52 protein-coding genes (1 of these 52 running past the window's edge) are annotated in these 56,839 nt (G+C 70.8%); 29 read left to right on the forward strand and 23 right to left on the reverse strand.

The genetic code is table 11. The annotated features are described in order from the left end of the window. Positions 1-156: 156 nt before the first annotated feature. The 3 genes from KZJ41_RS02305 to KZJ41_RS02315 form a co-directional block, all read right to left on the reverse strand. Positions 157-435, reverse strand: a complete 279-nt coding sequence (locus KZJ41_RS02305) for a GlsB/YeaQ/YmgE family stress response membrane protein (protein ID WP_006943117.1) — start codon at positions 433-435, stop codon at positions 157-159. Between the two features lie 151 nt (positions 436-586). Beyond that, positions 587-862 carry a DUF4193 family protein gene (locus KZJ41_RS02310; RefSeq protein ID WP_006943118.1) on the reverse strand — a complete coding sequence of 92 codons (276 nt, stop codon included), beginning with the start codon at positions 860-862 and terminating at the stop codon, positions 587-589. A gap of 222 nt (positions 863-1,084) precedes the next feature. After that, positions 1,085-2,233, reverse strand: a complete 1,149-nt coding sequence (locus KZJ41_RS02315; RefSeq protein WP_044476306.1) for a beta-mannosidase — start codon at positions 2,231-2,233, stop codon at positions 1,085-1,087. A 294-nt stretch (positions 2,234-2,527) separates the two neighbouring features. Between KZJ41_RS02315 and KZJ41_RS02320 the strand changes: the two genes are divergently transcribed. Next, on the forward strand, positions 2,528-2,857 hold the full coding sequence (locus KZJ41_RS02320) for a hypothetical protein (protein ID WP_006943121.1): 330 nt from the start codon (positions 2,528-2,530) through the stop codon (positions 2,855-2,857). A gap of 14 nt (positions 2,858-2,871) precedes the next feature. Here the strand turns inward: KZJ41_RS02320 and KZJ41_RS02325 are convergent, their stop codons facing one another. Further along, positions 2,872-3,666: an SDR family oxidoreductase gene (locus KZJ41_RS02325; RefSeq protein ID WP_044476307.1), complete on the reverse strand. Its 795-nt coding sequence runs from the start codon at positions 3,664-3,666 to the stop codon at positions 2,872-2,874. Between the two features lie 73 nt (positions 3,667-3,739). Between KZJ41_RS02325 and KZJ41_RS02330 the strand changes: the two genes are divergently transcribed. The 3 genes from KZJ41_RS02330 to KZJ41_RS02340 all read left to right on the forward strand — a co-directional run bounded on the left by KZJ41_RS02330 (position 3,740) and on the right by KZJ41_RS02340 (position 8,249). Beyond that, positions 3,740-5,929: a DNA polymerase III subunit gamma and tau gene (locus KZJ41_RS02330; RefSeq protein ID WP_251550068.1), complete on the forward strand. Its 2,190-nt coding sequence runs from the start codon at positions 3,740-3,742 to the stop codon at positions 5,927-5,929. 98 nt (positions 5,930-6,027) lie between these two features. Further along, positions 6,028-7,443: an amidase gene (locus tag KZJ41_RS02335; RefSeq protein WP_185713977.1), complete on the forward strand. Its 1,416-nt coding sequence runs from the start codon at positions 6,028-6,030 to the stop codon at positions 7,441-7,443. A gap of 92 nt (positions 7,444-7,535) precedes the next feature. After that, positions 7,536-8,249, forward strand: coding sequence for a response regulator transcription factor (locus tag KZJ41_RS02340; RefSeq protein ID WP_006943128.1), 714 nt, complete (start codon positions 7,536-7,538; stop codon positions 8,247-8,249). 46 nt (positions 8,250-8,295) lie between these two features. Here KZJ41_RS02340 and KZJ41_RS02345 read toward each other — a convergent pair whose 3' ends face one another. Together KZJ41_RS02345 and KZJ41_RS02350 are read right to left on the reverse strand one after the other, a co-directional pair. Further along, entirely contained in the window at positions 8,296-9,051 is a 756-nt protein-coding gene (locus tag KZJ41_RS02345) for an IclR family transcriptional regulator (protein WP_050034460.1), read from the reverse strand. Next, positions 9,048-10,469, reverse strand: coding sequence for an APC family permease (locus KZJ41_RS02350; protein ID WP_044476308.1), 1,422 nt, complete (start codon positions 10,467-10,469; stop codon positions 9,048-9,050). The genes KZJ41_RS02345 and KZJ41_RS02350 overlap by 4 nt, the downstream gene beginning before the upstream one ends. 446 nt (positions 10,470-10,915) lie before the next feature. Between KZJ41_RS02350 and KZJ41_RS02355 the strand changes: the two genes are divergently transcribed. The 8 genes from KZJ41_RS02355 (at position 10,916) to KZJ41_RS02390 (ending at position 19,665) form a co-directional block, all read left to right on the forward strand. After that, complete coding sequence (locus tag KZJ41_RS02355; protein ID WP_006943134.1) at positions 10,916-12,421, forward strand: aldehyde dehydrogenase family protein; 1,506 nt, start codon at positions 10,916-10,918, stop codon at positions 12,419-12,421. A 208-nt stretch (positions 12,422-12,629) separates the two neighbouring features. After that, positions 12,630-14,111 carry an APC family permease gene (locus KZJ41_RS02360; protein ID WP_161997231.1) on the forward strand — a complete coding sequence of 494 codons (1,482 nt, stop codon included), beginning with the start codon at positions 12,630-12,632 and terminating at the stop codon, positions 14,109-14,111. Beyond that, on the forward strand, positions 14,108-16,054 hold the full coding sequence (locus tag KZJ41_RS02365; RefSeq protein ID WP_102799485.1) for a primary-amine oxidase: 1,947 nt from the start codon (positions 14,108-14,110) through the stop codon (positions 16,052-16,054). The genes KZJ41_RS02360 and KZJ41_RS02365 overlap by 4 nt, the downstream gene beginning before the upstream one ends. 5 nt (positions 16,055-16,059) lie before the next feature. Then, positions 16,060-16,551 (forward strand): hypothetical protein, encoded by a 492-nt coding sequence (locus KZJ41_RS02370; RefSeq protein WP_006943141.1) that lies wholly within the window; start codon positions 16,060-16,062, stop codon positions 16,549-16,551. Then, complete coding sequence (locus KZJ41_RS02375) at positions 16,548-17,420, forward strand: polysaccharide deacetylase family protein (protein WP_006943143.1); 873 nt, start codon at positions 16,548-16,550, stop codon at positions 17,418-17,420. The genes KZJ41_RS02370 and KZJ41_RS02375 overlap by 4 nt, the downstream gene beginning before the upstream one ends. A gap of 117 nt (positions 17,421-17,537) precedes the next feature. Continuing rightward, a complete protein-coding gene (locus tag KZJ41_RS02380) occupies positions 17,538-18,224 on the forward strand; it encodes a cutinase family protein (RefSeq protein ID WP_006943145.1) in 687 nt (228 codons plus the stop codon). After that, positions 18,221-19,438, forward strand: a complete 1,218-nt coding sequence (locus tag KZJ41_RS02385) for an RIP metalloprotease (RefSeq protein ID WP_102799484.1) — start codon at positions 18,221-18,223, stop codon at positions 19,436-19,438. The genes KZJ41_RS02380 and KZJ41_RS02385 overlap by 4 nt, the downstream gene beginning before the upstream one ends. An 89-nt stretch (positions 19,439-19,527) precedes the next feature. Beyond that, entirely contained in the window at positions 19,528-19,665 is a 138-nt protein-coding gene (locus tag KZJ41_RS02390) for a hypothetical protein (RefSeq protein ID WP_006943148.1), read from the forward strand. A gap of 10 nt (positions 19,666-19,675) precedes the next feature. Here KZJ41_RS02390 and KZJ41_RS02395 read toward each other — a convergent pair whose 3' ends face one another. The 8 genes from KZJ41_RS02395 to KZJ41_RS02430 form a co-directional block, all read right to left on the reverse strand. Continuing rightward, complete coding sequence (locus KZJ41_RS02395; RefSeq protein WP_102799483.1) at positions 19,676-20,146, reverse strand: RidA family protein; 471 nt, start codon at positions 20,144-20,146, stop codon at positions 19,676-19,678. After that, positions 20,136-21,734: a gamma-glutamyltransferase family protein gene (locus tag KZJ41_RS02400; RefSeq protein WP_251550070.1), complete on the reverse strand. Its 1,599-nt coding sequence runs from the start codon at positions 21,732-21,734 to the stop codon at positions 20,136-20,138. The genes KZJ41_RS02395 and KZJ41_RS02400 overlap by 11 nt, the downstream gene beginning before the upstream one ends. Further along, a complete protein-coding gene (locus KZJ41_RS02405; RefSeq protein ID WP_102800412.1) occupies positions 21,731-22,087 on the reverse strand; it encodes a non-heme iron oxygenase ferredoxin subunit in 357 nt (118 codons plus the stop codon). The genes KZJ41_RS02400 and KZJ41_RS02405 overlap by 4 nt, the downstream gene beginning before the upstream one ends. Positions 22,088-22,129: 42 nt before the next feature. Beyond that, positions 22,130-23,584, reverse strand: a complete 1,455-nt coding sequence (locus KZJ41_RS02410; RefSeq protein ID WP_251550072.1) for an aldehyde dehydrogenase family protein — start codon at positions 23,582-23,584, stop codon at positions 22,130-22,132. 1 nt (position 23,585) lies between these two features. Further along, a complete protein-coding gene (locus KZJ41_RS02415) occupies positions 23,586-24,809 on the reverse strand; it encodes an NAD(P)/FAD-dependent oxidoreductase (protein ID WP_251550074.1) in 1,224 nt (407 codons plus the stop codon). Next, a complete protein-coding gene (locus tag KZJ41_RS02420) occupies positions 24,806-25,189 on the reverse strand; it encodes a Rieske 2Fe-2S domain-containing protein (RefSeq protein ID WP_006943159.1) in 384 nt (127 codons plus the stop codon). The genes KZJ41_RS02415 and KZJ41_RS02420 overlap by 4 nt, the downstream gene beginning before the upstream one ends. Before the next feature lie 83 nt (positions 25,190-25,272). Beyond that, on the reverse strand, positions 25,273-25,992 hold the full coding sequence (locus KZJ41_RS02425) for a TenA family transcriptional regulator (RefSeq protein ID WP_006943160.1): 720 nt from the start codon (positions 25,990-25,992) through the stop codon (positions 25,273-25,275). 185 nt (positions 25,993-26,177) lie between these two features. After that, positions 26,178-26,627 (reverse strand): heme-binding protein, encoded by a 450-nt coding sequence (locus KZJ41_RS02430; protein WP_006943161.1) that lies wholly within the window; start codon positions 26,625-26,627, stop codon positions 26,178-26,180. A gap of 254 nt (positions 26,628-26,881) precedes the next feature. Here KZJ41_RS02430 and KZJ41_RS02435 point away from each other — a divergent pair, with 254 nt between their 5' ends. Next, positions 26,882-28,555 carry a CdaR family transcriptional regulator gene (locus tag KZJ41_RS02435; protein ID WP_102800410.1) on the forward strand — a complete coding sequence of 558 codons (1,674 nt, stop codon included), beginning with the start codon at positions 26,882-26,884 and terminating at the stop codon, positions 28,553-28,555. A gap of 7 nt (positions 28,556-28,562) precedes the next feature. On the opposite strand, the gene KZJ41_RS02440 is transcribed toward KZJ41_RS02435, so the two are convergent. Beyond that, entirely contained in the window at positions 28,563-29,939 is a 1,377-nt protein-coding gene (locus tag KZJ41_RS02440) for an MFS transporter (RefSeq protein WP_168578970.1), read from the reverse strand. Between the two features lie 352 nt (positions 29,940-30,291). Here KZJ41_RS02440 and KZJ41_RS02445 point away from each other — a divergent pair, with 352 nt between their 5' ends. The 7 genes from KZJ41_RS02445 (at position 30,292) to KZJ41_RS02475 (ending at position 40,084) form a co-directional block, all read left to right on the forward strand. Further along, positions 30,292-31,851 (forward strand): hypothetical protein, encoded by a 1,560-nt coding sequence (locus KZJ41_RS02445; RefSeq protein WP_251550076.1) that lies wholly within the window; start codon positions 30,292-30,294, stop codon positions 31,849-31,851. 217 nt (positions 31,852-32,068) lie between these two features. Then, positions 32,069-32,755 (forward strand): hypothetical protein, encoded by a 687-nt coding sequence (locus KZJ41_RS02450; protein ID WP_102799133.1) that lies wholly within the window; start codon positions 32,069-32,071, stop codon positions 32,753-32,755. A gap of 44 nt (positions 32,756-32,799) precedes the next feature. Beyond that, positions 32,800-34,734: a histidine kinase gene (locus tag KZJ41_RS02455; protein ID WP_102799132.1), complete on the forward strand. Its 1,935-nt coding sequence runs from the start codon at positions 32,800-32,802 to the stop codon at positions 34,732-34,734. Continuing rightward, a complete protein-coding gene (locus tag KZJ41_RS02460; RefSeq protein WP_102799131.1) occupies positions 34,719-35,381 on the forward strand; it encodes a response regulator transcription factor in 663 nt (220 codons plus the stop codon). The genes KZJ41_RS02455 and KZJ41_RS02460 overlap by 16 nt, the downstream gene beginning before the upstream one ends. 148 nt (positions 35,382-35,529) lie before the next feature. Further along, positions 35,530-36,744, forward strand: a complete 1,215-nt coding sequence (locus KZJ41_RS02465; protein ID WP_006947448.1) for an acetyl-CoA C-acetyltransferase — start codon at positions 35,530-35,532, stop codon at positions 36,742-36,744. A 28-nt stretch (positions 36,745-36,772) separates the two neighbouring features. Next, complete coding sequence (locus KZJ41_RS02470) at positions 36,773-38,923, forward strand: 3-hydroxyacyl-CoA dehydrogenase NAD-binding domain-containing protein (RefSeq protein ID WP_065923125.1); 2,151 nt, start codon at positions 36,773-36,775, stop codon at positions 38,921-38,923. A gap of 123 nt (positions 38,924-39,046) precedes the next feature. Next, positions 39,047-40,084: a type IV toxin-antitoxin system AbiEi family antitoxin domain-containing protein gene (locus KZJ41_RS02475; protein ID WP_065923560.1), complete on the forward strand. Its 1,038-nt coding sequence runs from the start codon at positions 39,047-39,049 to the stop codon at positions 40,082-40,084. 38 nt (positions 40,085-40,122) lie between these two features. On the opposite strand, the gene KZJ41_RS02480 is transcribed toward KZJ41_RS02475, so the two are convergent. Further along, positions 40,123-41,424, reverse strand: a complete 1,302-nt coding sequence (locus KZJ41_RS02480; protein WP_006947456.1) for a class I SAM-dependent methyltransferase — start codon at positions 41,422-41,424, stop codon at positions 40,123-40,125. Continuing rightward, positions 41,421-42,854, reverse strand: coding sequence for an FAD-binding oxidoreductase (locus KZJ41_RS02485; protein WP_251550078.1), 1,434 nt, complete (start codon positions 42,852-42,854; stop codon positions 41,421-41,423). Before KZJ41_RS02485 ends, KZJ41_RS02480 begins: the two co-directional genes overlap by 4 nt. Before the next feature lie 137 nt (positions 42,855-42,991). Here KZJ41_RS02485 and KZJ41_RS02490 point away from each other — a divergent pair, with 137 nt between their 5' ends. Then, positions 42,992-43,426 carry an SRPBCC family protein gene (locus KZJ41_RS02490; protein ID WP_251550080.1) on the forward strand — a complete coding sequence of 145 codons (435 nt, stop codon included), beginning with the start codon at positions 42,992-42,994 and terminating at the stop codon, positions 43,424-43,426. Here the strand turns inward: KZJ41_RS02490 and KZJ41_RS02495 are convergent. Next, positions 43,423-44,181, reverse strand: coding sequence for an Rv3717 family N-acetylmuramoyl-L-alanine amidase (locus KZJ41_RS02495; RefSeq protein ID WP_251550082.1), 759 nt, complete (start codon positions 44,179-44,181; stop codon positions 43,423-43,425). The genes KZJ41_RS02490 and KZJ41_RS02495 overlap by 4 nt on opposite strands. 76 nt (positions 44,182-44,257) lie before the next feature. Between KZJ41_RS02495 and KZJ41_RS02500 the strand changes: the two genes are divergently transcribed. From KZJ41_RS02500 to KZJ41_RS02515, 4 genes are all read left to right on the forward strand, one after another. Next, positions 44,258-44,581, forward strand: coding sequence for a YbaB/EbfC family nucleoid-associated protein (locus KZJ41_RS02500; RefSeq protein ID WP_050034469.1), 324 nt, complete (start codon positions 44,258-44,260; stop codon positions 44,579-44,581). 9 nt (positions 44,582-44,590) lie between these two features. Continuing rightward, entirely contained in the window at positions 44,591-45,199 is a 609-nt protein-coding gene (gene recR / locus KZJ41_RS02505; protein WP_251550084.1) for a recombination mediator RecR, read from the forward strand. Continuing rightward, the gene (locus KZJ41_RS02510; RefSeq protein ID WP_006947463.1) at positions 45,196-45,753 is read left to right on the forward strand and encodes a TetR/AcrR family transcriptional regulator; all 558 of its coding nucleotides are present in this window, start codon (positions 45,196-45,198) and stop codon (positions 45,751-45,753) included. Before recR ends, KZJ41_RS02510 begins: the two co-directional genes overlap by 4 nt. 100 nt (positions 45,754-45,853) lie before the next feature. Further along, positions 45,854-47,350 carry an MFS transporter gene (locus KZJ41_RS02515; protein WP_029547136.1) on the forward strand — a complete coding sequence of 499 codons (1,497 nt, stop codon included), beginning with the start codon at positions 45,854-45,856 and terminating at the stop codon, positions 47,348-47,350. A gap of 59 nt (positions 47,351-47,409) precedes the next feature. On the opposite strand, the gene KZJ41_RS02520 is transcribed toward KZJ41_RS02515, so the two are convergent. Continuing rightward, positions 47,410-48,420 (reverse strand): oxygenase MpaB family protein, encoded by a 1,011-nt coding sequence (locus KZJ41_RS02520; RefSeq protein ID WP_006947466.1) that lies wholly within the window; start codon positions 48,418-48,420, stop codon positions 47,410-47,412. Continuing rightward, positions 48,390-49,904 carry an aldehyde dehydrogenase family protein gene (locus KZJ41_RS02525; protein ID WP_006947468.1) on the reverse strand — a complete coding sequence of 505 codons (1,515 nt, stop codon included), beginning with the start codon at positions 49,902-49,904 and terminating at the stop codon, positions 48,390-48,392. The genes KZJ41_RS02520 and KZJ41_RS02525 overlap by 31 nt, the downstream gene beginning before the upstream one ends. A 130-nt stretch (positions 49,905-50,034) precedes the next feature. Here KZJ41_RS02525 and KZJ41_RS02530 point away from each other — a divergent pair, with 130 nt between their 5' ends. Next, the gene (locus KZJ41_RS02530; protein ID WP_006947471.1) at positions 50,035-51,186 is read left to right on the forward strand and encodes an acyl-CoA dehydrogenase family protein; all 1,152 of its coding nucleotides are present in this window, start codon (positions 50,035-50,037) and stop codon (positions 51,184-51,186) included. Positions 51,187-51,190: 4 nt separating this feature from the next. Next, entirely contained in the window at positions 51,191-51,874 is a 684-nt protein-coding gene (locus KZJ41_RS02535) for a GntR family transcriptional regulator (protein ID WP_006947472.1), read from the forward strand. 109 nt (positions 51,875-51,983) lie between these two features. Here KZJ41_RS02535 and KZJ41_RS02540 read toward each other — a convergent pair whose 3' ends face one another. The 3 genes from KZJ41_RS02540 to KZJ41_RS02550 are packed head-to-tail and all read right to left on the reverse strand — an operon-like array spanning position 51,984 to position 54,858. Beyond that, complete coding sequence (locus KZJ41_RS02540) at positions 51,984-52,460, reverse strand: DUF4334 domain-containing protein (RefSeq protein ID WP_043801705.1); 477 nt, start codon at positions 52,458-52,460, stop codon at positions 51,984-51,986. Between the two features lie 2 nt (positions 52,461-52,462). Further along, the gene (locus tag KZJ41_RS02545; RefSeq protein WP_043801702.1) at positions 52,463-53,578 is read right to left on the reverse strand and encodes an NAD(P)-dependent alcohol dehydrogenase; all 1,116 of its coding nucleotides are present in this window, start codon (positions 53,576-53,578) and stop codon (positions 52,463-52,465) included. Next, positions 53,578-54,858 carry a TetR/AcrR family transcriptional regulator gene (locus tag KZJ41_RS02550; RefSeq protein WP_029547143.1) on the reverse strand — a complete coding sequence of 427 codons (1,281 nt, stop codon included), beginning with the start codon at positions 54,856-54,858 and terminating at the stop codon, positions 53,578-53,580. Before KZJ41_RS02550 ends, KZJ41_RS02545 begins: the two co-directional genes overlap by 1 nt. Before the next feature lie 247 nt (positions 54,859-55,105). Between KZJ41_RS02550 and KZJ41_RS02555 the strand changes: the two genes are divergently transcribed. Continuing rightward, positions 55,106-56,089, forward strand: a complete 984-nt coding sequence (locus tag KZJ41_RS02555) for a nitronate monooxygenase family protein (protein WP_256997135.1) — start codon at positions 55,106-55,108, stop codon at positions 56,087-56,089. Beyond that, positions 56,086-56,839, forward strand: the 5' portion of a protein-coding gene (locus tag KZJ41_RS02560; RefSeq protein WP_006947482.1) for an enoyl-CoA hydratase. The gene runs 26 nt beyond the window's last position; the window shows 754 of its 780 coding nt (coding positions 1-754); it begins with the start codon at positions 56,086-56,088; its stop codon lies beyond the right edge, outside the window. The genes KZJ41_RS02555 and KZJ41_RS02560 overlap by 4 nt, the downstream gene beginning before the upstream one ends.

Consider the following 56,839-nt stretch of genomic DNA (forward strand, 5'->3'; position numbering starts at 1 on the left):
CATCCACCCGGCCAGCATGCCGGAAAGGTCCCGTTTTCGCAGCGGATGACGGCCGACACGCCCGGCGCGGATTCGGCCCGTGCAGCGCAGCGGCCTCCCGTGCCCCGGAACGGGGCGACGGCAGGCCGCTGCGCGTGTGGTGACTGGTCGGCGAGATTACCGGTGGTGGACCGTGCGGCGGCCGGTGACAGCCTTGACCAGGAACAGCAGGATCACCGCACCGAGGAGGCAGGTGAGGAAGCTGAAGATCAGGCCGCCGCCCGCCACATCGACACCGAAGAGCTTGAGCAGGAAGCCGCCGAGCAGACCGCCGATGACACCCACGACGATGTTCAGCAGGATGCCCTGTTGCTCGTCGGTCTTCATGATCTTGCTACCGATCCAGCCGGCGAGGCCGCCGATGATGATCCACCCGATGATTCCGAGTCCGAGCACGCTCCACTTCCCTTCGTTCGGGAATCTCGTCGATCCCCTCCGGTCTTCACCCGCCGTCGCCGGCGTGGTCACGACTTCGGTTACCCCGTAGGGCGAGGGACTACACCTCGGCGGAAAATTGTTCTCGTTCTGCGCCTTCCGCCGAGGTCCGTCAGCTGCAGTCCCGGCAGCGTGTCGTGCCGTCGTCGGACGGCGCGAGCCTGCTGTGGTGGTGGACCAGGAAACAGCTGTCGCACACGAACTCGTCGTTCCGCCGGGGGACGACCGGGGCGGTGAGCTCCTCCCCGGACAGGTCGGCGCCGGGGAGTTCGAAGAACTCGGCGATGTCGCCGTCGTCCGGCTCCACGGTCTCGCTCACCGCCGGAAGCGTCGGGGCGGTCAGCTCGTCCGTGTCGAGCTCTTTACGGGTGTCGTAGTCGAGTGTCATGACCCTCCTCAGTCCTGGTCGCCGCCCGGCGACGGCACCAGCCGCGCGGTGCGATGTCTTCTTCGTGTCACCTTCCGGCGGGTGCCGGTGAGGGCGACGCCGGGCCGTGATCGCCCTCCTGTACCCGGACCGGGGAGATACCAAACCACTGTGCCGGAACCGGTGGGCGATCCAGGCCGGCCGTCCGACCGGACGGGTGGTCTCGCCGCGCGCGGGCCCCGGCTATCCGGTGTTCGGGATGGGCCCGACGGATGCGCCCGAGGTTCCGAATTCCTCGATCACGTACCACAATTCGTCGTCTGGTCCGATGTCGTAGGTGCAGGAGTCCGGCCGGGGATCGGGGACGAAGGCCCAGAGGAGCGCCCCGGCGGTGCCGGCCGTCTTCTGTCCCTCGATTTTCGTCGCGATGTGCTCGGCGCGGTCGGCCGTGGCCCCGCACCAGCCCGCCGGCTCGCCGATCTCGGCCACCAGCAGCGGCTTGTCGATCTGCTGGGCCTGGGCGATGCGGCGCGCCAGGCCGTTCCACTGGTCGCCGGGCAACGGGATCCCGTCGGCGCCGTAGTCGTGGTACTGGACGACGTCCACGAAGGGGGACGACCCGACCAGCGCGTACTCGTCGCCCTGCGTGCCGCACTGCCCGCCGCCGGTGAGCCCCGCGGTGATCAGGGTGCGGGGATCGATCGCGCGGACCTGCGCCCCCGCCGTGTCGAAGAACCCGCGCAGGACGGCGGCCGCGTCCGGCGGGCACTGCCGCAGCCACCACGAGCACGCCGCGTCGGTGCACATGCTGGTCTCGGGTTCGCCGACGAGTTCCCATGCAGCCAGCGCCGGGGAGTCCTTCCACCGCGTCACCGCCGTCGTCACCCAGTCCCGGAAACTCAGCACGGCACGCTCGTGATCGACCGGCTCCGTCCATCCGTCGACATACCACTGCCGGTCCTTGAACGCCTCGTCCTCGCACGCGCCGTCCTGGGCGGCAAGGACCGGGATCACGAGTTGACCGTGGGCCTCCGCCGCGGCGAACACGGCGTCGAGCGGGCCGAAGTCGAGTTCGCCGGTGAACCGGTCGACGGCCAGGGCCTGGAAGGCGTTGAAGCGGGTGAGCGAATGCGATGGCAGCGCGCCGAAGTACGCATCCAGATCGACCATGGCGCCGCAGCCCCAGTTCACCGCCCAGTTCGTGCCCAGCTGGTAGGCGTTGAAGCCGGTCGGCCACCAGGGCTGCCCGTCGAGCCGCAGCGCCGTGCCGTCGGTGGTGACCCGCGCGCCCGGATCCGGATCGGCGGCGGCGGTGCCGGCCGTGCCGATCGTCGCCGCGGCGACGATCGAGAGACCCACCGCCCACGCCTTTGCCGTGCTCCCCGATCCCATGGAGGAACTGTACTGGCGCGGAGCCGGATCGGCTGCGCACGCGAACCGCGCGACACCGCCGAGTTAGCACTCAGGCTCGGTGAGTGCTAATCTGTGCTGCGTAGCAGCCGGGCCGACGAGTGAGGTTGATCCAGGAGTAGATGCCGTGTCCCGTATCTGTTCCCGGTCGCATCGAGCGGTGGTCGCCGGACCGTTCACCCATCCCGGAATTCTTGTCCTGCAGAAGGTTCCGTACGACCCCGCCACCGGATGCTGCGCACCGTTCCGCCATCGCCGACGAGGATCCGAAAGACCATGTCCGTCCTGCAGACTCCCTTCCGCTCCGGACCGCACCGTTCCCGCCTCGACCTACCCGCGCTGTCGACGCTGCGTGAGGCGGTCGAGGAGAAGGGGGCCGATCTGGCGCTGATGCTCGGCGCCCTGTCGATCGTGACCTTCTGGACGTTCGGCTTCGGGATTCTGCTCGGTGCGGCGGCCATCGGGACCGGCATCGCCGCCACCCGCCGGCCCGCCGTGTTCACCGACGAGGAGAAGTCCCTCGACGCTCTCGTCGGCATGCTCACCGGCATCTTCGGCATCCTCGCGGGCGTGGTGTTCCTCAGCTGGGCGCTGCCCAACCTCTGAGGCACCTGCCTCGGTCAGCGAGGCGCGGACGCCGGCGCGGCCATGAAGCGGTGGAGGAAGGCCTTCACCGAATCCGGTGTCACCGTCGACGCCGCCGCCATCGCCTTGGACATGGGGGAGCTGGCCACCACCTTCCGTTTGCCCTTCAGCATCGCCTCGTAGCCCTTGCGGGCGACCTTCGCAGGGTCGTCCTTGGGGCCGCGGGCGATCGGCGCGTCCGCCATCCCGGCCTTGCGGAAGAACGGGGTGTCGGTCGCTCCGGGCATCAGCGCGGTGACGGTGACCCCGGTCCCGCGCAGCTCCTCGTGCAGCCCCTCGGAGAACGACTGCAGGAACGACTTGGAGGCGTTGTAGACGACCTGGTACGGGCCGGGCATCTCCGAGACCACCGACGACGTGATCAGCACGCGCCCGGTGCCGCGCCCGGCCATGCCGTCGAGGACGTACTTGGCCAGATGCACGGTCGAGCGCACATTGACGTCCACCACCTCGAGCTGGTCGTCGAGGCCGGTGTCCACGAACAGGCCACCCTGCCCGGTGCCGGCGTTGAGCGCAGCGGCGGCCAGCGGCCGGCCGGTCGCCGTCACGGCGGTGCACACCTCCTCCACGCCCGTCGCCGTCCGGAGGTCGGCGCGCACCGGAATCACGGCGGCGCCGGTGGCGGCGAGAGCGCGGGTGGCGTCGTCGAGGGCATCGGAGCGGGCCACCAGGATGAGGTCGTATCCGTCCCGGCCGAACAGTCGGGCGAGTTCCAGGCCGATGCCGCTCGACGCTCCGGTCACCAGGGCCAACGGTCGTGTTTCGGTCATGGCCCCGGATACCCGCATCACTCCGCCGCAACCACGCGACCGGGGTGTCGGTCGGCGCCGGTAGTCTCGGCGCGTGGCCCTCTACCGTAAGTACCGACCGGCGACCTTTGCCGAGGTGGTGGGTCAGGAGCACGTCACCGAGCCCCTGAGCATCGCCCTCGACGCAGGTCGCATCAATCACGCGTATCTGTTCTCGGGCCCGCGCGGCTGTGGCAAGACCTCCTCGGCCCGGATCCTGGCCCGCTCCCTGAACTGCGCGGAGGGCCCCACGTCGGCCCCGTGCGGGACGTGCCGGTCCTGCGTGGCGCTCGGCCCCGGCGGTGGCGGCAACCTCGACGTCATCGAGCTCGACGCCGCCAGCCACGGCGGCGTCGACGACACCCGCGAACTACGCGACCGCGCCTTCTACGCGCCGGCCGAGTCGCGGTACCGCATCTTCATCGTCGACGAGGCCCACATGGTCACCACGCAGGGCTTCAACGCTCTGCTCAAGATCGTCGAGGAGCCGCCGGAGCACCTGATCTTCGTGTTCGCCACCACCGAACCGGAGAAGGTGCTGCCGACGATCCGCTCGCGCACCCACCACTACCCGTTCCGGTTGCTGCCGCCCCCCGTCATGCGCGGGCTGCTCGAGAAGATCTGCACGCAGGAGAACGTGCCGGTCGAGGACGCCGTCTACCCGCTGGTGATCCGTGCGGGCGGCGGTTCGCCGCGCGACTCGCTGTCGGTGATGGACCAGCTCCTCGCCGGCGCCGGCGAGGAGGGCGTGACCTACAGCCGTGCACTCTCGCTGCTCGGCGTCACCGACGTCGCCCTCATCGACGAGGCCGTGGACGCCCTCGCCGCCGGCGACGGTGCGGGTCTGTTCGGGACCGTCGAGAAGGTGATGGATGCCGGCCACGACCCGCGACGGTTCGCGGTCGACCTGCTCGAGCGGCTCCGAGATCTCATCCTGATGCGATCGGTGCCCGACGCCGCCGATCGCGGTCTCGTCGACGCCCCGGGCGACGTGCTGGAGCGGATGCGGGAGGAAGCCGACCGGATCGGTCCCGCCACCCTGACCCGGTACGCGGAGATCGTGCACTCCGGTCTGGGAGAGATGCGCGGTGCCACGGCCCCGCGCCTGCTCCTCGAGGTGATGTGCGCGCGGATGCTGCTGCCCGCCGCTTCGGGTTCGGAATCGGCTGTGCTGCAACGCCTCGAGCGTCTCGAAAGCGGGATCGCGGCCCCGCAGGGCGCCGCCCCGCGGGCCGTCGCTCCGGCGCCGGCCGCGCCCACGCCGCCGATCGCCCCCGAAGAGCCGGCCGCCCGTTTCCAGCGACCCTCGCAGCGACGAGCCGCACCGTCCTCGGTCGCGCCCGTCCCCGAGCCTGCGGCCGAGCCGGCCCCCGTTCCACCGGCGGAGTCACGACCGGCCGCCGCGGCGCCGGCGCCCGTGCCACCGCCGGCGCCCGCCCCACCGCCGACGCCCGCCCCACCGGCGCGCGAACCGGAGCCTGCACCACGCCCCGTCGTGCAGGAACCGGAGCCTGCACCGCGCCCCGTCGTGCAGGAACACGAGCCGCCCGCACCGCGACCCGCACCGCGACCCCAGCCGGAGCCGGCGCCCGCCCCCGCCGCCGGGCCCGACGCCGCCGCCGTCCGCGCGGTATGGTCCGAGGTCCGTACCAAGGTCCGCGAGCGCAGCCGCACCGTCGAGGTCATGCTGTCCGGCGCCACGGTCCGCAGCGTCGAAGCGGGCCGCATCGTGCTCGGTCACGATTCGGCCCCCCTGGTCAAGAGGCTCGTCGAACCGCGCAACGCCGCGGTGATCGCCGACGCCCTGCGGGCGGTGTTCGGGGTGGACTTCGAGGTGACCTGCGTGCAGGGCGCTGCGACACCCCCCACCGCCGCGAAACCGGCCCCGGCGCAGGCGGGGTCGCGCCCTTCCGGTCAGCCTCGGTTCTCCCGGCCCAGCCAGGCCCGGCAGGCCCAGCCCGCCCCGCAAACGCGCGTGACGTCCCCCGGCGCGCCCCCGGTTCCGTCGCGTCCCGAGGTCGACGACATCCCGCCGCCCGAGGCGCCGGACTACCCGGACGACCCCGGTCCCGAGCCGGACTACGAGCCGCCGCGGATCAGCCCCGCCGACGTCACCCCCGAGGACGAGGAAGAGATGTTCGCCGAGGCCGCCACCCCGGGCGACCCGTCGACGCGGCGCGAACCGGAGGACGTGGCGATCGAGTTGCTGCAGGACATCCTGGGCGCGAAGAAGATCAGCGAGTGAGCACGAAAGATCGGTAAGTTGACCGATTGTCGGCGTGATCGCCGGGTTCCTATGGTCGAGCCACCTCAACCGGAACCCCGCGATTCACGGAGACAACCATGACCGATACCCTTTCCTGGCTCAGTGCAGCCGAACTCGCGACCGACGTTCGCCGAGGACAGATCAGCGCGAGCGAAGTCGCGGCGCACTTCGTGCGGCGCGTGGACAACGTCAACCCGGCGATCAACGCGATCGTCGACTTCGATCGCGAACAGGTCCTGGCGGACGCGCGCGCACTGGATGCGAAACTGGTCGGCGGCGAGTCCGTCGGACCTCTGCACGGAGTGCCGTTCACGATCAAGGATCTGACGGCCGTGGCGGGCCGGCCCCTGACGTTCGGCATGGTGCCGATGAAGGACAACATCGCCGAGCACGACGCGGTGATCGTTCGGCGGCTGAAGGCCGCAGGCGGTCTCTACCTGGGCAAGACCAACACACCGGAGAGCGGGTACTACGGCGGCACGGACAACCACCTGTTCGGTCCTACCCACAATCCGTGGAAGCGCGGATACAGCGCGGGAGGTTCCAGCGGCGGAGCCGCCGCCGCCGTCGCGGCCGGTCTCGGCCCGCTGGCCGAAGGCAGCGACGGGGCGGGGTCGGTGCGCATTCCTGCGTCGCTCTGTGGCGTGGTCGGGCTCAAGCCCTCGACCGGGCGGGTGCCGCAGACCATTCTGGGTGGTCGCTTCTACCATTGGGCCTACCACGGTCCGATCACCCGCACGGTCGAAGACAATGCCCTCATGCTCGGTGTCGTCGCCGGACCCGACGAATCCGATCCGCTCAGTCTGCCGGCCTCGGACACCGACTACGTCGCCGAGACGAAGAAGGACATCGCCGGGTGGCGCATCGCGTGGTCACCGGATCTCGGCTTCGCAGAGGTCGATCCGGAGGTGGCGGCGATCTGCGCGCAGGCCGTTCGGGCGTTCGAGGACCTCGGTGCCCGGGTCGAGGAGGCGACGCCCGGCTGGGGAGACCCGGAAGAAGCGATGTGGCACGGCATCTGGGTTCCCGGTTTCGCGGCCGAACACGACATGATCGACTGGGACGAGTGGCAGGGCCAGGTCGACGATAATCTCGTCGAATTGATGCGTGAAGGAGAGCGTCTCACAGGTGTCGATGTCGGGCGGGCGGACCTGTTCCGTGGCCGGATGTGGGATACGTTCTCGTCGTTCATGCAGGACTACGACCTGCTGGTCTCGCCCACGCTGTGTGAAGCGGCCCATCCGCTGGGACAGTTCGCTCCCGGCCGGCTGGCGGGCGCGTCTCTGCGCTCCCAACTGCTCGGCTGGCTGATGACCTATCCGTACAACATGCTGACGACCCCGGCCGTCACCGTCCCTGCCGGATTCACGTCGGACGGACGTCCGGTCGGACTGCAGATCGCGGGACGGCTCCACGCCGACGCTGCGGTACTGCGCGCAGCGGCGAATTTCGAACGCGCTCGCCCCTGGGCGGACCGCATCCCGGAACTGTGACCGGGCGGGGAAACGGGCACACGAGAGGGAATATATCTGCCCGGTAACAGGATTCGACTCCACTGGACACGGGGTTCGACTATCGTCGAGCAATGGTCGTACCCGTGTTCAGTGGACTGGTCTCGGTGTTGCTGGGAGAGAACGCCGTCGACCGCATGGCCGGACTCACCCGGTACATGACCGATCAGCTCGACTGCGCGGCGGCTGCCGTGACACGCGTGGCGGGCGGTCGGCACGCGGTGGTGGCCAGCCGTGGCTACGACGACCGGACCCTGGACTACCTCGTCACCGATTTCGTCGACAAGGATCCGGGCATGCAGGCGGTTCGGGCCGAGCCCTCCGCGATACTGACCTGGCGGGACATCCCGTCGTATCGTCAGACCTACTCGGTGCGCGAAGTGTTCGTCCCTGCCGGATTCTCCGAAGGCACCTCCGTCGTTCTGACGTCCCCCACCGGCGTGGCGGTGGGGGCTCTGCACGTCAGCGTGGCGCGCGATTCGGTCCCCCACGGGGTCAAGACGACGCTGAGCGATGCCCGGGAGTACGCCGCCTGGTCGGTGGACACGCTCACGCGGCAGGAAGAGGTGGCCCTCACCCCACGAGAACACGAAGTTCTCGAACTGGTGATCGCCGGCCTGTCCAACCGCGAGATCGCGCAGCGAATGCAGCTGTCGCGCAGCACGGTCAACACTCATGTGGAGCATCTGCTGCGCAAATTGAAGGCCCCCAACCGGGTCGGTGCGGTGGTGCGCGCGGTCCGGCTCGGTCTGGTGTCGAATCGGGATCCGTGGGCGCAGCCCACGTAGCAGCCCGCTCCGGGCCGGCGGAGGGACCCCGATATGGACGTCCCGTTCAGGTCAGCAGGGGCACGAGTTGCTGCGCGTGCTCTCGGAGTGAGTCGAGGTGGCGCAGCAGCAGGTGCTGATGGTCGATGCTGCCGGACAGGACCAGGCCCGCGACGAGGGTGCCGGTGGCGGAGCGGACGGGAACGGCGAGGCACGCGGAGTCGTCGCGCAGTTCGCCGAACTGGGTGGCGAAGCCCCGGTCGCGGATCTCCCCGAGGTGACGGAGCAGGTCGCTGCGCACGACGATCGTGCGGCCGGTGAGGGCATGGGGTTCCCACCGGGGGAGGACGGTGTCGAGGTCGATCTTCTCGGCGAGCAGCAGCTTGCCGACGGCGCTCGCCTGGAGGTGCCGATTGAGGAGGGCCTCGTCGGCGCGGGGTGGATATTCGGGGTCGGCGTCGGCAAGGCGGAGCGCCGTGTCGGTGTAGTAGAACAGGTGGACGCCGAAGCGGACGGTCAGCCGAAGTTCGGTGAGAAGGTTACGTGCGGCTGTGCAGACGGTGGGGACGACGGCCGCGTCGACCAGTATGCCGATCTTGCGCCCGAGTGCGAAGCCGGACAGATCGGGTAGCCGGACGACGTAGCCTTCTCCGGCGAGCAGGTTCAGGAGCCGATAGGTGGTCGCCGGCGGCAGGGAGAGGTGTGCGGCGATGTCCTTGGCGGTGACCCCGGCCCCGGCCCGGGCGACTTCCTCGAGGACACGCAGGGCGCTGATCACCGCTTTCGGCTGCCGCCCCGACAGGGTTCCGTCCACGGGGCTCACCGCCGCACCTGCCAGGGGCGGTGCCGGCCGAGCAGATCGGCGGCGACGGTCTCGTCGTAGACGCCTATCCGGTCCGCGACGTCCGGGGCGCGCCGCACCCGGACCGCGAGCAGCGCGCCTCCGAGGAGCATCAGGACCGCGTACACGGCGGTCATTGCGCCCGCCACGTAGATCCCCGACGCAGCCGCCCACACGATCAGCGCCACCAGGCACGTGGCGGTGAGCGCGCCGATGACCAGCGGCAGACGGGTCAGCTCACCGATCCGCCGCAGGAACGCGGGCGTAGCGACGCAGAGGAGGATGTAGGCGAGGACGTACCCGTGCGCCGAGAGGGCCAGCAGCCCGATCAGGACGTCGCGGTTCGAGCCGGTCGCCGCCAGAAAGACGACGGGCACGACAACGACGACAGGCATCGCGACGGCCAGGGCGACGTGCGGCGTGTGGAACCGGGCGTGGGCACGGCCGACGACCGCCGGGGCGACGCCCTCGCGGCCCATCGCGAACAGGGTGCGCGACAGCGCGGTGGTGGAGCCCATGACGCACGCGAACCACGACGCGGTGATTCCGAGTTCCATCAGGACCGACAGCACCGCCGAGCCGCTCCCGGCGGTGTCCGGGAGGGTGAGCACGATCCGGAGCGAACCGACTCCTTCCCTTGCGGACTCCGGCAGCTGCATCGTCGCGGCGAACACGTAGAGCGCCGCGAGCACGACCGGCGTCCACCTGATCGCGCGGGGCACGCTGATCAGCGGGCTGTGGGCTTCACGTGCCACCGTTCCGGCGCTCTCGAAGCCGACGAACGAGGTGATCGCCAGCAGGAGCGCGAAGCCGATCGCGGATTCCGAACCGGTTCCGGTCGGCGCCGAGGGCGGGTCGCCGTCCCGGACGGACACGGCGAACGCGATCACCAGGACGACCGATGCGGCGACGATGGCGAACGCCTCGACGCCCAGCATGATGCGGGCGGAGAGCTGGACGCCGCGGACCATCAGCAGCAGCGCGACGGCGCCGACGACGCCGACGAGCACTGCACTCGTCGCCGCTCCGGCCGGCAACCCGATCCGTTCGAGCAGCGACGCCAGATAGCTCGCTGCCCCCACCGTGCTGGCCATGGCGGCGGCCGCGTAGCCGATCAGCAGCGACCATCCCCCGGCGAAGCCGAGGCGGGGGCCGAGACCCTTCACCGTGTAGCTGTACAAGCCGCTGACCGCGACCATGCGGGTGGCGAACTGCCCGATGCAGTATCCGACGGCAGCCATCAGGACGGCCGCCGCGACGAACACCGGGATCGCCGCCCGCCCGGCTTCGGGGATGACGAGAGCCGGCAGGGTGACCATCACCGCGGACGGGGCGACGGCCGAGACGGACTGTGCGAGCACCTCGAAGAACGTGAGGCGTCCGCGCTCGAGGCCGGCCACCGGCGAACTACTTCGGATCTGTGGTGTACCGGACACCTTGCACCTGCTTCCACACTCGCCAGGGGACGTCGAGCGTCTGCCGCCGGACGATCCCGTGGGGTGCACGGTAGCGCAGGCACGCAGTGCGCTGCACCGATCGCACATCAATTTTCGGTCACTCGAATGAGAACGACGGGCCGTCCGGCGCCCGATCGGGCGGGGCCGGCGGTGCTCGTGCGGCCGTCACCTGGGCTGCGGTCGAGAAGTCGAACGAGAATCGGGAAACGGTCTGGGCCGCAGTCGAATGAGAATCGGACACCGCGCAATTTCCATCCGGAATCGGGGGTGACTCCCGCCACATCGTGTGGTTATCGTGGGTTCGGGTCACAGCGACGGATACCGGCGGTTCTGCGTCGAAACGACTGTACCCGAGTCTTTTTCGCTATCTCTCACGAGTCGGAGACATCATGACTGCAGTTGCGCAATCCGCCACCGGCCTGCTTCCGGAGGTGGTCGACTTCCTCTCGTCGCCGAAGCAGATGCTGATCGGCGGCCGGTGGGTCGAGTCGGCCTCGGGCCGGCGGTTCGACACGGTCGACCCCGCCACCGGGCAGGTGCTGACCACGGTGCCGCACGGCGGCGCCGAGGACGTCGACCGGGCCGTCGCCGCTGCCCGCCGGGCGTTCGAGGAGGGGCCGTGGCGGCGCCTGACCCCGGCCGAGCGCCAGCGCATCCTGTGGCGGATCGGCGAGGGCATCCTGGCCCGGGCGGACCAGTTCGCCCAGCTCGAGTCCCTGGACAACGGCAAGTCGGTGGTCGTCGCGAAGGCGGTCGACGTCACCTGGGCGGCCGAGATCTTCTTCTACTACGCCGGTTGGGCGACCAAGATCGAGGGCCGCACCGTCCCGGTGTCGGTTCCGTGGGCTCCGGGCGCACGTTTCCACGCGTTCACCAGCCGCGAGCCGGTGGGGGTGTGCGCCCAGATCGTGCCGTGGAACTTTCCGCTGGTGATGGCCGCCTTCAAGCTCGCCCCTGCGCTGGCGTGCGCGAACACGCTGGTGCTCAAGCCTGCGGAGCAGACCCCGCTCACCGCCCTGCTGCTCGCCGAGGTCGCCGCCGAGGCCGGGGTGCCCGACGGCGTCGTCAACGTGGTCACGGGCTTCGGGGACGCGGGTGCGGCCCTGTCGGCCCATCACGACGTCGACAAGGTCGCCTTCACCGGCTCGACCGAGGTCGGCAAGAAGATCGTGGGCGCCGCCGCCGGGAACCTGAAGAAGGTCTCGCTCGAACTCGGCGGCAAGAGCCCCCAGGTCGTCTTCGCGGACGCCGACCTCGAGGCCGCGATCCCCGGTGTCGCCGGCGGATTCCTGTTCAACCACGGTCAGGCGTGCACCGCCGGGACGCGGTTGCTGGTGGAGGATCGCATCTTCGACGAATTCACCCAGGGCGTAGCGGAATTCGCCCGGTCGCAGAAGATCGGTCCAGGACTCGATCCCGCCAGCGATATCGGCCCGCTGATCTCCGAGGAGCAACTCGGCAAGGTGACCGGTTACCTCCGCGCCGGCCTCGAGGACGGGGCTCGTGCCCTGACCGGAGGAAAGCGCCACGGCGACAGTGGCTTCTACGTCGAGCCGACGCTCCTCGTCGACGTGCGCAGCGACTTCGGTGTGTACCGGGAGGAGATCTTCGGCCCGGTCGCCGTCGCGGTGCCCTTCAACCGGGAGGAGGGAGTTCGTGCCGCCGCCAACGACACCCCCTACGGGCTCGCGGCGAGCGTCTGGACGCGGGACGTCTCCCGGGCCCACGAGGTCGCCGCCGAGATCAAGGCGGGCACGGTCTGGATCAACTGCCACAACGCGTTCGACACCGCACTGCCCTTCGGGGGATACAAGCAGTCGGGCTGGGGGCGGGAACTCGGTGAGGGGGCCCTGGCGGAGTACACCCAGACCAAGTCGGTCAACATCGCACTGTGACCGGTCGGGCGGTGCCCGGCACTGTGTGGGCACCGCCGTCCGTACCCCTGCCGGGCCGAACGAGAACCCGGCCCCCCGCCCTTCTCGTTTGCCGTCGACGAACCGTGACGCCGCGGTGACCGCACCGACAACGTCCGGGCGCACGCTTCTTCCGGCGGTCGGCACCGACATCGCCGGCGCACTCCCTCTCCCGAAAGTCGAAGCACCGATGACCCTCAACGCTCGCGCACACGAACCCCCCACCCACCGGTTGTCCGGCAGCCTCGGCCCCGGCGCCGTCGTCTTCATGGTGGTCGCGGCCGCGGCCCCGCTGACCGTGATCGCCGGCACGGTCCCACTCGGTATCTCCGCCGGAAACGGGGCCGCGTACCCCGCTTCGTACATCGTCTGCACGGTGGTCCTGCTCTTCTTCGCCGTCGGCTTCACCGCGATGGCGAAGCACGTGCCCGGGGCGGGGGCGTTCTACACCTTCGTCACCCACGGACTCGGCCGGCACGTCGGACTGGGTTCCGCCTTCCTGGCGCTGCTGTCCTACACGGCGGTGCAGGGTGCCGTCTACGGATACCTCGGCGCGGCCCTCGGCGACTTCGTGACCTCGCACGGCGGTCCCGAGTTGCCCTGGTATCTCTGGGCTCTGATCGTTCTGGCGGCGGTCGCGATTCTCGGCTACCGCCACATCGACCTGTCCGGAAAGGTCCTCGGGGTCCTGCTGCTCTGCGAGGTCGGCATCGTGCTGGTGATCGATGCAGCGGTGATCGCCCGTGGCGGAGCGGAGGGTCTTTCCACCGCCGCGCTACGCCCCTCCGAGTTCTTCTCGGGCGCACCGGGAATCGCCCTGATCTTCGCTGTCGCCGGCTACATCGGCTTCGAGGCGACCGCGGTCTTCCGTGACGAGGTGCGCGATCCGGCCCGGACCATTCCGCGGGCCACCTATCTCGCCCTGGTGGTCATCGGTGGCTTCTATGCGCTGTCGAGCTGGGCGCTGGTCAGCGCGTGGGGCGACGAGGGCGCCGTCGTCCTGGCCACCGAGAACCCCGAGGGCATGATCGTCGAGACCGCGACCCGCTACGTGGGAGCGGCGGCGGGGGATGTCGTGCAGGTGCTCCTCGTCACCAGTCTCTTCGCGGCCCTGCTGTCCTTCCACAACGTGCTCTCGCGCTACATCTTCTCGCTCGGCAACAGCGCGGCACTGCCGGCGCGATGCGGCCGCTCGCACGTACGCCATGCCTCGCCCTACGTGGCCTCGATCGTGCAGACGGTCTCGGCCCTGGTTCTCGTCGTGGCCTCGGCCGTCGGCGGACTCGATCCCGTCACCGAGGTCTTCGCCTGGTTCGCCGGCGTCGCGTCCGTCGGCGTGCTCGCCCTGATGGCGCTGACGTCGATCGCCGTCCTCGTCTTCTTCCGGCGATCCCGGGCCGACACCCGGCCGTGGCCCACGCTGATCGCGCCGGTGCTGGGTCTCGCGGGGCTGAGCGCTCTGCTCGCGATGACGATCGCGAACCTGCCGCTGCTCGTGGGCGGATCCGGCACCCTCGCCGCCGTCGTCGGCGTGCTTCTCGCCGGGGCGTTCGCGGGCGGAACGGCCGTGGCCGTTCTCCGCCCCGACGCTGCACGACATCACCACCATTCCGGCGGCGTCGCGCCCGCCGCCACGACCGAAACCGAGATCGACAAGGAGATCGCCCGATGAGCACTGCCACCACGAAGTTCACCGAAGCGGCATCGACGCCCGCACCGGACCACCCGCTCACCCCTCTGACCGCCGACGAGATCACCGCAGTCAAGGAAACGGTATCGGCGGCGGGGCTGGTAACCGAGCACGTCCGGTTCGTCTACGTCGGGCTCGAGGAACCGCACAAGTCGACGGTCCTGGCGTTCAGGCCGGGGGAGCACATCGAGCGCCGTGCCCGCGTCCTTCTCCTCGACCGTGCGACCGGGGCGGGCTCCGATCACGTCGTGTCCGTCACCGAACGCAGGATCCTCAGCACCGTCGCCGTCGACGCCGCCACCGAAGGGCATGTCCCGATCCTCGACGAGGAGTTCGAGGACATCGAATCGTTCCTCCTGTCCAGCTTCGACTGGATTGCGGCGATGGCTGCGCGCGGCATCGATCCGGAGAAGGTGCGCGCGGTTCCGCTGTCGGCCGGGGTGTTCGGGCACGAGGACGAGGTGGGGCACCGGATCGTCCGCGTGCTCGCGTTCCACCAGGAGGACGAGGCCGACCTGCCCTGGGCACATCCGATCGACGGGGTGGTCGCCTACGTCGACCTCACCGAGCAGCGCGTGGTGAAGGTCGTCGACGAGATCACCCTTCCCGTGCCGGCCGAACGCGGCGAATGGGACGCCGCTCCGCACGCGAGGCCGGCCCGCACCGACCTCAAGCCGATCGAGATCATCCAACCCGAGGGGCCCAGCTTCTCGGTCGAGGGCAATCGGATCACCTGGGCGGACTGGACGTTCCGGTTCGGGTTCGACGTACGCGAGGGCCTGACCCTGCACCAGTTGTCGTTCTCCGACGACGGCGTGCAGCGGCCGGTGATCTACCGCGCATCCATTGCCGAGATGGTCGTGCCCTACGCCGACCCGTCGCCGGTGCGGTACTGGCAGAACTACTTCGACCAGGGCGAATACCTGTTCGGCCGCTACACCAACTCGCTGGAACTCGGGTGCGACTGCCTCGGTGAGATCCGGTACTTCGACGTCACCATCGCCGACGAGAAGGGCGACCCGCGGGTGATGAAGAACGCGATCTGCCTCCACGAGGAGGACTACGGCGTCCTCTGGAAGCACACGGACATGTTCAACGGCATGACCGAGACCCGCCGGTCGCGCCGGCTCGTGATCTCCTTCTTCCTCACCATCGGCAACTACGACTACGGCTTCTACTGGTACCTCTACCTGGACGGCACCATCGAACTCGAAGCCAAGGCCACCGGCATCGTCTTCACCTCCGCCTACCGCGGCGAGGACGGGTTCGCCACCGAGATGGCGCCCGGGCTCGGTGCGCCGTTCCACCAGCACCTCTTCTCCGCCCGCCTGGACATGGCGGTCGACGGCAACGTCAACACGGTCGAGGAGGTCGACGCCGTGCCCGAACCGATGGGACCGGACAACCCGTGGGGTAACGCGTTCCGCTGCCGCAAGACCACCCTCACCACGGAGGCCGACGGGCAGAGGCTGGCCGACAATACCAAGGCCAGGGTCTGGCACATCACCAACCCGACCAAGCAGAACCGGCTCGGGCGGAACGTCGGATACGCACTGCACCCGGAAGGTCAGCCCGTGCTGCTGGCGGATCCGTCGAGTTCCATCGCCGCCCGCGCCGCGTTCGCCACCAAGCATCTGTGGGTCACGCGGTACGACCCGGCGCAGCGTTATCCGGCCGGTGACTTCGTCAACCAGCATCCGGGACAGGCGGGACTGCCGACATTCGTCGCCGGCAACCGGAACATCGAGGGCGAGGACCTGGTGCTGTGGCACACCTTCGGGCTCACCCACTTCCCGCGCCCGGAGGACTGGCCCGTGATGCCCGTCGACTACGCCGGGTTCACGCTGAAGCCGGTCGGGTTCTTCGACCGGAACCCGGCCCTCGACGTTCCGGCCGGCACGTCGAAGCACTGCTGCACGGACTGACGGGCATGTCCACCACGGTTCCGGAAGCCGCCCGCCGCACCACCACCACGTGGTGCGGCCGGGCGGCCGCCGCCCTCGCCGTGTCGGCGGCCGTCCTGCACGCCGGCTCGCTCGCGGAGCACACCCCGTCGCCCGGGTCGGCGGCCCTGACCCTCGTCATGGTCGCCGGATGCCTCTACTGCGCCCGTCACCTGTGGATGCGCGGAGACCAGCGGGACTGGATCCTGGTCACCGTCATGAACGTCGCGATGATCATGGTGCACCTGACCACCATGAGCCCGGACCGGGCCGCGGGCGGCCACCACGGGCACGCTGTGCCTCCGGTCGCCGGTGCAGCGGCGGGCGCCTCGATTCCCCCTCTCATGGCGGCCGCGCTGGCGGTCGCGGCCGCGGAGGTCCTCCTTGCCGTGAGCGTCGTGTTCCACCGCACCCGGCGGGGGATGGACCCGGCGACCGCAGCGGCGCGGCCGAGGTGGAGCGGCACACTGTCCACATGAACATCCGGTTCCGGCGCGGATCGCTCGTCGTCGCGGCGTCGATCCTGGTCGTGACGGCCTGTGGTTCCGGCCCGCCCGACGAGCCGCCCGAAGCCACCGCGACGAGCAGTCCGACGTCGGAACCGGCGACCACGCCGCCCGGGCCCCCGTCCCCGGCTCCGGGGCCCTCCGCGACCGTCCCCGTTCCGCCGTCCGGTCCGGAGCCGACGCCGGTGCCTCCGGCCGGTGTACCTGCCGCCCTGCGCGGCATCGACCTCGAACGGATTCCCACCGAGGAGAAGGTGGTGGCGTTGACCTTCGACGGTGGAGCCTCCGACACCGCGGTCTCCCGCATTCTCGCCACGCTCGCCCGCTACGCCGTCCCGGCGACGTTCTTCGTCACCGGTGATTTCGCGCGGACGTATCCGGACCGGGTCCGCGCCGTCGCCGCCGCCGGGCACGCGGTGGGAAACCACAGCAACACCCACCCCTCCTATCCGGATCTGACCGACGAGCAGATCAGGGCCGACCTCGCGGCGGCCGAGAACGCCATCACGGCACTGACGGGTCGCCCGGCCGTGCCGTTGTTCCGGTTTCCCTTCGGTGCTCGCACCGACGCCGACATCCGCGTCGTCAACGGTGCCGGCTACGTGCCCGTGCGCTGGACCGTGGATTCGCTCGGCTGGAAAGGCACGAGCGGTGGTCTCGACGCCGCGGCGGTGACCGAGCGGGTCCTCGCCGCGGCCGCGCCCGGCCAGATCGTTCTGATGCACGTGGGCGCGAACCCCGACGACGGCACGACCCTGGACGCCGATGCGCTGCCGGCGATCATCGACGGTCTGCGGACGCGGGGTTACGGTTTCGTGGATCTGGCCGATGTCGTCCGCTAGGCCCCCGAGTTGCACCGCATCCGCGTGTTCGATTTGCGGACTTCACGATCACTGTGCTTACTTATGAACGCGGTCGGGAATCGTTGGGGTGGATCCCATGGCTGAAGGACGGTTTCGATGATCCTTTCCGCTGTCCGGGTCGCGATCGTCGGCGCGCTGACCATCGGCTCGATGCTCGGTGCCGTCTCGATCGCCCATGCCGACCCGTCCCCGGCCTCGTACTGTGCGCCGACCGTGGTGCTCGCCGTCGACGGCACGAAGGGCCCCGAAACGCCGGATTCGATCGATCCCGAGAGCCCGCTCAACTCCTACACGGATCAGTACCGCAACAGCCCCGACTTCGCGGTGCGGCACGTGCGGTATCCGGCGGGCATGGTCGCCGGGGTGTTCGGCTGGGACACGTTCATGGACCAGTCGGTGCAGATCGGCGTGCAGAATCTCTGGGCGGAGATCGGCCGGACCGAGGCCGCCTGCGGGCCGCGCACGCGCTACGAGCTGTACGGCTACTCGCAGGGAGCGATCGTCGTGCGCAGGGTCGCGATGGAGATCGACGCGGCGGCGCCCGTGCACGACGACGGCACCGACCTGCAGGACCGGGTGCGGGTGCACCTGATCGCCGACCCGGCGCAGGGCCGGCCCGCGCAGTACGCCGGCCCGCTCGTCCCCGGCATCACGCTGCCCCAGCCGGCGGGCGAGTTGCGGCACATCCCGGTCACCACCGAGTGCCTCGAGGGCGACATGATCTGCGACCCGGAGGGCAACGTCACCGGGTACATCCGCGAGCACGCGACGTATCACCCGTGACGTTCGCGCTGGGCGTCGTGCTCTTCGCGCTGGGGGTCGCGGTGTCCGTCGCCCTGCACGAGGCGGGCCACCTGTGGGCGGCGCGGCGTCTCGGGATGAAGGTGCGTCGCTTCTCCCTCGGGCGTGGCCCGATGCTCTTCTCCGTCCGGCGCGGTGAGACCGACTACGGGCTGGGACTGATCCCGGTGGGCGGGTTCTGCGAGATCGCCGGCACGACCGCGCTCGACGAACTGACCCCCGACGAGTACGATCGCGCCCTGTATCGGCAGAAGACCTGGAAGCGGCTGGTCGTGATGTCCGGCGGCATCGGCATGAACTTCCTGCTCGCCGGGGTCCTCGTCCTCGTGCTCGCCGTCGGGTGGGGGCTGCCGGAGCTGCATCCGAAGGTGGTCGTCGAGTCCGTCGGATGCGTCCCGTCGTCGCAGCGGCCCGGCCCGGGATACGGCCTCGCCGCGTGCGACGGCCCGGGACCGGCCGGGGCCGCGGGGATACTCCCCGGCGACGCGATCCTCGCCGTCGACGGCGAGGGCGTCACCCGGTTCGGCGACCTGGTCGGAAAGATCTGGGACAGCGCAGGAGTCGTCGAACTGACGATCGAACGGCACGGCCGCCGGCTGGTGCTGCTCGTCGCGACCGAGCAGGTGCAGCGATGGGTGGTCGACCCTCGGACGGGGGACGAGCGCTCGACGGCCGTCGGTGCGATCGGAGTATCCGCGCGCCCGCCCGCCGGTCCCGTGCGGTACGACGTGGTGACCGCGGTGCCCGCCGCCCTCGCATTCACCGGCGACCTCGCCGCGCTCACGGCGCGCACGGTGGTGGACATGCCGACGAAGGCGGCGTCGCTGTGGCGGTCGGTGACCGGCGGCGAACGCGACGCGGACACCCCGATCAGCGTGGTGGGGGCCGGATCGCTCGGGGGCCGGGCCGTCGAGCGGGGCGCCTGGGAGTCGTTCGTGCTACTGCTGGTGAGCCTGAACCTCTTCGTCGGCCTGTTCAACCTGCTGCCGCTGCTCCCTCTCGACGGCGGGCACATGGCCGTGGCGATCTACGAGGGTCTGCGGAACCGGGTGCGCGCCCGGCTGGGCCGGCCCGGCGGAGCGCCGGTCAACTTCGTGAAGCTGCTGCCGGTGACGTACGCGTTCGTCGTCGTCGGTGGGGCCTTCATGCTGCTCACCCTCGCGGCGGACATCGTCGCCCCGGTTCGTCCGGCCTGATCCCGGCAAACTTCGTGGAACTTCCCGCAATTCGACCGAATCGGTCTCGCCCCGTTGCGCATGCGGGGGCGAACCGCTTCCATGGAGTGATGCCGCGGTGGTGTTGGGACGAGGACGAACCGTTGTTCGGAGACGTCGAGTCGCCGGTCGGAGGCGCGACCATAGCGGGCCTGTCCGCGCTGATCGCACTCGTCGCGCTGGCCGTGATCGGGCCGGCCCTGGTCTGATCCGCGGTCGTCAGTGCGCGCCGGGTCCGTCAGCGACGTGCGCGGTGACGGCCACCTCGACCGGCGCGTTGCCGGGAAGCAGATAGACCCCGATCGCGCTGCGGGCGGGCAGTGACGCCGGGCCCAGCGCGCGTTCGACGACCTCCGATGCGCCGTCGGCGACCGCCGAGAGCTCGGTGAAGCCGTCGGCACACGCGATGTACACCACCATCTCGACGCACCGGAACATCGCACCCGGCGGCAGCACCGAACGGACCGCGGCCAGGGCGTTGCCGGCCGCGAGGCCCGCCGCCTCCCGGGCGACGGCCGGGTCCACGTCGCCGCCGACGCGGCCGGTGACGGTCAGCCGGCCGTCACGGCGCGGGGTCATCCCCGCCGTGTGGACGGTCGAGCCGGACAGCACCGCGGGTACGTAGCGGCCGCGCGGCCGCGGCGGCTGCGCGCCGATCGCTGCCCGGCCGATCGCCTGTTCATTCGACACCGAGAGCCACTCCTTCCTGACGGGGATCGCTGCCGCCGCTGAGCACGCCGCGGGGATCGAGAGAGATGATCTGGGCGCTGCCCTCGGCGCCGAGCGGTTCGAGGGTGCGCACGTCGTGCCCCATCTCGGACAGGGCGGTGCGGACCTCGGGCGGGACGTCGGCCTCGATGCGCAGCTCGGCGGGGTCGCCGAGCACGTTCGCGTCGGAGCCGGGGAACACCGTGAACCGGGGTGCCGACACCGCCTCCTGCGGATCGAGCCCGTGGTCGAGGAGGTGCGAGAGCAGCTGCATGTTCCATTGCACCTGCCCGTCCCCGCCGGGGGTGTTGCCGACGTGGAGCAGCGCTCCCGCCTCGTCCGTGACGATCCAGGCATTGAGGGTGTGCAGCGGCTTGCGGCGGGGCCGCACCTCGTTCGGATGCCCGTCGATCAGATACGCGCCCCGCCCCAGCCGGTTGTTCAGGACGATCCCCGTGCCGGGCACGGTGAACTTGGCCCCGAAGGTGAACGCCAGCGAATGGATGAAGCTCACCGCGCGTCCGTCCCGGTCGACCGTCACCAGCGAGGTGGTGTCTCCGCCGGCCACCGTGAACGCTCCGGCAGGCGCGGTCGCCGACAGCCGGTCGCGGCCGGCGCGGATGTGGCCGGGATCGAGGATGCGCGCGGCACCGTCGTTGTCGGCGCTGCACCAGCGCAGCCGGTCCTCGAACGCCGTCCGCGCGGCCCGGGCCATGCGGTCGATCGCCGCCGCGCTCAGGAGCGGGGAGGACCCGACGACGCCGTCGCACAGCGCCGCCTGGTGCAACACCATCCACCCGGGGGTCGGCAGTGGGGTCTGATGGATCACCGCGCCGGCGTACCGGCCGGACAGCGCCTGCTCCGGCGTCACCGTCCCGGTTGCGACCCATTCGTCTCCCGAGAACGGGGCGCCCGCGTCGCGCAGCGCGGCGACGCACCGCTCGGCGAGCGACCCGGTGTAGAACGACGCCGGGTCGTGCGCGAGTTCACGGATGGTGCGCGCCAGGTCGGGTTGCGGCAGCCGGTCACCGACGAGCGGTACGAGACCGCCGTCGACGTACACGGAGGCCAGCCCGGGATCGCTGCGGACGGCGTCCAGCGCCGACCGCACGTCGTCGCGGGTCTTGGCCGAGCAGGGCAACCCGTGCTCGGCGAGGCGCGCGGCCGGTTCCCACAGCTCGGCAAGGCTGCGGGTGGCGCCGCGCCGGTGCAGCGCCGCGAGCGCGGCCGGAGCGCCCGGCACGGCCACCGCGAGGGCGCCGTCCAGCGGGATCGCGGCCAGCCCGCGGTCCCGGTAGAAGTCCGGTGTGCCGCCGTCGGGGCCGTAACCGCTCCCCCCGACCGTCCAGACTGTGCCGTCCGGTTCCCGCACCACGGCGAATGCGTCCCCGCCGAGGCCACACTGGCCGGGCAGGGTCAGCCACGTGGTCGCGGCCATCGCCAGCGCGGCGTCGACCGCGTTGCCGCCGTCGGCGAGCACCCGCGCCCCGGCCTGGCCGGCCAGCGGGTGGCTCGAGGACACCATGCCGCCGGTCGACAGCGTCGCCGGACGGACTCGCCGCGCTGTCATGCCTGCCGGAGCCGGCGCCGGCGCGGACCCTCCGGCGGCTCGGCGGGATCGATGCCGACGAAGATCTCGCCGCCGCGCTCCTCGACGGGATAGGTCTTGATCGGCTCCGTGGCGGGAGGGCAGATGGGTTCACCGGTTGCGAGATCGAAAGCGCTTCCGTGGCAAGAGCATCCGATTCCATCCTGCACGAGCTTGCCGGACGAGAGCAGGCAGTCCAGGTGTGAGCAGTAGTTGGATGTCGCGTAGGCCTTCCCGTCCAGCCGCGAGATCGCGAACTCGTAGTCGCCGGCGTAGAAGCGGCGGACGATGCCCTCCGGCACCTGCCCGGAACGGGCCACTCTCTTGAACTCCATGGTCATCCTCCAGGCATTGGGATCTGCTCCGACCGCGGGCGGTCAGGCGACGGGGTCGATGTAGACGGTCTTCTCGGATTGGTAGAACTGCATCAGCGTCGGCCCGGCCTGTTCCTTGAACGTCTGGGTGCTCGACGCCTTGTACCCACCGAACGGAGCGTTCATCGCCATGCCGTTCGTCGGCTGGTTCACCTTGACCAGGCCGGTGCGGGAACGGGCGACGAACTGCCCGGCCCGGTCGAGATCGCGCGTGACGATCGCCGCGCTCAGGCCGAACGCCGTGTCGTTGGCCAGCGTGACGGCCTCGTCGAACGACGACGCCCGCTGGAACGCCAGCACCGGACCGAAGATCTCCTCGGTCAGGATGCGCATGCCCGGCGCGGTGTCGGCGAACACCGTCGGGCGCACGAAGAACCCGTCGCCGAATCCGGTGTCGTCGCAGCGGGTTCCGCCGCACACCAGACGGGCCCCTTCGTCCTGCCCGACGGCGACGTACTCGAGGAACTTGTCCAGCTGGCCGCGGCTGGCGAGCGGACCCATCGACGCCCCCGCCCGCAGGCCCGGTCCGACGGTGAGGGCCTCGGCGCGGGCGACGACCCGCTCGAGCAGGGCGTCGTGGATGTCGTCGATCGCGACGACCCGGCTGGTGCCGGTGCAGGCCTGTCCGGAGAGCCCGAAAGCGCCCTTGACGATCAACGCGGCGGCGGCGTCGAGGTCGGCGTCGGCGAGGACGACGACGGGGTTCTTGCCGCCCATCTCGAGCTGTACCCGCCGGTCCGGGCCGATGCCACGATGGATGGCCCGGCCCACCTCCGTCGATCCGGTGAAGGTGACGGCCGCGACGCGTTCGTCGGCGACCACCGCGGCCCCGGCCCGCCCGCCGCCCTGCACCAGCGCGATCGCCGCCGGGGGCAGTCCGCCGGCGAGCAGCGCCTCGACCAGCCGCTGCCCCATGAGCGGGGTGATCTCGGACGGCTTGAACAGCACCGGATCTCCCGCGGCGAGCGCCGGCCCGAGCTTGCGGGACGGGATGTTCAGCGGAAAGTTCCAGGGGGTGATGGCCCCGACGATGCCGATGGGTTCGCGGACGGTGTAGATCATGGTGCGGCCGGCGGCCGGGTACGTCGCGCCGGTCGCGCGCAGCGCCTCGCCCGCGTAGAAGCGCAGGTTCATGGGGGTGCGGCTCACCTCGACGGTGGCCTCGGCGCGCGTCTTGCCCTCCTCGCGGACCAGTTCCCCGACGAGCGATTCCCGTCGCTCCTCGAGGTGCCGGGCGGCGGCCTCCAGGACGGCGGCCCGGCGCTCCGGTGGGGTGGCGGCCCATTCGGGGGCCGCCTTGTCGAGTGCGTCGACGGCGATGCGCACGTCGGTGGCGTCGGAATCGGGGAACGTTCCGATCAGGTCGGTGGAATCGGCGGGGTTGCGTCGTTCGAAGGTGGCGCCGGAGACGGCCGGCACCCACGCACCGTCGATGAAGTTCAGTCCTGTTACGGCCACCTCAGCTCACCACCTGTTCGCCCAGTTCCCACAGGTCCACGTCCGCGTCGGCGAGCTGGTGCGCGCCGACCGTCCGGCCGACGAGTTCGCGGGCGGCCATGATGTCCTCGCCGCGGTCCATGGCGAACGCCGCGGTGAGCACGTCGCCGGCGAGATAGAAGACGGTGAACTCCCCCGAGCGGGCGTCGCCGCGCACGACGAGTTCCGTCGTCCCGGAGGATGTTCCGGTGAACTGGATGTTCGTGTCGTACTGGTCCGACCAGAACCAGTGGGCGTCGTCGGCGAGCGAGGTGCGACCGACGATCGTGTCCGCGACGACCGCGGCCTGCCGGTTGGCATTGTCGAAGTGCTCCACCCGGACTCGGCGGCCGGCGCGGTCGGAGAAGCGGTTCGCGACGTCGCCGGCGGCGTGGATTCCCGGTACGGCGGTGCGGCCCACGGCGTCGACGACGATGCCGTTGTCGGTGTGGAGTCCGCTCGCGGCGGCCACGGCGACGTTCGGCGTGATGCCGATGCCGACCACGACCACGTCGGCCTCGATCGTGTCGCCGGTCGTGGTGCGGACCCGCACCCCGGCCTCGGAGGTCGCGACGGAGTCCACGCCGACGCCGGTGCGCAGATCGACGCCGTTGCGGCGGTGCAGGTCGGCGCAGAACCCGCCGACCGTGGCGCCCAGGACGGAACCCAGCAGGGCGTCGGCGTATTCGAGGACGACCACGTCGACACCGAGACCGCGTGCCGTTGCGGCGATCTCGAGGCCGACGAATCCGCCGCCGACGACGACCAGGCGCGCACCGGGGGTCAGCCGCGGGGCGAGGGCGACGGCGTCGTCGAGCGTCCGCAGGTAGTGCACGAGATCGGGGCGCGTCCCGGAGGTGGGGATCGTGCGCGGGCGTCCCCCGGTCGCGAGGATCACCGCGTCGGCGGCGACGGACCCACCGTCGAATTCCACGCTGCGCGAGGCGGTGTCGACGCGCCGTACCGTGACACCGGTCCGGATGTCGATATCGTTGTCGGCCAGCCACTTCGGTGTGAGCAGGGAAAGGGAGGCGACGGGTTCCCGGCCGGCGAGGAACTCCTTCGACAGTGGCGGCCGCTGGTAGGGCGCGTGCGGTTCGTCGCCGAGCAGGACGATGCGGCCGTCGAATCCGCGGCGGCGCAACGTGCGTGCGGCGACCGCGGCGACCTGGCCGGCGCCGACGGTGACAACGGTGCGTACGGTCATGACGAACTCTCCTCTTGCGAGCCGGGAACGACTCGGCGCGGGGCCGGATCGAGATAGACGGTGTCGCCCTCGACGGTCACGGGATAGGTCGGCTGGCAGAGATCCTGGTCCTCCTCGTAGCCGGTTTCGAGGTCGAACCGCCACTGGTGGCCGGGGCAGATGACCCGCCCGTGCAACAGGGTGCCCTTGGCGAGCGAGCGGTCCTGGTGGATGCACAGGTCGGCGAACGCGTACACCCGGTCGTTCGCGTGGAACAACGCGATGCCGACGCCGTCGACCTCGACGCGCAGCTTGCGCCGGCGGGTCAGCTCCTTGACGGTGGCGACGGCGACCCTGTCGCGGGTCGACCCGGGCGGGGCCGAGGCGGCGTCGGTGGACATGATTCTCCTTCGATCGGGGATGGCCGCCGGGACCGGTGCGGGAGGGCCGAGCGGTGGACCCTCCCGCGGTCCGGTCACGTCGGTCAGGCCGGAGCCAGCTCGAGGTCGGGAGCGACGTACGTGTCGTACAGGCCCTTGGTGTACGAGAAACGCATCTCCGCGCCCCAGCGCACGAGCTGCAGGCAGCGCTGCTGCAACTGCGGGGTGTCGGCGCAGTCCAGCACGATCTGGTACCCGCGTTCGCCGTGGACGACATCCGAGGTGATGTGCAGGTCGAAGAACTCGATCTCGTCCTCGGTGAACCCGTACACCTCGCGCAGCGGCACGATCTGCTTCTTGTAGATGCTCGGCACCTGCGACTCGAGACCGACGACCAGGGCCGCGGTGGCGACCACGAAGTGCTCGCGCTGCGAGACCGCGTAGCACCACGCCTGCAGGCCGCGGGTGACGGCGTTCATGTTGTTCGGATCCTCGACGCGCTCGCGGGTGGTGCCGCACGCCTCGGCGAACTTGATGAGCAGGTCGGTGTGCCGGATGTCGGCCAGCTCCTCCTCGTACATGTTCTGCAGGGTGAAGTCCTTGGCGTCGGTGAACGTGTCGGGCGTGTTGGAGTAGATGTTCGCGAGGTAGTCCGCGAACGGGCCCACGTAGTGGTAGTGGTTCTCGGCCCACCGGGCGAAGTGGTGCTTCTCGAGCTTGCCCTCGGCCCAGGCCTTGCTGAACGAGGCGTCCTTGGCCTCGCGGCCCTTGATCGCGTTCTCGAGTGCGGCGCGGAACTCGTCGCGTCCGAGCAGTTCGGTCATGGTGGTTTCCCTTTCACGCTGTGTCGTGCGGTCGGGCTGGGGTTGATCCGCGACGTTGCGGAGAACGATCGAAATCGGCTGAGTGAAAGCCTGTTCCGGTCGGTTTCGAAACTAGTGCCGGCGTCGGGGTGCGGCCACGGCCACACTGACCGGAATGCGGCGCCGGCGGGGGTCGAAGTGCACAGTCAGTGCGCCACCGACGCGGTGATCGCCTCGAACTCCGCGAGCATCGCCGCGCCGACGGCCTTGTCCTGCTCGCCGTTTCCGCCGCTGATGCCGACGGCGCCGACGATCTGGCCGTCGAACACCAGCGGGAAGCCGCCGACGAAGATCGCGAACTTGCCCGGCAGCATGTGGCTGATGCCGAAGGCCTCGTTGCCGGGCAGGGCCGGCCCGTTGGGCGGTTCGTTGAACAGGTGCGTGGCGCGTTCGTGGCCCGCCGCGGTGAACGCCTTGGCCATCGCGATCTCGACACCCGTCAGCCGCGCACCGGGGAGGCGGTGCAGGGCGATGACGTTGGCGCTCTCGTCGCAGACGCACAGGGTCTGCTTGACGCCGATCTCCTCCGCCTTCGCGCGGCCGGCAGCGAGGAGGGGGAGCGCGTCGTCGAGGGTGATGCGATGAATTCGATGCATGGGTCTCCACTTTCGGTCTGCGGGAGTACCGGCCTGGCGGAGCGGGAAGCGAGGGTCCGGCCGGTGGATGCGTTTTCGCCAGTGGGCTATTTCTAACAGGGATGCGGCCACGGAGGGACGGTCAGAATCACCCGTACCCGACACAATTCGTGTACAAGTTGCACATCGCCTGCGGACCTTCGACTCTGGTACTTGATGAAAAAGGTGCACGTCGTCCCTCGCGCCGGCGCCCCGCTCGCAGAAAGCAGGTCGACATGGAACCGAGCCCGCGCCTGACCGTCCGGGGTCTGCTCGACGAGTCGCTGATGACCGGGGCGCGGATCGCGTCCGGGCACACCGCCCTCGACCGCGCCCTCACCTGGGCACTGCCGTTCAGCGAGGTCATGGGCCGATTCGACGACCTCGATGCCGTCGCCGTGTACGCCCGTCCGGAGGCGCTCGCCGGCAACGTACACGCCGTCGCGGCGTTGGCCGCGCGCGGCGCCGCCGCCCTCGTCGTGGACGGCTCGCTGCCCGCGACGACCGCGGAGTCGCCGCTGCCCGCGGGACTCGTCGTCCTCGAGCTGAGCTTCCCGATCGGCTTCGCGGCGCTCAACCGCCTCCTGGCCGAGCGTGCCCTGACGCAGGAGGTGCACGTGATGCGCTACTCGTCGCACGTCCACACCACCCTGGCGGGGCTGCTGCACCGGGGCGCGGGCATGACCCTGCTCCTCCGCGAGGTCTCGGCCCTCGCGCACCATCCCGCCGTCGCGCTCGACGCGCGCGGGCACGTCGTCGCGGTCCACGGCCTGGACTCCGCGACCACGGACCTCGTCTCCGACCGGCTTCCGCGGGCGCTGGCCGAACGGCAGGGCGCGGAGACCACGAGTGGATCCGGACACGGCCACGACACCCGGGTGGTGGAGCTGTCCGGCGATTCGGGACGCTGGACGTGCACCGCCAGCCCCATCCGCCTGGGCAAGCGGTTCGAGGGCTGGGTCGCGGTGCTTGCCGCCGGTCCCGGCCCGGGCCCGCACGAACTGGCTCAGCACGCGGTCGTCACCGAACAGGCGACGGCGATCATCGGCTCGGAGATGTTGCGGCAGCGCAGTGTCGACGAAGCGGAGGAACGCGCCCGCGGGGACTTCGTGCAGGCGCTCGTGCACGGCAGCTTCACCAGCCAGCACGACATGCAGGCGCGGGCCGGGTATCACGACATCGATCTGACCTCGACGTTCGCGGTGTTCGTCGCGGCCGGGCACGCTCCGGACGCCGGGGGTGCGGGCGTCGAGGGCTCGGGGAGCCTGCTGCGGCTCGCGCGGTACGCGGCGAGCGTGCTGCCGCACCCGGCGGTGCGGTCCTACGTCACCGTGATCGGGGACGTCCTCGTCGTCGTCCGTTCGCTCCGGTCGCACGACCGGCGCGACGTCGAGGCGGAGATCGAGAAGTATGCCGAGGCCATGGCCCTGGACCTGGAGGACCGGCGCGGCCGGCCGGTGCCGGTCGCGCACGGCGCGCCCGCCGTCGGCGCGGACGAGATCCGGGAGAGCTACCGTCAGGCCCGGGTCGCCCTGGGAATCGGGCAGCGGCTGGGCTTGTCCGGCGCCGTCTCCTACCGCGACCTGCGCGGCTACGGCGTGCTCGAACTCGTCGCCGAGACCGACCGCAGCCGCCGCCTGGTCCGCGACGTGCTCGGCCCGATCCGCGCCGGAACCGACCTGCACGACACGCTCGTCGCGTACCTGAGCGCGGGTGGCAACGTCAACGCCGCGGCGCGGGAGCTCAACGTGCACCGGAACACGATGCTGTCCAAGCTCGATCGCATCTCCCGTGCGCTGTCGATGGACGTGCGCCTGCCGGAGAACCAGTTCACGGCGTGGCTCGCGATCCGCCTCGAGCTGCTGGACCATGTCCACACCGCCGTGGACCGCGAGATCAACTACCGCTGAACAACGTTCACACGCCTGCCAGTTCGGGGTCGCGGCCGAGGAAGGACGCGGCCAGCCCCGCCGCGACGACGACGGCGCACACGACGAACAGCACGGGGTACGACCACGAGTCCACCGCGATGGCCACCCATGCGGCGCCGACCGCCGATCCGCCGAAACGGATCAGGTTGAACAACCCCAGCCCGGTGCCCTGGGCTCCGGCGGGCGAGCGCGTCGACCCGGCCGCGGCCGGGGTCTGTACGAGCGCGCTGCCCACCCCGGTGACCGCGAGCACCGCGACGATCGCCCAGTGGTTCGTCGCCGCGGTCGCCAGGACGGCGGCCAGGGCCGACTGGGCGACGATCAGCACCGCCAGCCCCGCCCGCAGCACCCTCCGGGCGCCCAGCCTGTCGGTCGTGCGGCCCACGATCGGGGCCAGGACGACCATCACGGCGGGCAGCGCGAACAGGATCGTCCCGGCCAGGGCTGTGGACACCCCCGCGCCGGTCAGGTACAGCGGCACCGCGAGCAGGGTCGCACCGAGGCAGAACATCTGACCGAACGCCGCGATCGCGCTGCGGGCGAACCGCGGTTCGGCCACGAGGCGGACGTCGACGAACGGCACCTGCGTGCGCAGGCAGTGCAGCACGAACCACACGAGCACGACGGCCGCGCCCCCGATCAGCGCGAGGGCGACGGGCAGCGCCACGCCGGGCTGCGGGACCAGCGTCAGCCCGAGCACCAGCACCGCCGCGCCGAGCGTCAACGCGGCCGCGCCCGGGCCGTCGAGGCGCATGCGCCGGCCCTCGAACGCGGGAATCCAGCGCAGGGTCCCCGCGAAGCCGATCAGCGCCACCGGCACGAGCGGGACGAACACCCAGCGCCACCCCCAGTGGTCGGCGATCAGGCCGCCCATCGACGGTCCGAGGGCCTGACCGGCACCGTTGACCGCCGCCCAGGCCCCGACGGCCCGCGCCCGCCGCTCGGGCCCGAACAACCACGCGATCAGGCCCATCACGGCGGGCGCGAACGCGGCGGCGGCGACACCGCCCAGCGAGCGCCACGCGACGAGCACCGCCAGGTTGGGGGCCGTCGCGGCGCCGGCCGAGCACACCGCCGTCGCCAGGAGCGCGCCGCAGTACACGCGCCGGCGGCCGAAGCGATCACCGATCCAGCCGGCCAGCGGCATCGACGCCGCGAACGTCAACAGGAAACCGGCGACGACGAGCACCCCGCTCTCGAGCGAGGTGCCGAAATCCGACAGGATCTCCGCCAACGGGACATTCACGACGTTGTTGCTGATCGTGCCGACCAGGGTTCCCGCCAGCAGGGCGGACAGCGCGAGCGGGGTTCCGGAATCGGCGTGCGCCGGGGCCGGAGTCGGCGCGGCAGTACGGGTGGTCATCTGTCTCCTGTGGCTCGCGAGCGATACGGCGGGGGCCGTGGCCTCACTGTCTCACCGCGCCCGGTACCGCCGCATCGGCGTCGAATTCGTAAACAGCACAGGCGGACGCGCCCGGAGTGTGCACCCTGCCCAAGGAATCGGGGTTCGCCCGGCGGAAACGGCGGAAGACACAAGTTCGTAGCAATTGTTCACGATCGCGCTACCGGAGGACACGGAAACGCAAAACAGGAACACACTGCACATCTACAGTTCGGGGCACTGTGCAAGGTTTGCGTTGACCAGGCATGAACGAGCGCGGAAAGTTCCACGAACACAGCCCCTCACTCGTTCTGCTCCTGACTTAGGACTCGAATTGGACGTACAACTCACAGCCGCCCACTGGGTCTACGTGGCCGGCATCGTCGTCATCCTGGCCACCATGGCCCTGCGGAAGAACATCGTGGTTCCCGCAGTCATCGGAACGTTCCTGACCGCCTTCGTGTTCTCCGGCAGCATCGTCACCGGACTGTCCTCGATCTTCAACGCCAGCCTCGTGGCCGCGAAGGAGCTGTTCAACATCTTCCTGATCATCGCGCTGGTGACCGCGATGCTCGGCGCGCTGCGGCAACTCGGCGCCGACCGGCTGATGGTCGCGCCGTTCCGCAGGGTCATGCGTACCGGCACCAGCAGCTTCGTCGTGCTGGCCGTCGTGACGTACGTGATCTCCCTGTTCTTCTGGCCCACCCCGGCCGTCCCGCTCGTCGGTGCCGTGCTGATCCCCGTCGCCATCCGGGCCGGCCTGTCGCCGCTGTCGGTCGGCATGGTCATCGCCATCTGTGGCCAGGGCATGGCCCTGTCGTCGGACTACATCATCAAGGTCGCACCGGGCATCTCCGCCACGGCGGCCGGTGCCGACGTCGACGCCGTGGCGGACAAGTCGCTCGTGCTGTCGCTCGTCGTCGGCGTGACCGCGCTGGCGATCACGTTCGTCGCGCAGCGCCGGACGTGGCGGGCGCCGTCGCCGGACCTGCTCGTCGAGTGGGAGGCCGAGGCCGACCGCGGCGCCGACGGCCCGGCCGGCGGCGGATCCGCCCCGAGCCGGCAGCCGGTGCAGCCCGAGCCCGTGGGCGGCGGCCCCGCCGGTGGCCCCGACGGTGCCGCGAGCACGGCGACGGCCGTGATCGTCGCCGAGCGCGACCCCGGCAGCTACGAACTCGCCGAGAGCAGGGGCACCGCGAAGGCGTTCGCGATGCTCGTTCCGCTCGCCTACCTCGCCTTCATCGTGTATCTGCTGCTGGGCAAGTTCACCCAGGTGGTGCCGCCCCTGCAGGGTGGGGACGCCGCGGCCATCGTCGGTGGAATCGCGGCGCTCATCCTGTTCGCGGCCGCCGCGTCCAACGACAGGGGCGGCTTCCTCGAGACCACCTCCGAGCACCTCGTCGACGGTCTGGTGTTCGCCTTCAAGGCGATGGGCGTCGTGCTGCCGATCGCCGGCTTCTTCCTCATCGGCAACCCCGACTTCTCCGGTGCCATCCTCGGCTACGCGGACGGCGAGACGGGTCCGGGAATCCTGTTCGATCTCGTCAACGCGGCACAGTCGCACCTGCCGCAGAACCCGTTCGTCACGTCGTTCGGCATCCTGCTCATCGGCGTGGTGGCCGGGCTGGACGGGTCCGGCTTCAGCGGTCTGCCGCTGACCGGTTCGCTGTCCGGCGCGCTGGGCCCGGCGGTCGGCATGGATCCGTCGACCCTCGCCGCGATCGGGCAGATGGGCAACATCTGGTCCGGCGGCGGGGTGATCGTCGCGTGGTCGTCGCTCGTCGCCGTGGCCGGATTCGCCCGCGTCCCCGTCCTCGACCTGGCCCGCAAGTGCTTCCTGCCGGTGATGGCGGGGCTCGTGCTCAGCACGCTGTTCGCCGTCCTGGTCTACTGATTCGCCTGCAGCGCGGTCACTCTCGCGCGGAACGGTGCTTGTCGCGCGCGTCCTCACGCGCGCGGCAAGCACCGACGCGCGCGAGGACCGGTCCGGCATCCCGCCGGAGGAATCCCACCGGGACGGGACGGGTGTCCCTGGCGACCGGGACGCCGGGCGCAGCAGCCTCTCCGTCAGGCGCAGAGCGCGCCGGTACGACGGGAGGGACACCGAACCGATGAGCACAGTGAGCGTGACGGAGGACGGACGCACGGCCGCACGGCGCGCGTCGTCGAGCGCCTGGGCATGGTCGGGGGCCGTTGCCGGGCTCGCCGGGGTCGTCGCCATCCAGGCGAGCATGGGTATGGGCGCCGCCTACGACGAATCCACGGCCGGCAACGCGCCCGCGATCGCCGAGGCGTTCGCGGGCGAACGAACCCCACTGCTGGTGATGCACCTGTCGCTCATGGTGTCGACGGTGCTGCTGCTGATCTTCGCCGCCGGCCTGCAGCGCCGCCTGCGGATCGCCCTGCCCGAGGACAGCCTGCTGCCGTCGGTCGCGGCGTTCGGTCTGCTGCTCACGGCGACCGCCGGACTGCTCGGCGCCGGCCTGGACACCGAGCTGCTGTTCGGGCTGAGCGAGCCGGGACAGATGGTCGCCGAGTTCGCCGTCGTCGGCGCGCACTGGGTCGGCACGATCCCGTGGCTGTGGGTCGGCGCGGGGGTCAGCGGCCTGGCGGTGGCGGCCGCGTCGCTGCGCCACGGCGCGACGCCGCGGTGGCTGGGCTGGGCGAGCGTGGTGCTCGGCGGCCTGACCGTGCTGCTCGGGATCTCCCCGCTGCAATACATGGCCGGCTTCGTCGGTCCCGTGTGGGTGCTCGTCGCCGGCATCGGATTCGCCGTCTCCGACAGGGCGCGCCGATAGGCTGCCGCGCGACGGATCCGGCCGCGGGGCATACTCACCGCATCATGGCTGTTGCGGGCGCATCCGAGACGGCGGCGGGCACCGGTGGCGCACCGGTGCCCGCCGCCGTCGTCGCCGTGCTCTCGGGGGGCCTGGCCGTCGCGGCCCTCGTGGTCTTCGCCACCGCCCGCCCGGACCTCGACTCCGATCAGCTGTTCTTCCTCGTCGACGCCGTGGGTGCCGCGGTGTACGGCACCGTCGCCGGCGTGGTGCTGGCGCGCCGGGTGCATCCGGTGCCGATCCTGCTGTCGCTCGCATCGATCGGCGTCGGGCTCTCGGCCCTGAGCTACGCCTGGACGAAGCTCGCGGAGGTGCGGCCCGGGCTGCCGTTCGCCGGGGTCCTCGCGCCGCTGCAGAGCACCGCGTGGATCCCCGGCACCCTGGCGTTGTTCCTGGTGGTGCCCTGGCTGGTCCGCGACACGCCGCTCGACCGGCGCGCCCGCCTCGGCGTGCTCGCCGGTGCCGTGGTCACCGCGTGGTTCTTCTGGGCCCGTACCTTCACCGGCACCGCCGTCGGCTGGCTCGTGCTGCCCGTCGTCACGCTCGGCCTGCTCGCCGCTGCGGACATCACCTACCGGTGGCGGTGCGGCCCGGTCTCCGATCGCATCGGCCTGGGCTGGCTCGCGCTCGGCACCGCCCTGATGGCGGTGTCCTACATCCCGCTGGCGGTGCCCGGCCTGCCGTGGATGCTCACGCCGCTGCTGCACCTGGCCACGCAGGCGTTCTACCCGGTCGCGATCCTCGTGGTGGTGCTGCGGCAACGGCTGTGGGGGCTCGACCTCGCGGTCGGCCGCGCCGCCGTCGCCGGCAGCCTCGTCGCGGTACTCGCCACCGGCTACCTCGCCGTGACCGCCACCGTCGCCCTGATCCTGCCGACGGACGGATCCGTCGTCGCCCAGGCCATCGCCGCGGTCGCGGTGGCCCTGGCCGTGCAACCGGTGCGGGCCTGGCTGACCCGGCGCGTGCACACCCTCGTCTACGGCGAGGGCGACGACCCGGCGAGCGCGGTGCGCCGGCTCGGCCGGCACTTCGCGGGGGCGCAGACGCCGCGGCGGCTGCTCGAGGACCTCGCCGCCGGAGTCGGTGTGGCGCTGCGCCTCGAGTCGGTGACGGTGCGCCGCGGCGACGAGGCGCTCGCCCGATGGGGCACCCCCACCGGGCCCACCGAGCAGGTCGTCCTGCGCGACGGCCGGCTCGAGGTGACCGCCCCGCCCGGTGAGACGCTGGGGCCCCGCAGCTTCCGCGCGCTCGGCGAACTCGCCTCCGTGGTGGAGGCCGGGCTCGTGGTGCTGCGGTCCTCGGAGGAGCTCGACGCGGCGCGCGACCGGCTCACCGAGGCCCGGCTCGCCGAGCGCCGCACCATCCGCCGGGAACTGCACGACGGGCTCGGTCCGTCCCTCGCCGGTATCCGGCTCGGGCTGCAGGGCGCCCGCAACCTCATCGACAGCGACTCCGCCGGCGCCGCTCCGCTGATCGACTCGCTGCTGCGCGAACTCGACCACCAGGTCGAGGGCGTGCGCGAGCTCTCCCGGGGGCTGCTGCCGCCCGTCCTGGACGAGCTGGGTCTTGCCGCCGCGCTGGAGGAGATGTCGGCGGTCCACTCGCGCAGTGGATTCCGCGTCGACGTGGACGCCGATGTGCCACCGCGCCGGGGCGGGGCGGTCGTCGCCGCGGCGTACGGCATCGCCGCCGAGGCGGTCACCAACGCGCGTCGGCACAGCGGTGCCGACGGGTGCCGGGTGCTCGTGCGGGCGGCGGCGGACCGGCTCACCCTCGAGGTACGCGACGCGGGCCGCGGGCTGGACCGGAACGCGCGACGGGGCGTGGGGACGCACAGCATGCGCGAACGCGCCGAGGACGTCGGCGGCACCGTCGAGATCGCCGCGGCGCAGCCGCACGGCACCGTCGTCACGGCGGACCTCCCGTGGGGCCCGTCGTGAACGCCCCCGCGGCGATCGCCGTCGCCGTCGTCGACGACCATCCGGTGTTCCGGCTCGGGCTCGTCGCGCTGCTGGGCACCCTCGACGGCATCGAGGTGGTGGCCCAGGCCAGTTCGGTCGCCGAGGCGCTCGAGGTGATCACCGCGGACGTCGACGTCGTGCTCATGGACCTCGAACTCGGGGACGGCTCGGGCATCGAGGCGACCCGGCAGCTGCTCGGGCGGTTCCCCGAGCTGCGGGTGCTGGTGGTGACGATGCACGAGGACGAGGAGTCGCTCGTCGCCTCGGTGCGCGCCGGGGCGCGCGGCTACCTCGTCAAGGGTGCCGACCCGTCGGGTGTCGAGCGGGCGATCCGCGCCGTCGCGGACGGCGAGGTCATCGTCGGTGCCGCCGTCGCCGCCAAGGCCATCGGGGCGATGGCCGCCTCCCGCACCCTGGCGCCGGCGGTGTTCCCGGAACTCACCGATCGCGAACGCGAGGTGCTGGACCTGATGGCGCGCGGGCACGACAACGCGGCCATCGCCCGCCGGCTGGTGCTGAGCCCGAAAACGGTGCGCAACCACGTGTCGAACGTGCTCGGCAAGCTCGGCGCGGCCGACCGGTCGACCGCGATCGTGCGGGCCCGCGAGGCCGGTCTCGGGGCGTGAACGTCCGCTCGGTTCGGTCACGGACTCCGCTCGGTTCGGTCCTTCAGTCCGGGGGGTCCCGGCTCCTAGGGTGAACGAGGTCGGGCGTGACGGCTGTCACGAGCCGCCGCCCCTCGCATCCGCAAAGCACGGGAAGGAACCCTGCACTGTGACCTCCGAGGCATTCATCTACGAAGCCATCCGAACTCCGCGCGGCCGCGGCAAGAAGACCGGGTCGCTGCATTCGGTCAAGCCGATCTCCCTGGTCACCGGCCTGATCGACGAACTGCGCGTGCGGTTCCCGGACCTGGACGAGAACCGCATCTCGGACCTGATCCTCGGCGTCGTCGGACCGGTGGGCGACCAGGGTGCCGACATCGCCCGCACCGCCGTCACCGCGGCGGGCATGCCCGACACCGTGGGCGGCGTGCAGATCAACCGCTTCTGCGCCTCCGGCCTCGAGGCCGTGAACATGGCCGCGCAGAAGGTCCGCTCCGGCTGGGACGAGCTCGTCGTCGCCGGTGGCGTCGAGTCGATGTCGCGGGTGCCGATGGGCTCGGACGGCGGCCCGTGGGCCCTCGACCCGGCCACCAACTACGACACCTACTTCGTGCCGCAGGGTGTGAGCGCCGACCTGATCGCCACCATGGAAGGCTTCAGCCGCGAGGACGTCGACGCGTACGCGCTGCGTTCGCAGCAGCTGGCCGCGGCGGCGTGGTCCGGCGGGTACTTCGCCAAGTCCGTGGTGCCGGTCAAGGACCAGAACGGCCTGACCGTCCTCGACCACGACGAACACATGCGTCCCGACACCACCCTCGCGGGCCTGGCCGGGTTGCAGCCGTCGTTCGCGATGGTCGGCGAGATGGGCGGTTTCGACGCCGTCGCGCTGCAGAAGTTCCACTTCGTCGAGAAGATCGACCACGTCCACCACGGCGGCAACAGCTCCGGCATCGTCGACGGCGCCGCGCTGGTGCTCGTCGGCTCCGAGCAGGCCGGCAAGGACATGGGCCTGACCCCGCGCGCCCGCATCGTCGCCACCGCCACCTCGGGTGCGGACTCGACGATCATGCTCACCGGCCCCACCCCGGCCGCGCACAAGGTCCTCGCCGCCGCCGGCCTGACCGTGGACGACATCGACCTGTTCGAGATCAACGAGGCGTTCGCGTCGGTCGTGCTCAAGTTCCAGAAGGACCTGAAGATCCCGGACGAGAAGCTCAACGTCAACGGCGGCGCCATCGCGATGGGGCACCCGCTCGGCGCCACCGGCGCCATGATCACGGGAACGATGGTCGACGAGCTCGAGCGCCGCGGTGCCCGCCGCGCCCTCGTCACCCTCTGCATCGGTGGCGGCATGGGCGTGGCCACGATCATCGAGCGTGTCTGAAACTTCGGAAGGGACTGGGGAATTCACAGTGACTGAGAACAACATGATCGGCTGGGAGCGCGACGCCGACGGCATCGTGGTGCTGACCCTCGACGACCCGAACCAGGGCGCGAACACCATGAACGAGCTCTACAAGGCGTCGATGAAGGCCACCGTCGACCGCCTGGCCGCCGAGAAGGACGACATCACCGGTGTCGTGATCACCTCCGCGAAGAAGACCTTCTTCGCCGGCGGCGACCTGAAGAACATGATCAAGGTCGGCCCCGAGGACGCGCAGCGGATCTTCGACGAGGTCGAGGGCATCAAGGCGGACCTGCGCCGGCTCGAAACCCTCGGCAAGCCCGTCGTCGCCGCGATCAACGGCGCGGCCCTCGGCGGCGGTCTCGAGATCGCCCTGGCCACCCACCACCGCATCGCGGCCGACGTCAAGGGCGTGCAGATCGGCCTGCCCGAGGCCAGCCTGGGCCTGCTGCCCGGCGGCGGCGGCGTCACCCGCACCGTGCGCATGCTCGGCATCCAGACCGCGCTGATGCAGGTGCTGCTGCAGGGCAACAAATACAACCCGGTCAAGGCCAAGGAACTCGGCCTGATCGACGAGGTCGTCGGCTCGATCGACGAACTCGTCCCCGCCGCGAAGGCGTGGATCAAGGCCAATCCCGAAGGCGGCGTGCAGCCCTGGGACAAGAAGGGCTTCAAGATCCCCGGCGGCACCCCCGCGTCGCCGTCGTTCGCGGCGAACCTGCCGGCGTTCCCCGCGAACCTGCGCAAGCAGCTCAAGGGCGCCCCGATGCCCGCCCCGCGGGCCATCATGGCCGCCGCCGTCGAGGGCTCGCAGGTCGACTTCGACAACGCGTCGAAGATCGAGGGCCGCTACTTCACCGAGCTGGTCACCGGCCAGGTCGCGAAGAACATGATCCAGGCGTTCTTCTTCGACATGCAGGCCATCAACTCCGGGGCGTCGCGCCCCAAGCAGGCCGACGGCACGCCGTTCCCGAAGACCACCTTCCGGAAGGTCGCCGTGCTCGGCGCCGGCATGATGGGCGCGGGCATCGCCTACGTGTGCGCCAAGGCCGGTATGGACGTGATCCTCAAGGACGTCTCGATCGAGTCGGCGCAGAAGGGCAAGGCCTACTCGGAGGGCCTCGAGGCCAAGGCGCTCGCCCGCGGCAAGACCACGGAGGAGAAGTCCGCGGCGCTGCTCGCCCGCATCACGCCGACGGCCGACGCCGCCGACCTGGCCGGCGCGGACCTGGTCATCGAGGCCGTGTTCGAGAACACCGGCCTCAAGCACAAGGTGTTCCAGGAGATCGAGGACGTCGTCGCGCCGGACGCGGTGCTCGGGTCGAACACCTCGACCCTGCCGATCACCGGCCTCGCCGAGGGAGTGAAGCGCCAGGAGGACTTCATCGGCCTGCACTTCTTCTCCCCGGTCGACAAGATGCCGCTGCTCGAGATCATCGCGGGGGAGAAGACCTCCGACGCGACGCTGGCCAAGGCGTTCGATCTCGCCCAGCAGATCCGCAAGACCCCGATCGTCGTCAACGACTCGCGAGGATTCTTCACCTCCCGCGTCATCGGCACGTTCGTCAACGAGGCGATCCGCATGGTCGGCGAGGGCATCGAGCCGGCCACGATCGAGCAGGCCGGTTCGCAGGCCGGCTACCCGGCTCCGCCGCTGCAGCTGTCGGACGAGCTGAACCTGACGCTGATGCAGAAGATCCGCAAGGAGACCGAGGCTGCCGCCGAGGCGTCGGGTCTGAAGGTGCCGCAGGACGATTCGACCACCGTCGTCGACTTCCTCGTCGACGAGGGCCGCCCGGGCCGCGCCGGTGGCGGCGGCTTCTACGAGTACGCCGACGGCAAGCGCACCCGCATCTGGCCGGGCCTGCGCGAGAAGTTCAGCAGCGCGCCCACCGACATCCCGATCCAGGACCTGATCGAGCGGATGCTGTTCATCGAGGCCATCGAGACCCAGAAGTGCTTCGACGAGGGCGTGCTGCGTACCACCGCCGACGCCAACATCGGCTCGATCCTCGGCATCGGCTTCCCGGCCTGGACCGGTGGCGTCGCGCAGTACATCGCCGGCTACCCGGGCGGTAAGGAGGGCTTCGTCAAGCGCGCCGAGGAACTCGCCGCCAAGTACGGCGAGCGCTTCACCCCGCCGGCGTCCCTGCGCTGACGCGCCCGTGCGTGGTTTTGGTAGCAATCGCTGCCAGAACCACACACGAGTTGTCCACAGGCAAGGGCTCCCGACCACGGTCGGGAGCCCTTGCCCGTCGCCGGGTCGGCCATCATCGACGGCATGGGGGACGACTTCGGGAAGAGCGAGATTCAGAAGCTGGTCGACGATCGGGCCGGCCTGGTCACACAGGCGGAGCTGACTGCGCTGGGGGTGGGCCGTGGAGCGGTCCGGCATCTGCTCGATACGGGACGGTGGCAACGTGTCCTGCAGGGCGTGTATGCCGTCAGCAGCGGACCGTTGACGCGGACCATGGTGCTCGAGGCGGCCCTGCTGTATGGGGGCGGAGCGGCGATGCTCAGTCACCGGACCGCGGCGGAGGTGTGGGGCATGCTTCCGGTCGACGACACCGCACCGGTTCACCTCACCGTTCCCGTGGGGAAGTCGGCACTGCCGCAGCGAGCCACGGTGCGGGCACCGGGACGGAAAGCGAAGCTGCCGGTGTCGAAGCCGACTGCCGTCCTCCATCCGGGGGTAGTCGTGCACCGGTCACGGGCACACGCACACATCGGCGTCGATCGGTACTTGCCGCGCACGACCAAGGTCGACACCGCACTGGATCTGGCCACCGCGCAACCGTCGCCGCGGGAGGCGTACCTGTCGCTGATCGCCACCGTGACGAACGCCGGCATCCGACTGGCCGATGTGCGTCTGCGACTCGAGGAACGACCGCCGTATCGATATCGGAGTTCGCTGGCAGAGGCGGTGACGTTGCTCGCAGACGGGGTGCAGTCCGTGCTCGAATACCACTACGCGATCGACGTCGAGCGTGCACACGCTCTGCCCGTGGCGCGCCGGCAGAGTCCGGTCGTCGTGGACGGCAGGACCCTGTACGAGGACTGCACGTACGACGGCGCCGGATGCCCGCTCACGGTGCGGTTGGACGGCAGGTGGGTCCATTCGATGCGCGAAGTCGCCTTCCGTGACCGGCGCCGCGACAACGCCGCCGAGCTGGCCGGCCGGTCGCGACTGGTCTTCGGCTATCGGGAGGTGGCGTCGTCGCCGTGCGACGTCGCGCGGGAGGTCGAGACGGTACTGACCCGGCTGGGCTGGGTCCGGGACGAGCCGAACCCCTGCAGCTGCCGTGCGCGGTTCTGGTAGCGGGCACTACCAGAACCACGCACGGGCGGCGGAGCCGCCTAGGCCACCCACCAAGGGCGCAGCGGGACGTTCGGCTCCTGGTCCGGGCCCAGCTTGACGGCCAGGACGTGGTGCAGCTGAACGACGTTGCGTTCGAAGCCGAGGCGGGAGCCGGCCATGTACAGGCCCCAGACGCGGGCGGTGCCCTCGCCGACCTCGGCGACGCAGGCGTCCCAGTCGGCGACGAGGTTCTCGCACCAGCCCTTCAGGGTCAGCGCGTAGTGCTGGCGCAGATTCTCCTCGTGCAGCACCTCGAAGCCCACGTCCTGGACCTCGGTGATGATGCGGCCCGAGCCGGTGAGCTCGCCGTCGGGGAAGACGTACCGGTCGATGAAGCCCCCGGCCTTCACGGGACCGCGGTTGACCGGGCGGGTGATGCAGTGGTTGAGCAGCAGCCCACCCTCGCGCAGCTTCTCGTGCAGCCGCCGGAAGTACGCCGGGTAGTTCTGCACGCCGATGTGCTCGGTCAGCCCGATCGACGAGATCGCGTCGAAACCGGTCTCGGGCACGTCGCGGTAGTCGGAGAAGCGGACCTCGGCGAGGTCGGTGAGCCCCTCCTCGGCGATGGCCTTCTGCGCCCACTCGGCCTGCTCACTCGACAGGGTGACGCCGAGCACCTTGACGCCGCGCCGCGCCGCGTACCGGACCATCCCGCCCCAGCCGCAGCCGATGTCGAGAAGCCGGTCCCCGGGCTGCAGCCGCAGCTTCTCGAAGACGAGGCGGTACTTGTTCTCCTGCGCGTCCTCGAGGCTCTGCGTCTCCGAGTCGAACAGGGCGCACGTGTACGTCATGGAGGGGCCGAGGACGCGCTCGTAGAACGCGTTGGAGACGTCGTAGTGGTGGTGGATCACCTCGGCGTCGCGGCTGCGCGAGTGCCGCAGGCCCTCGGCGAACCGGCGCCAGCGCGGCAGGTGCTCCTGCGGGGGCGGCGCGATGGGCTTGAGCGTCTCCAAGCCCAGCGAGCGCGCGATCTGGGCGAGCGTCAGTGCCGGCGGGCGCTGGAAGTGCAGGTCGCCCAGGGCCTTCAGGAGCTCGTACGGGTTGCCGGGGTGGACGCCCTCGGCCTCGAGGTCACCGGAGACGTAGGCGCGTGCCATGCCGAGGTCGCCGGGGGCCGTCGCCAGGTAGGTCGTGCCGCGCGTCGAGGTCAACCGCAGGCCGTACGGGGCGTCCGTGGGGCCGGCGCTGGAGCCGTCGTACGCGGTGAACCGCACCGGCAGCTCGCCGCCGGTCACGGTCTCGAGGATCTGGGCGAGGGTGAGCCGGCCGTCGTTCGTGCGTGGTTCTCGCAACGTGGTCATCTGTTGTGCACCGCCTTCGAGAAGAGGTCCAGCAAACGGGATTCGGAATCGTACCGCTTCTTCAGGGCGGGATAGTCCCCGCCGCCGTAGTAGAGCTGCTCGAACTCCGCGCGCGAATAGTACGAGTCGGAGTACAGCGATTTGTGCCCGTCGAGCTCGGCGACCTTGTGTTCGATGCGACGGTTCGCCGCGCCTTCGATCTCTCCGGGAACGGTCGGCACCGACGACCAGAAGCCGATGTTGACGTAGGTGCGCTTCGGCTCGAGCGGGTACAGGGGCCACGGGCGCTGGACATCGCCCGCTGCGGGCCCGTTCTCGCGTAACCGCAAGGGGCACAACCACACCGGCTCGATCGGTATCTCGTCGAGGAACCAGCGCAGGAACTCCGCGGTCCGCTCGATCGGCACCTCGATGTCCTGCACGACGCGTTCGCGCGGCAGGTTGCCCTTGCGCCGCTCGATGCGGTCGGCGATGCCGTAGCGGTGGTCGAGGGCGATCAGCTTCCAGTAGAAGCTGCTGCGGAGCAGGTGCTTCGGCCACAGCCGCCGGATCCGGGGGTTCTGGGCGCCGAAGGCGCGCGAGCACCAGAACCAGTCGGTGTCCCACCGCCACAGGTAGTCCCGGATGGTGAGACGGTCGGTCCTGGGATGGTTGACGGACGCGTGCTGGATGGAGCGGTAGTAGATGTGCTCGCCGGTGTAGTCGCTGACCGGGCCGGGTGCGTCGGTCTGCGTGCCGACGGTCAGGTAGGACTCGGTCGCGGAGAACATCACTCCGTCGAGATAGTCGACCGGCACCCCGGCGTGCACCCGTTCGGTGGCGATGCGGTCGAGGGCGGACTGCATCTCGTCGAGCGAGTCGAACCGCAGGTGCCGCAGCGCCACGTACGGTTTCACCGGCTCGAGCTCGATGCGCAGGCGCGTCGCGTATCCGAGGGTGCCGTAGGAATTGGGGAAGCCGTGGAACAGATCCGCGTGCTCGCCGTCGGGAGTGGCGGTGACGATCTCGCCGGCCCCGGTGAGAATGTCCATCTCGAGCACCGACTCGTGCGGCAGGCCGTTGCGGAAGGAGGTCGACTCGATGCCGAGTCCGGTGACCGCCCCTCCGAGGGTGATCGTCTTCAGCTGCGGCACCACGAGGGGCGCGAGGCCGTGGGGGAGCGTCGCGTCGACCAGATCCTCGTAGGTGCACATGCCGGCGACGTCGGCGGTGCGCGCGGCGGGGTCGACGGAGACGACCCCGCCGAGGCCGGACACGTCGAGGCCCGGCGCGTCCACCCGGGCCCGGGCCCGGAACAGGTTGGAGGTCTTCTTGGCCAGGCGCACAGGGGCGTCGGCTGGGATGGCGCGGTAGGAGCGCAACAGGCGCTCGACACCGGCCCGGTGGGCGGATTCTCCGCTCGGGGCTACGACTGACTTCGGCTTCTGCATACGACTCCCTGGGGCGACGCGCCGGTGGCGATCTTCACAATAGCCCCGCGGGCCCGGCCGGGCGCGACGATGAAGCAGGCAGGATGGGACTCGGTGACGGCCGCGACGTGAGCGGCCCACGAGACACAGGAGGAACAGTGGGACAGGTAAGCGCCAGCAGTTCGATTCAGCTCGCCGCAGCGCCGGAGCGGGTGCTCGAGGCCCTCGCGGACTACGAGTCGGTGCGTCCGCGCATCCTCACCGAGCAGTACCGCGACTACCGGGTGCTCTCGGGTGGCCACGGCGACGGCACGGTCGTGCACTGGATCCTGCAGGCGACGAAGAAGCGGGCCCGCGACGTCGAGGCGCGAGTGGCGGTGTCGGGTAGCACGATCACCGAGCGGGACGCGAACTCGTCCCTGGTGACCACGTGGAGCGTGGTGCCCAACGGCACCGGTTCGACCGTGGTGACGTTGACTGAGTGGAAGGGCGCGGGTGGCATCGGCGGCTTCTTCGAGAAGACCTTCGCGCCGCTCGGGCTGCGCAAGATCCAGGAGCAGGTGCTGGCGAACCTGAAGCGCGAGCTGGACTAGAGAGCCTCGGCCGGTTCGCCGGCGAACGCGACGATCCCGGCGACGACGGCGGTGGCGTAGCGCTGCCGCCCTTCGGGGCCGGTCATCGTCGCGGCGTCCGCCGCGTTGCGCATGTTGCCGAACTCGACCAGCACGGACGGCCGTCGGGCCAGGTTGAGCCCGGTCAGGTCGTCGCGGCCGAGCAGGCCGTCGGTGCCGAGGTAGGTGGACGGGGTCAGGCCCGCATCGACGAGGGCGTCGCGCACGGCGGTGGCGAGAGCGACGGACGGGCCGGCCTGCACCTCGTTGAGCGGGGGCGCCGAGTAGTTGACGTGGAAGCCGTGGCCGTCGGCCGGCCCGCCGTCGGCGTGCAGGCTGACCACGACGTCCGCGCCGGAGGCGTTGGCCTCCTCGGCGCGACGGTCCACGCAGGCGGCGACGGACGTGTCGTCGGGCCGGCTGAGCAGCACGTGCGCGCCGAGCCGCTCGAGTTCGGCGCGCACGAGCGTGGCCACGTCCCAGTTGAAGGTGTGCTCCGCGTAGCCGGAGTCGGTGCTGGTGCCGGTGGTCTGGCAGTTCTTGGTGCCACCGCGACCGGTGGGCACCTGGGTGGTGATGCTCGCGTCGTTGGCGCCGTTGTGGCCGGGATCGAGGAAGACGGTGCGACCGGCCAGCGGCAGGTCCTGGTTCGCGGTCGCGGGCAGTCCCGGCAGGGACAGGGCCAGCACGCAGGTGGCGGCGACGGTGATCCGGCGGGACAGTCCACGCACGCGCATGCCGTCACGGTACCGGGGACGGACTACCCTGAGTTGCGAAATCCCGCGGAAAGGACATGCCTTGGAACCCGGTGGAATGCCCGACATGCAGCAGCTCCTCGCGCAGGCGCAGCAGATGCAGCAGCAGCTGATGGCCGCCCAGGCGGAGATGGCGCAGGCGGAGGTGACCGGCCAGGCCGGTGGCGGCCTGGTGACGGCGACGGTGAAGGGGACCGGCGAGGTCGTCGGCCTGCACATCGACCCGAAGGTCGTGGACCCCGAGGACGTGGAGACGCTGCAGGACCTGGTGATCGGCGCGATCGCCGACGCGTCGGCGAAGGCGCAGGAGATCGCCTCCGAGAAGCTCGGCCCACTGGCCGGCGGGCTGGGCGGCGGCATCCCCGGTCTGCCCGGCTTCTAGAGGAGTCACGTGTACGAGGGACCGGTCCAGGACCTGATCGACGAGCTCGGCAAGCTGCCGGGCATCGGTCCGAAGAGCGCCCAGCGCATCGCGTTCCACCTGTTGTCGCTCGAGCCGCCGGAGATCGACCGGCTGCAGGCGGCCCTGCAGCAGGTGCGCGACGGCGTCCGGTTCTGCGAGGTGTGCGGCACGGTGTCGGATCAGGAGCGTTGCCGGATCTGTTCCGATCCGCGCCGGGACCGCACCCAGATCTGTGTGGTCGAGGAGCCGAAGGACGTGCAGGCCATCGAGCGCACCCGCGAGTTCCGGGGCCGCTACCACGTGCTCGGCGGCGCGCTCGATCCGCTCAGCGGCATCGGGCCGGACCAGCTGCGGATCCGCGAGCTGCTCACCCGCATCGGCAACCAGGAGGACGGCGTCGACGTCGCCGAGGTGATCATCGCGACGGACCCCAACACGGAGGGCGAGGCCACCGCGACGTACCTCGTGCGGATGCTGCGGGACTTCCCCGGCCTGACGGTGACGCGGTTGGCGTCCGGTCTGCCCATGGGGGGCGACCTCGAGTTCGCCGACGAGCTGACCCTCGGCCGGGCGCTCTCGGGCCGACGCGCACTGTGACGGCGCCGAGGCGCACCGGGGAGCAGACGCGCCGCCGGATCCTCGACGCGGCGGGCATGGCGTTCGCGACGCGCCCGTACCGCGAGATCACCCTCAAGGACATCGCCGAGGACGCCGGGGTCAGCGCGCCGCTGATCATCAAGTACTTCGGCTCCAAGGAGCAGCTGTTCGACGCCCTGGTCGACTTCCAGGAGGCGGCGCGGGTGCTGTTCGACGGCCCGCTCGGGGAGCTGGGGGAGCGGATGGTCTCGATGCTGGCCCGGCCGCTCGAGCCGTACAAGCCGCTCTCGATGAACATCCTGTTCATGAGCGGGGCGAGCGAGGAGAGCAACCGCACGCTCCGGGAGAACTACTCGAAGCAGATGATCGACGCGCTCGCCGCGCGGTTGCCCGGTCCGGACGCGCGGCTGCGCGCGGAGCTGGCGATGTCGATGGTGATGGGGCTGGCGATCATGCGGCGCCGGATGCTGGGGGAGCGGGCCACCGGTTCGGTGCCGGACGTGGTGGCGCGGTACGCGCCGCTGGTGCAGGAGCTGCTCGACGGGGCGGAGTGACAGACGGTCCGGGGTGAGACGCGGGTCACCTCTGTTGCGGGGTAAACGGCTATTCACTTAGCCTAGTAAACAATTATTCACCCCACGCGGAGGAGGACCGATGGCGTACGTGTCCACCCACCCCCTCCGGCTGCGCGGGTCCCGGCCGGACCGGCCCCTCGCCGCGGCGTCCGCCGGCGGGTCGGGAACGGCCGCCGCGCCCCGGCCGTCGCGTTTCGTCTTCCCGATCCTCGCGGTCGGGGCGATCTTCCAGGCGATCATGCAGACGGTCATGGTGCCGCTGCTGCCGAGCATGCCGGCCCTGACGGGCGCCGGCACCACGGCCGTGTCGTGGCTGGTGACGACCACGCTGCTCGTCGGGGCCGTGATGACCCCGATCTTCGGGCGGCTCGCCGACATGATCGGCAAGAAGCGCATGCTGCTCGTCGCCCTGGTCCTGATGACCGTCGGGTCGCTGCTCTGCGCGATCAGTTCGAACATCGCGGTGCTCATCACCGCCCGCGGCCTGCAGGGCGCGGGCGCCGCGATCATCCCGATCGGCATGTCTATCCTGCGCGAGGAACTGCCCAGGGAACGAATCGGACGGGCGATCGCCCTGCTCAGCTCCACGCTCGGCCTGGGCACCGCCCTGGGCATCCCGTTCGCCGCGGCCATCGTCCAGTTCGCGGACTGGCACGTGCTGTTCTGGGTCACCACCGCGATCGGCGCGGCGGTGATGACCGCGGCCGCGATGTTCATCCGGGAGTCCCGCACCCGCACCGGCGGCCGGTTCGACGGAGTCGGCGCGGTCGGCCTGACCGCCGCGCTGGTGAGCCTGCTCGTCCCGATCACACAGGGCAGCACCTGGGGCTGGACCAGCCCGGCCGTGCTGTCGATGTTCGCCGCCGCCGTGGTCCTGTTCGGACTGTGGGGCTTCCAGCAGCTGCGCAACCGCAACCCCCTCGTGGATCTGCGGGTCTCGGCGCGACGCACCGTCCTGATGCCGCACCTGGCCGCCCTGCTGGTCGGGTTCGCGTTCTACGGCAACACCCTCATCACCACGCAGCTGCTGCAGGCCGACCCGGACCGCGGCGCCGGTTACGGGCTGCCGATCCTGCTCGCGGCCCTGTGCCAGCTGCCGGCGAGCTTCGCGATGATGTCGTTCTCCCTCGTCGCGGCGCGGTTGTCCGACCGGTGGGGAACGAAGGTCCCCATGCTGGCCGGCGCACTGTTCCTGCTGTGCGGATACTCGCTGCATGCGGTGCCGGACAAGCCGCTGTGGTCGGTGGTGGTGGCGCTCGGCGTCGCCGCCATCGGCACCACCCTCGTGTACTGCACGCTGCCGGTGCTGATCATGGGCGCGGTCCCGCTGGAGCAGACCGCCGCGGCGAACGGCGTCAACGTGCTGCTGCGCACCACGGGCAGCACCGTGTGCAGCGCGGTGGTCGCGACCGTTCTCGCGGCGCATCTGTCGAACGGGGGCATCACCACGGCGGGCTTCTCGATCGCCTACCTGGTGTGCGCGACGTGCGCGGTGGTGGTGTTCGTCGCCGCGCTCGCCCTGCCGGCGGCGAACCGGCGTCCCGCCGAGCACGTCGCCGAGGTGCCCGCCGGGTGACGCACGCCGGCCCGCCGCCCCTCCCGGGCGGCGGGCCGGCGCCCTCCCCTCCCCCCGGATCAGTACCCCACGCCGAGATCCCGGGGGCGGTAGCCCTCCGGATATCCCGGATAGGTGCGGTTGTTGGGGTTGCTCGCCGCCCGCGAGAGCCGTCGCTTGGGCAGCCGGCGCACCACCGCGGACCGGGCGCGCAGCGCGGCCTCCGCGACCGCCCGGACCCGCGCAGAGCCCTGCGGGAACCCGAACGCCGCGGCCATCCGCTCGTCGATCAGCGCGTACACCGCGGTGGCGACGGCGGGTGCGAGCGCCTTCGGATACCACGACTGGAACAGCCGCAGGGTGTAGGTGCCGATGCGGTGGTTGTCGTCGCTGTAGGTGAAGTGCTCGTCCTCGTAGTCCAGCTTGAACCGCTGGAACTCCTGGTAGGACTCCGGAATGTCCTTGATGCCCATCCGGATTCCCACCTGCCGGTAGAAATGGAACGAGGCGAGGCGCTCGTGCGGGTGCAGCCGCCGCCAGCCGTAGCGGTCGATCCAGTCGATCGGGTCGTAGACGAACGTCGAGAGCACGTAGAGCATGTCGTCGTTGTCGATCGAGTACCTGCCGTGCATCCGGTTGACGTTGCGCAGCGACTCGCGGCCCCGATCGGAGTCGTAGCCGTGCTCGACGAGCTCGGACATCAGGATCGCGGTGTCGTCGTAGCGCTTCTGCGGGCGGTGCTCGAACTCGCCGGTGCGGGCCAGCAGCGCGGAGATGCTCGGCACGCAGTAGGTACGGAACAGCGCGAACTCGAGCGACCGCTGGTAGTCCCACGGGAACTCGTAGCCCGCGGTGATCCGCAGGATGTCCTGATGGTGGGTCACCGGGTCCAGGCCCTCGATCACCTTCAGCCAGCCGAACCGGCCGAGCCCGGCGTGCGGGTCCCGGTTCGGCGCCGGGAAGGTGGTGGCCTTCTCCGTCCGGGCGTCGGGGCGGGCGGCGACGGACGCGCCGCGCGTGCGTTCCTGGGTGCGGTCGGGGGAGGTCGACGTCATCGGTGTCACCGCCCGTGCCGGGTCTTGAGCATCCACGCGGCGATCTTCATGTCCCGCGCGGTGCGCTCGAGCGTGAGCAGGTTCAGCGGGGCCCGGAACCTCTCGACGGTCACCGACTTGGGCCGGCTGAATTCGCGCAGGCCGTCGGCGCCGTGGATGCGGCCGAACCCGGATTCGCCGATGCCGCCGAACGGCAGCGACGGGATGCCCGCGAAGCCGAGCACCGAGTTCACCGACACCATGCCGGTGCGCAATCGGTCGGCGATCTTGCGGCCGCGGGAGCGGTCCTTGGTGAACACCGACGCGCCGAGGCCGTAGTCGGTGGCGTTGGCGCGCTCGACGGCCTCGTCGAGATCGCGCACCTTGTTGACCACCACCGTCGGGCCGAAGGTCTCCTCGCACACGGCGGAGGACCGCTCCGGCACGTCGGTGAGGATCACCGGGTCGACGTAGCGGTCGTGCACCGACTCGCGACCGCCGACGACGGCCTCGGCGCCGTGATCGAGGGCGTCGTCGATCTGGCCGCGCACGATGTCGATCTGCCGGGGCAGCGTCATCGGGCCGTAGCTGGCGTCGTCGGTGCCGCCGGGGCGCACCCGCTCGATCGTGGCGGTGAGCTTGTCGAGGAACTGCCGGTAGACCGGCTCGACGACGTAGATGCGTTCGACGCCGGCGCAGGTCTGGCCCGCATTCCCGAACGCGCCGAACGCGGCCATCTCCACGGCCTTGTCGAGGTCGGCGTCCTCGGCGACGATCATCGCGTCCTTGCCGCCGCACTCGGCGACGAGCGGGGTGAGGGTCTCGGCGCACACGGCCATGACCTTGCGGGCGGTGGCGCCGGAGCCGGTGAAGGCGATCTTGTCGACACCGGAGCGGGCGAGTGCCGCGCCGGTCTCGCCGAGGCCGGTGACCACCTGGAACACCGGCTGCGTGGGAGCGAGCGCGTTCCACTTCTGCTCGAGCCACCTGCCCACGCCCGGGGTCAGTTCGGACGGCTTGAACACGACGGCGTTGCCGGCGGCGAGGGCGTAGGAGATCGAGCCCATCGGGGTGTAGACCGGGTAGTTCCACGGCCCGATGACGCCGATCACGCCGAGCGGCTGGTACTCGAGGGTGGCGTGCTGGTTGGCGCTGGCGAGGCCGGACGGCACCCTGCGGGGGCGCAGCACCTTCTTGGCGTTGCGGGCGGCCCAGTCGAGGTGCTCGATCGCGAGCATCACCTCGAGGAAGGCGTCGCCGCGCGGCTTGCCGGTCTCGGCGGAGACGACGGCCGCGAGGGCCTCGGCGTCGGCGGCGACGGCCTTCTTGAACTCGAGCAGCCAGTCCCGGCGGCCGCGGAAGCCCTGGGCGGCCCACCAGCGGGCGGCCGACCGGGCGCGGTCGACGGCGGCGGCCACGTCGGTGGCGTCGGCGATCGGGTACTCCGCGAGGACGGAACCGTCGCGCGGGTCGAGGCTGGTGAACGTGGCGGACGGGGGAGCGGGCGACGGCGTGCCGGGGGTGCTGAGGTCCTGGGTCATGGAGTGACGCTTCCTTCACTGGGTCGCATCAAATATATTTGATGTGATTCACTGTCGTGGATCTCACACTAGGCGGCGCGCCCGGCGTCGACAACCCCCCACTACTTGTCCAGGCCAGGAGGCCGATCCCATGCACACCAACCTCACCGAGTTCACTCCGGAGCAGCAGGACTTCGCGGCGGCCGTCGCCGACTTCTGCCGCCGTGAGGTGGGCACCCGCGCCCAGCGCGACGCCCTCACCGACCACGGCACGCACAGCCACAGCCAGGAGCTGTACCGGAAGATGGCCGACCTCGGCTGGCTCGGCGTGACCGTCCCCGAGGAGTTCGGCGGGTCCGCCGGCAGCACGGTCGACCTGTGCATCCTGCTCGAGCAGAGCACGCGCGGCATGGCCCCCATAGGCGGCATCGGCCCCACCCTCATCACCGGCGCCGCCTACGAGAAGTTCGGCACGCAAGCGCAGAAGGAGACCGTGCTCGGGGGCATCGTCGAGGGCCGGTCCCAGTCCATCTCCATGTCCGAGCCCGAGGCCGGTTCCGACGTCGGCTCCCTGACCTGCCGCGCCGAGAAGGTCGACGACGGTTGGCTGATCAACGGCCAGAAGACCTGGTGCTCCAACGCGCACTTCGCCGACAACATCCTGCTCGTCGCCCGCACCGACCGCAGCGGCGCCAAGCACCAGGGCCTGACCATGTTCCATCTGCCGGCCGGCACGCCGGGCCTGAAGATCAGCGGCATCGACACCATGGGCGGCAAGGAGGTCAACGACCTCTACCTCACCGACGTGCGCCTGCCGGAGGACGCCGTCGTCGGCGAGGTCGGCAACGGCTGGACCCAGCTGATGGCCGGGCTGAACACCGAGCGGCTCATCCTGGCCGCGATGATGCTCGGCACCGCGCAGCGCGCCTTCGACGACGCCCTGCAGTTCGTCACCGAACGCAAGCAGTTCGGCCGCCCGGTCGGCACGTTCCAGGCGATCCGTCACCGGGTCGCGGACCTGGCCACCGAGATCGAGGCGACCCGGCTGCTGGTGTACCGCGTCGCGCGCCTCGTCGACGCCAACCCGGGCACGCTGTTCCCGCGCGAGGCGTCCATGGTCAAGCTCAAGGCCACCGAGGTCGCGAAGAAGACCGCCCTCGAAGGCATGCAGATGATGGGTGGCTACGGGTACGCCACCGAATTCGACATGGAACACCACGTGCGCAGGACGATCGTGTCGACGATCTTCGGCGGCACCAACGAGATCCAGCGCGACATCATCGGCAAGAGCTACGGGCTGTAGACCGATGACGGCACCGGCCCGAGCGTCGCGCGGACTACGGCGACGGCCCCAGCTCTCCGAGGAGGTCGCGACCCACCTGCGCGGACTCATCATCTCCGGTGCGCTGCGGCCCGGCGACTTCGTGCGGCTCGACGAGACCGCCGCCGAACTCGGGGTCAGCGTCACCCCGGTCCGGGAGGCGCTGCTGACGCTGCGCGGCGAGGGCTTGGTGCAGTCGGTACCCAACCGCGGCTACGTCGTCTCGCCGCTCGACCGGGGCGACGTGGCCGACATCTTCTGGCTGCAGAAGCAGATCGCGGTGGAACTGGCTCTGCGCGCGCTGCGCTCCGCGGAACCCGCGGACCTCGAGCGGTTGAGCGCCCTGAACGATGCGCTGTGCCTGGCCGTCGAGTCCGGAGAGGCACAGCGGATCGCCGACGCGGAGTTCGAGTTCCACCGGGACCTGAACCGGATCGCGGCCAGTCCGAAGCTCGCCTGGTTTCTCTACTGTGCGGCGCGCTACACCCCGTACCGGCTCTACGCGGCGGATCCGGGTTGGGGCCGGCTCGCTGTCGCGTCGCACGCCCGGCTGATCGACGCGTTCCGCAGGGGGGACCGCGCCGAGGTGATCGCGCAGACCGAGGTGCAGTTCGACGACGCGGTGGCCCGGTTGCTGGCCCACCTGGACCGGATCGCACCTCGCAGCTGACCCGCACCCCGGGTGGCGGTGGTTGCGGTGGTCGTGAGGGCCGAATGTCACATTCCTTCGATCAGACCGAAGTGATGTGACATTCGGCCACTGCCAACAGGATTGGGCGCTACAGCGCGACGTCGCGTTCGAGGCCGAACCAGTAGTGTTCGCCCGCGTCGAAGACGAGGTTGCCCTTGCCGTTCATGACCCCGACGAGCGTGTCGTCGTCGGCCTTCTTGAAGTGGTCGAACACGGGCATGCCGTCGTAGACCATCGTGGCGGTGACCTCGCCGCGGAACCGGATCTCCCACAGGCTCGCCTCGCCGCGCCCGGTGTCGACGTCGGAGAAGAGTTCCCCGTTCGCGTCGTAGCACAGCAGCGGCTGCACGTCGTCGGCAGCGGCGAACTGCTTGCCGTACCACCGGGCCCGGCCGAGGAGGGTGTGGGTCCGGTGGCCGGTGTCGAAACTGAATCCGCGCCAGCGATATCCGATGAGATCGCCGAGGCGGGCGGGCTCCAGACGCGTCCACAGGGCGTCGAGTTCGCGCGGGGAGATCGCGTCGGTCCGGCTGCGCAGTGCGGCCAGCTCGTCGGCCACGGTCATGGTCACTCCTGAGGGTCGAAGGTGAGTACTGCCTTGACGACGTCGCCGGCCCGGACGGCGGCGAGCGCCTCGTCGAATCGTTCGAACGGGAAGGTGCGGATCAGTTTCTCCACTGGGAACGAGCCCTGCTGCCACAGGCGGACGAGTTCGGGGAGGAACACATGCGGGTCGGCGTCCCCCTCGATCACCCCGGTGAGGGTGCGCCCGTTGAGCAGATGCGTCTGGTCGACGGTGACCGGATTCCGGCCGGCGCGCAGTCCCAGCGTGGCACAGGTGCCGGGGATCGTGAGCGAGGCCAGTGCCTGCCGGATCACCGCTTCGGTACCGACGGCTTCGACGGCGTGATCGACGCCCCCACCGGTGATCTCGCGGATCCGCCGGCCGGGGTCGGTGTGCTCGTCGGGGTTCAGTGTCTCCGTCGCACCGAGTTCGCGGGCGAGCGCGTGCCGCCGCGGGTTCGGGTCGACGCCGACGACGGTGCCGCACCCGGCGATCCGGGCGGCCATGACGGCGGCCATGCCGACCGCGCCGAGACCGAACACGGCGATCGACGAGCCGGGTTCGGGCCGCAGGACCCGCAGCACCGCTCCGGCGCCGGTCTGCAACCCGCAGCCCAGCGGTCCGGCCGGGACGAGCGGAACGTCGTCCGGCAGGCGCACGGCGTTGCGTTCGGTGGCAATCGCGAGGGATGCGAACGACGACTGTCCGAACCAGTTCCCGTGCAGGGGCGCCCCCGACGCGTCGCGCAGGGTGGTCGAGCCGTCCGCGCGACGGCCGCCGTAGTTGAGCGGGGCGAAGCGGGTGCAGTAGGCCGGCCGGCCGCGCGCGCAGTTGCGGCACGTGCGGCACGAGTCGAATCCGAGCACCACCGGGTCGCCGACGTCGAGATCGGTGACGTCGGGGCCGATCTCGACGACGGTGCCCGCACCCTCGTGTCCGAGGACGGCCGGCAGCGGGATCGGGACCCCGCCGGCGGCGGCGGTGAGATCGGTGTGGCAGATGCCGACGCCACCGATCCGGACGAGGACCTCGTCGGGCCGCAGCGGCGGCAACTCGATCGGCTCCGCCCGCGGCGTCGTCCCGTAGTCGCGCAGTACCGCCGCGGTGGCCGTGTGCATCACGAGTTCGTCTCCCGCGGGGCGCTGTTGCCGAGGAGGGTGACCAGCATCAGTTGCTGCACCCGGCTCTCGTTGGACGGGGTGGGTTCGAAGTGCATCAGCCGGCCTATGTCGAGCACGAGGTTCAGCGCGGCATGGACCAGGAATCGACACTCGACCGCGGACAGGCCCGGCCGGACGTCGGCGAGCAGACGGGCCCATTCCTCGACGTTGAGCCGCTGGATGTTGCGCAGGTCGGTGCGGTGGGCGGCGGGCAGGCTGCCGATCTCCGTGAAGTACACCGACATCAGCTCGCTCTGGGCGAAGGACAACCGGACGTACACGTCGGTGAGGGCGCGCAGCGCCTCGGCCGGAGACGTGGAGTCGGCCAGCGCGGTGTTCACGGCGACGGAGAGCCGGTCCGCGGCGCGGTGGAAGGCCGCGGCGAGCAGGTCGGACTTGCTCGCGAAGTGCCGGTAGACCCCGGAGGCGTTGATGCCGGCCGCGGCGCCGATCTCCTCGATGCTCACGTCGTGGTACCCGCGGGCGTGGAACAGCAGGATCGCCTCGTGCAGCAGCACCTCGCGTTTGTTGGCGACGGCGAGGCCGGGGGTCCGGACGGCCGCGGCGCGCGACGGGCCGGCCGCCTCGAGCCGGACCGCGGCCACCGACCGGCACGCGTCCAGCAGCAACCGCTCGATCCGGCGGTTGGACAGCGGCGCCCGATGGGCGGTGATGCTGCCGACGACGCTGAGCATGGCGGCGCTGAGCAACACGTTGTCCGGCTCCGGCAGGTCCGGGCGCAGGGCGGCCAGGGCGGCGCCGACACGGCGGTTGACGCCCCAGATCACGCTGCGGACCTCGCTGCGGTCCTCGGCCGTCAGGTAGCGGTTCTCCCACCGGTAGAGCCCGGCGGTGCGACGGCACTCGACGGTGGTGCGGATCGCGGCGAGCAGCAGCCGGTCGAGCCACTCGGCGGGGTCGTCCACCGCGTCCTCGTCCGCCTCGGCGACGGCCGTGCCGAGCGTCGTGCCCAGGCTCAGCGCGGCGTCCCGGAACAGCGCGTACTTGTTGGGGAAGTGCCGATAGAGGGCGGGGCCGGAAATGCCGACCGCGGCGGCGATCTCGTCGATCCCGACGCCGTGGTAACCGCGTTCGCTGAACGCTTCCGCCGCGACCGCGGCGATCTGTGCCTTGCGGTTCTTCGGCCGCCGTCGCGGAGCCGGTGCCGCCTCGGTCGACGTGCCGGCGGTCGACCGTGTCCGCGTCCCCCGCGAACCGGTCCGGGTCTGCTCCGCCACCGTACCTCCATCCATGCCGGGCGTGGTCCCGGCAGCCTATCGCAAACGTTAGCGCCCAGCACCATATCCGCGGCGGCGAATTCCCTCGGGCCGCTCCGTGGAAAGGCCTGCGGAGAGCCCTTGACAAACAAGGCCGCACACCGCGAAAGTTAACGGTAATTCTTGAAGTCATCGCGGTACCCGGCGCTGCGCCGGACGTGTCCGTCCCCTGCGCTCGCGGCGCAGGTCCAGGATCCGAGGAGGTCCAGTGAGAACCCGATTCACCGAGGCATTCGGGGTCGAGCACCCCATCGTCCTGGGCGGGATGATGTGGGTCGGTCGCGCCGAGCTCGTCGCCGCCGTGGCCGAATCCGGCGCCCTGGGATTCCTGACCGCGCTCACCCAGCCGACGCCCGAGGACCTCGTGAAGGAGATCGCCCGGACCCGCGAGCTCACCGACAAGCCCTTCGGCGTCAATCTGACGATCCTGCCGTCGATCACCCCGCCGCCGTACGCCGAGTACCGGCAGGCCATCATCGAGTCGGGCATCAAGATCGTCGAGACCGCCGGCTCCAACCCGGTCGACCATCTGCCCCACCTGAAGGACGCCGGCGTCAAGGTCGTCCACAAGTGCACGAGCGTGCGGCACGCGCTCAAGGCGGAACGGGTCGGCGTCGACGCCGTCAGCATCGACGGGTTCGAGTGCGCCGGTCATCCCGGCGAGGACGACGTGCCCGGCCTCGTCCTGATCCCCGCGGCCACCCGGCAACTGCAGATCCCGGTGATCGCCTCGGGCGGCATCGCCGACGCGCGCGGTCTCGTCGCGGCGCTCGCCCTGGGCGCGGACGGGATCAACATGGGGACCCGGTTCATGTGCACCGTCGAGTCGCCCGTCGCACACGCGGTCAAGGAACAGATCGTCGCCAACACCGAACGCGACACCAGGCTCATCTTCCGCACCCTCCACAACACCGCCCGCGTGGCGGCGAACTCGATCAGCGCGGAGGTCGTCGAGATCGAATCGCGCGGAGCCGAGTTCGGCGACATCGCGCACCTCGTCGCCGGGGCGCGTGGCCGGAAGGTGTTCGAGGACGGCGATCTCGAGGCGGGCATCTGGACGGCCGGGCAGAGCCAGGGCCTGATCGACGACATCCCGACCGTGGCCGAACTCGTCGACCGCATGGTGACCGAGGCGGAGTCGATCATCGAGGACCGGCTCCGCGGATTCGTCGGACAGGGGGTCCGGGCATGAGTACGCCGACCGTCGAGGGGCTGCGGTCGGAACTCGCCGACGGCATCCTGCGTCTGACCATCGACCGGCCGAAGCGGATGAACGCCGTGGACCTGCCGACCATGCGGGCGCTCGGCGCCGCGCTGGACGAGGCCGGCGCCGATCCCCGGGTTCGCACCGTCGTCCTCACCGGCGAGGGGAGCGCGTTCTGTACCGGAGCCGATATCGCTGCGGCGGCGACGAACCCGGCCGACCCGTCCGAGGTCATGGACGCCGCGAACGCGGTGATCCGATCCATCGCGACGGTTCCGGTGCCGGTGATCGCCGCCGTCAACGGCCCGGCCGCGGGGGTGGGTGTGTCGATGGCTGTCGCGGCGGACCTCACCTACGCCACGGAGAGCGCCTACTTCCTGCTGTCGTTCGTGAACATGGGGCTGATGCCCGACGGCGGCGCGAGCCTGCTCGTTCCTGCCGCGGTCGGACGTGCGCGGGCCGCGGAGATGGCGTTGCTCGGCGAGCGGGTCTCGGCCGCGGACGCCGACCGGTTCGGCCTCGTCGCGCGCACGCTGCCCGACGCGGAGTTCGCCGCGCACGTCGACGCCGTGGCGGCCCGGACGGCGACCACGCCGCGGCGCGCCGTCGCGCTGACCAAGCGGGCCCTCGCCGCCGCGACGCTCGGCCGGCTCGACGACGCGCTGGCACGGGAGAAGAGCGGCCAGACGGAGCTGCTCGCCTCGGCGGACTTCGCCGAGGCGGCCATGGCCATGCTCG

The sequence above is a fragment of the Rhodococcus sp. 11-3 genome, assembly GCF_023704055.1.
Classification (GTDB): Bacteria; Actinomycetota; Actinomycetes; order Mycobacteriales; family Mycobacteriaceae; genus Rhodococcus; species Rhodococcus aetherivorans.

Excerpts from the sequence above, each read along its gene's own strand:
- KZJ41_RS02340 (WP_006943128.1), top strand. The coding sequence starts at position 7,536 with ATGGTCGTACCCGTGTTCAGTGGACTGGTCTCGGTGTTGCTGGGAGAG.
- KZJ41_RS02415 (WP_251550074.1), bottom strand. The coding sequence starts at position 24,809 with ATGACCGTACGCACCGTTGTCACCGTCGGCGCCGGCCAGGTCGCCGCG.
- KZJ41_RS02375 (WP_006943143.1), top strand. The coding sequence starts at position 16,548 with ATGAACATCCGGTTCCGGCGCGGATCGCTCGTCGTCGCGGCGTCGATC.
- KZJ41_RS02480 (WP_006947456.1), bottom strand. The coding sequence starts at position 41,424 with ATGACCACGTTGCGAGAACCACGCACGAACGACGGCCGGCTCACCCTC.
- KZJ41_RS02455 (WP_102799132.1), top strand. The coding sequence starts at position 32,800 with ATGGCTGTTGCGGGCGCATCCGAGACGGCGGCGGGCACCGGTGGCGCA.
- KZJ41_RS02355 (WP_006943134.1), top strand. The coding sequence starts at position 10,916 with ATGACTGCAGTTGCGCAATCCGCCACCGGCCTGCTTCCGGAGGTGGTC.
- KZJ41_RS02500 (WP_050034469.1), top strand. The coding sequence starts at position 44,258 with ATGCCCGACATGCAGCAGCTCCTCGCGCAGGCGCAGCAGATGCAGCAG.
- KZJ41_RS02365 (WP_102799485.1), top strand. The coding sequence starts at position 14,108 with ATGAGCACTGCCACCACGAAGTTCACCGAAGCGGCATCGACGCCCGCA.
- KZJ41_RS02440 (WP_168578970.1), bottom strand. The coding sequence starts at position 29,939 with ATGACCACCCGTACTGCCGCGCCGACTCCGGCCCCGGCGCACGCCGAT.
- KZJ41_RS02405 (WP_102800412.1), bottom strand. The coding sequence starts at position 22,087 with ATGGAGTTCAAGAGAGTGGCCCGTTCCGGGCAGGTGCCGGAGGGCATC.
- KZJ41_RS02485 (WP_251550078.1), bottom strand. The coding sequence starts at position 42,854 with ATGCAGAAGCCGAAGTCAGTCGTAGCCCCGAGCGGAGAATCCGCCCAC.
- KZJ41_RS02420 (WP_006943159.1), bottom strand. The coding sequence starts at position 25,189 with ATGTCCACCGACGCCGCCTCGGCCCCGCCCGGGTCGACCCGCGACAGG.
- KZJ41_RS02430 (WP_006943161.1), bottom strand. The coding sequence starts at position 26,627 with ATGCATCGAATTCATCGCATCACCCTCGACGACGCGCTCCCCCTCCTC.
- KZJ41_RS02435 (WP_102800410.1), top strand. The coding sequence starts at position 26,882 with ATGGAACCGAGCCCGCGCCTGACCGTCCGGGGTCTGCTCGACGAGTCG.
- KZJ41_RS02545 (WP_043801702.1), bottom strand. The coding sequence starts at position 53,578 with ATGCACACGGCCACCGCGGCGGTACTGCGCGACTACGGGACGACGCCG.
- KZJ41_RS02370 (WP_006943141.1), top strand. The coding sequence starts at position 16,060 with ATGTCCACCACGGTTCCGGAAGCCGCCCGCCGCACCACCACCACGTGG.
- KZJ41_RS02475 (WP_065923560.1), top strand. The coding sequence starts at position 39,047 with ATGGGGGACGACTTCGGGAAGAGCGAGATTCAGAAGCTGGTCGACGAT.
- KZJ41_RS02320 (WP_006943121.1), top strand. The coding sequence starts at position 2,528 with ATGTCCGTCCTGCAGACTCCCTTCCGCTCCGGACCGCACCGTTCCCGC.
- KZJ41_RS02315 (WP_044476306.1), bottom strand. The coding sequence starts at position 2,233 with ATGGGATCGGGGAGCACGGCAAAGGCGTGGGCGGTGGGTCTCTCGATC.
- KZJ41_RS02525 (WP_006947468.1), bottom strand. The coding sequence starts at position 49,904 with ATGACCCAGGACCTCAGCACCCCCGGCACGCCGTCGCCCGCTCCCCCG.
- KZJ41_RS02450 (WP_102799133.1), top strand. The coding sequence starts at position 32,069 with ATGAGCACAGTGAGCGTGACGGAGGACGGACGCACGGCCGCACGGCGC.
- KZJ41_RS02540 (WP_043801705.1), bottom strand. The coding sequence starts at position 52,460 with ATGACCGTGGCCGACGAGCTGGCCGCACTGCGCAGCCGGACCGACGCG.
- KZJ41_RS02335 (WP_185713977.1), top strand. The coding sequence starts at position 6,028 with ATGACCGATACCCTTTCCTGGCTCAGTGCAGCCGAACTCGCGACCGAC.
- KZJ41_RS02400 (WP_251550070.1), bottom strand. The coding sequence starts at position 21,734 with ATGACAGCGCGGCGAGTCCGTCCGGCGACGCTGTCGACCGGCGGCATG.
- KZJ41_RS02535 (WP_006947472.1), top strand. The coding sequence starts at position 51,191 with ATGACGGCACCGGCCCGAGCGTCGCGCGGACTACGGCGACGGCCCCAG.
- KZJ41_RS02425 (WP_006943160.1), bottom strand. The coding sequence starts at position 25,992 with ATGACCGAACTGCTCGGACGCGACGAGTTCCGCGCCGCACTCGAGAAC.
- KZJ41_RS02495 (WP_251550082.1), bottom strand. The coding sequence starts at position 44,181 with ATGCGCGTGCGTGGACTGTCCCGCCGGATCACCGTCGCCGCCACCTGC.
- KZJ41_RS02325 (WP_044476307.1), bottom strand. The coding sequence starts at position 3,666 with ATGACCGAAACACGACCGTTGGCCCTGGTGACCGGAGCGTCGAGCGGC.
- KZJ41_RS02360 (WP_161997231.1), top strand. The coding sequence starts at position 12,630 with ATGACCCTCAACGCTCGCGCACACGAACCCCCCACCCACCGGTTGTCC.
- KZJ41_RS02310 (WP_006943118.1), bottom strand. The coding sequence starts at position 862 with ATGACACTCGACTACGACACCCGTAAAGAGCTCGACACGGACGAGCTG.
- KZJ41_RS02530 (WP_006947471.1), top strand. The coding sequence starts at position 50,035 with ATGCACACCAACCTCACCGAGTTCACTCCGGAGCAGCAGGACTTCGCG.
- KZJ41_RS02380 (WP_006943145.1), top strand. The coding sequence starts at position 17,538 with ATGATCCTTTCCGCTGTCCGGGTCGCGATCGTCGGCGCGCTGACCATC.
- KZJ41_RS02390 (WP_006943148.1), top strand. The coding sequence starts at position 19,528 with ATGCCGCGGTGGTGTTGGGACGAGGACGAACCGTTGTTCGGAGACGTC.
- KZJ41_RS02515 (WP_029547136.1), top strand. The coding sequence starts at position 45,854 with ATGGCGTACGTGTCCACCCACCCCCTCCGGCTGCGCGGGTCCCGGCCG.